The sequence below is a fragment of the Sulfitobacter aestuariivivens genome (assembly GCF_014763045.1).
GTDB classification, from domain to species: Bacteria; Pseudomonadota; Alphaproteobacteria; order Rhodobacterales; family Rhodobacteraceae; genus Sulfitobacter; species Sulfitobacter aestuariivivens.
Genome location: NZ_JACTAG010000001.1, coordinates 1,462,138 through 1,517,700 on the forward strand (window position 1 = coordinate 1,462,138; position 55,563 = coordinate 1,517,700).

58 protein-coding genes and 1 riboswitch (1 of these 59 only partly in view) are annotated in these 55,563 nt (G+C 59.0%); of the genes, 18 read left to right on the forward strand and 40 right to left on the reverse strand.

What is annotated here, in order from left to right:
* The 3 genes from H9Q16_RS07190 to H9Q16_RS07200 all read right to left on the reverse strand — a co-directional run.
* Positions 1-218 carry the 5' end (the start) of an SDR family NAD(P)-dependent oxidoreductase gene (locus H9Q16_RS07190; RefSeq protein WP_191074641.1) on the reverse strand. 427 nt of this gene lie to the left of the window's left edge, so only the first 218 of its 645 coding nucleotides appear in the window; it begins with the start codon at positions 216-218; its stop codon lies off the left edge, out of view.
* Positions 219-237: 19 nt separating this feature from the next.
* Entirely contained in the window at positions 238-666 is a 429-nt protein-coding gene (locus H9Q16_RS07195) for a DUF1178 family protein (RefSeq protein ID WP_191074642.1), read from the reverse strand.
* 65 nt (positions 667-731) lie between these two features.
* Positions 732-1,202 (reverse strand): NUDIX hydrolase, encoded by a 471-nt coding sequence (locus H9Q16_RS07200; protein WP_191074643.1) that lies wholly within the window; start codon positions 1,200-1,202, stop codon positions 732-734.
* A gap of 104 nt (positions 1,203-1,306) precedes the next feature.
* Here H9Q16_RS07200 and modA point away from each other — a divergent pair, with 104 nt between their 5' ends.
* From modA to modC, 3 genes are read left to right on the forward strand one after another with little or no spacing between them, the layout of a single operon-like run.
* Positions 1,307-2,056, forward strand: a complete 750-nt coding sequence (modA, locus tag H9Q16_RS07205; RefSeq protein WP_191074644.1) for a molybdate ABC transporter substrate-binding protein — start codon at positions 1,307-1,309, stop codon at positions 2,054-2,056.
* The gene (gene modB, locus H9Q16_RS07210; protein ID WP_191074645.1) at positions 2,053-2,742 is read left to right on the forward strand and encodes a molybdate ABC transporter permease subunit; all 690 of its coding nucleotides are present in this window, start codon (positions 2,053-2,055) and stop codon (positions 2,740-2,742) included. The genes modA and modB overlap by 4 nt, the downstream gene beginning before the upstream one ends.
* The gene (gene modC, locus H9Q16_RS07215; RefSeq protein ID WP_191074646.1) at positions 2,739-3,824 is read left to right on the forward strand and encodes a molybdenum ABC transporter ATP-binding protein; all 1,086 of its coding nucleotides are present in this window, start codon (positions 2,739-2,741) and stop codon (positions 3,822-3,824) included. The genes modB and modC overlap by 4 nt, the downstream gene beginning before the upstream one ends.
* Here the strand turns inward: modC and H9Q16_RS07220 are convergent.
* Together H9Q16_RS07220 and H9Q16_RS07225 are read right to left on the reverse strand one after the other, a co-directional pair.
* Positions 3,821-4,591 (reverse strand): EcsC family protein, encoded by a 771-nt coding sequence (locus H9Q16_RS07220; protein WP_191074647.1) that lies wholly within the window; start codon positions 4,589-4,591, stop codon positions 3,821-3,823. The genes modC and H9Q16_RS07220 overlap by 4 nt on opposite strands.
* Before the next feature lie 47 nt (positions 4,592-4,638).
* The gene (locus H9Q16_RS07225) at positions 4,639-5,127 is read right to left on the reverse strand and encodes a GNAT family N-acetyltransferase (RefSeq protein WP_386260552.1); all 489 of its coding nucleotides are present in this window, start codon (positions 5,125-5,127) and stop codon (positions 4,639-4,641) included.
* Positions 5,128-5,210: 83 nt separating this feature from the next.
* Between H9Q16_RS07225 and H9Q16_RS07230 the strand changes: the two genes are divergently transcribed.
* Positions 5,211-5,816 carry a flavin reductase family protein gene (locus H9Q16_RS07230; RefSeq protein WP_191074648.1) on the forward strand — a complete coding sequence of 202 codons (606 nt, stop codon included), beginning with the start codon at positions 5,211-5,213 and terminating at the stop codon, positions 5,814-5,816.
* A 115-nt stretch (positions 5,817-5,931) separates the two neighbouring features.
* Here H9Q16_RS07230 and H9Q16_RS07235 read toward each other — a convergent pair whose 3' ends face one another.
* Positions 5,932-6,507: an SRPBCC family protein gene (locus H9Q16_RS07235; protein WP_191074649.1), complete on the reverse strand. Its 576-nt coding sequence runs from the start codon at positions 6,505-6,507 to the stop codon at positions 5,932-5,934.
* Positions 6,508-6,558: 51 nt separating this feature from the next.
* Complete coding sequence (locus H9Q16_RS07240) at positions 6,559-7,467, reverse strand: aldo/keto reductase (protein ID WP_191074650.1); 909 nt, start codon at positions 7,465-7,467, stop codon at positions 6,559-6,561.
* A gap of 159 nt (positions 7,468-7,626) precedes the next feature.
* Here H9Q16_RS07240 and H9Q16_RS07245 point away from each other — a divergent pair, with 159 nt between their 5' ends.
* Both H9Q16_RS07245 and H9Q16_RS07250 read left to right on the forward strand, forming a co-directional pair.
* Positions 7,627-8,499, forward strand: coding sequence for an AraC family transcriptional regulator (locus tag H9Q16_RS07245; protein WP_191074651.1), 873 nt, complete (start codon positions 7,627-7,629; stop codon positions 8,497-8,499).
* 524 nt (positions 8,500-9,023) lie between these two features.
* The gene (locus tag H9Q16_RS07250) at positions 9,024-9,587 is read left to right on the forward strand and encodes a hypothetical protein (protein ID WP_191074652.1); all 564 of its coding nucleotides are present in this window, start codon (positions 9,024-9,026) and stop codon (positions 9,585-9,587) included.
* Between the two features lie 27 nt (positions 9,588-9,614).
* Here H9Q16_RS07250 and H9Q16_RS07255 read toward each other — a convergent pair whose 3' ends face one another.
* The 8 genes from H9Q16_RS07255 to H9Q16_RS07290 form a co-directional block, all read right to left on the reverse strand.
* On the reverse strand, positions 9,615-10,637 hold the full coding sequence (locus H9Q16_RS07255) for a helix-turn-helix domain-containing protein (protein ID WP_216859308.1): 1,023 nt from the start codon (positions 10,635-10,637) through the stop codon (positions 9,615-9,617).
* 321 nt (positions 10,638-10,958) lie between these two features.
* Positions 10,959-11,240 (reverse strand): hypothetical protein, encoded by a 282-nt coding sequence (locus H9Q16_RS07260; protein ID WP_191074653.1) that lies wholly within the window; start codon positions 11,238-11,240, stop codon positions 10,959-10,961.
* A gap of 109 nt (positions 11,241-11,349) precedes the next feature.
* Positions 11,350-11,637 carry a hypothetical protein gene (locus tag H9Q16_RS07265; protein WP_191074654.1) on the reverse strand — a complete coding sequence of 96 codons (288 nt, stop codon included), beginning with the start codon at positions 11,635-11,637 and terminating at the stop codon, positions 11,350-11,352.
* Positions 11,591-12,712 carry an alanine/ornithine racemase family PLP-dependent enzyme gene (locus H9Q16_RS07270; protein ID WP_191074655.1) on the reverse strand — a complete coding sequence of 374 codons (1,122 nt, stop codon included), beginning with the start codon at positions 12,710-12,712 and terminating at the stop codon, positions 11,591-11,593. The genes H9Q16_RS07265 and H9Q16_RS07270 overlap by 47 nt, the downstream gene beginning before the upstream one ends.
* On the reverse strand, positions 12,709-13,908 hold the full coding sequence (locus tag H9Q16_RS07275; RefSeq protein ID WP_191074656.1) for an N-acetyltransferase DgcN family protein: 1,200 nt from the start codon (positions 13,906-13,908) through the stop codon (positions 12,709-12,711). Before H9Q16_RS07275 ends, H9Q16_RS07270 begins: the two co-directional genes overlap by 4 nt.
* A gap of 70 nt (positions 13,909-13,978) precedes the next feature.
* A complete protein-coding gene (locus H9Q16_RS07280) occupies positions 13,979-14,746 on the reverse strand; it encodes a hypothetical protein (RefSeq protein WP_191074657.1) in 768 nt (255 codons plus the stop codon).
* Between the two features lie 49 nt (positions 14,747-14,795).
* On the reverse strand, positions 14,796-15,149 hold the full coding sequence (locus H9Q16_RS07285; protein WP_191074658.1) for a hypothetical protein: 354 nt from the start codon (positions 15,147-15,149) through the stop codon (positions 14,796-14,798).
* A gap of 595 nt (positions 15,150-15,744) precedes the next feature.
* Positions 15,745-16,710 carry an ornithine cyclodeaminase family protein gene (locus H9Q16_RS07290; protein ID WP_191074659.1) on the reverse strand — a complete coding sequence of 322 codons (966 nt, stop codon included), beginning with the start codon at positions 16,708-16,710 and terminating at the stop codon, positions 15,745-15,747.
* Between the two features lie 588 nt (positions 16,711-17,298).
* Here H9Q16_RS07290 and H9Q16_RS07295 point away from each other — a divergent pair.
* Together H9Q16_RS07295 and H9Q16_RS07300 are read left to right on the forward strand one after the other, a co-directional pair.
* A complete protein-coding gene (locus H9Q16_RS07295) occupies positions 17,299-17,673 on the forward strand; it encodes a VOC family protein (protein WP_191074660.1) in 375 nt (124 codons plus the stop codon).
* Positions 17,674-17,833: 160 nt separating this feature from the next.
* Positions 17,834-18,316 carry a DUF2244 domain-containing protein gene (locus H9Q16_RS07300; protein WP_191074661.1) on the forward strand — a complete coding sequence of 161 codons (483 nt, stop codon included), beginning with the start codon at positions 17,834-17,836 and terminating at the stop codon, positions 18,314-18,316.
* Between the two features lie 4 nt (positions 18,317-18,320).
* On the opposite strand, the gene H9Q16_RS07305 is transcribed toward H9Q16_RS07300, so the two are convergent.
* Positions 18,321-18,782: a GatB/YqeY domain-containing protein gene (locus tag H9Q16_RS07305; RefSeq protein ID WP_191074662.1), complete on the reverse strand. Its 462-nt coding sequence runs from the start codon at positions 18,780-18,782 to the stop codon at positions 18,321-18,323.
* Positions 18,783-18,980: 198 nt separating this feature from the next.
* Between H9Q16_RS07305 and carA the strand changes: the two genes are divergently transcribed.
* Together carA and H9Q16_RS07315 are read left to right on the forward strand one after the other, a co-directional pair.
* A complete protein-coding gene (gene carA, locus H9Q16_RS07310; RefSeq protein WP_191074663.1) occupies positions 18,981-20,150 on the forward strand; it encodes a glutamine-hydrolyzing carbamoyl-phosphate synthase small subunit in 1,170 nt (389 codons plus the stop codon).
* 115 nt (positions 20,151-20,265) lie between these two features.
* The gene (locus H9Q16_RS07315) at positions 20,266-22,143 is read left to right on the forward strand and encodes a glycosyltransferase family 2 protein (RefSeq protein WP_191074664.1); all 1,878 of its coding nucleotides are present in this window, start codon (positions 20,266-20,268) and stop codon (positions 22,141-22,143) included.
* On the opposite strand, the gene H9Q16_RS07320 is transcribed toward H9Q16_RS07315, so the two are convergent.
* Positions 22,140-22,793, reverse strand: a complete 654-nt coding sequence (locus tag H9Q16_RS07320) for a GntR family transcriptional regulator (RefSeq protein WP_191074665.1) — start codon at positions 22,791-22,793, stop codon at positions 22,140-22,142. The genes H9Q16_RS07315 and H9Q16_RS07320 overlap by 4 nt on opposite strands.
* A 91-nt stretch (positions 22,794-22,884) precedes the next feature.
* Between H9Q16_RS07320 and H9Q16_RS07325 the strand changes: the two genes are divergently transcribed.
* The gene (locus H9Q16_RS07325) at positions 22,885-23,532 is read left to right on the forward strand and encodes a pyrimidine 5'-nucleotidase (protein WP_191075197.1); all 648 of its coding nucleotides are present in this window, start codon (positions 22,885-22,887) and stop codon (positions 23,530-23,532) included.
* A 9-nt stretch (positions 23,533-23,541) separates the two neighbouring features.
* Positions 23,542-24,765 (forward strand): UbiH/UbiF family hydroxylase, encoded by a 1,224-nt coding sequence (locus H9Q16_RS07330; protein ID WP_191074666.1) that lies wholly within the window; start codon positions 23,542-23,544, stop codon positions 24,763-24,765.
* An 8-nt stretch (positions 24,766-24,773) separates the two neighbouring features.
* On the opposite strand, the gene H9Q16_RS07335 is transcribed toward H9Q16_RS07330, so the two are convergent.
* The 3 genes from H9Q16_RS07335 to H9Q16_RS07345 all read right to left on the reverse strand — a co-directional run bounded on the left by H9Q16_RS07335 (position 24,774) and on the right by H9Q16_RS07345 (position 26,886).
* On the reverse strand, positions 24,774-25,898 hold the full coding sequence (locus H9Q16_RS07335; protein WP_191074667.1) for an aminotransferase class V-fold PLP-dependent enzyme: 1,125 nt from the start codon (positions 25,896-25,898) through the stop codon (positions 24,774-24,776).
* A gap of 80 nt (positions 25,899-25,978) precedes the next feature.
* Positions 25,979-26,434, reverse strand: coding sequence for an Lrp/AsnC ligand binding domain-containing protein (locus H9Q16_RS07340; RefSeq protein WP_191074668.1), 456 nt, complete (start codon positions 26,432-26,434; stop codon positions 25,979-25,981).
* Positions 26,431-26,886 carry an Lrp/AsnC family transcriptional regulator gene (locus H9Q16_RS07345; protein ID WP_191074669.1) on the reverse strand — a complete coding sequence of 152 codons (456 nt, stop codon included), beginning with the start codon at positions 26,884-26,886 and terminating at the stop codon, positions 26,431-26,433. Before H9Q16_RS07345 ends, H9Q16_RS07340 begins: the two co-directional genes overlap by 4 nt.
* A gap of 132 nt (positions 26,887-27,018) precedes the next feature.
* Between H9Q16_RS07345 and ilvC the strand changes: the two genes are divergently transcribed.
* Positions 27,019-28,041, forward strand: coding sequence for a ketol-acid reductoisomerase (ilvC, locus tag H9Q16_RS07350; RefSeq protein ID WP_191074670.1), 1,023 nt, complete (start codon positions 27,019-27,021; stop codon positions 28,039-28,041).
* A gap of 66 nt (positions 28,042-28,107) precedes the next feature.
* Here the strand turns inward: ilvC and H9Q16_RS07355 are convergent, their stop codons facing one another.
* Positions 28,108-28,278, reverse strand: coding sequence for a hypothetical protein (locus H9Q16_RS07355; protein WP_191074671.1), 171 nt, complete (start codon positions 28,276-28,278; stop codon positions 28,108-28,110).
* Positions 28,279-28,490: 212 nt separating this feature from the next.
* Between H9Q16_RS07355 and H9Q16_RS07360 the strand changes: the two genes are divergently transcribed.
* Positions 28,491-29,411, forward strand: a complete 921-nt coding sequence (locus H9Q16_RS07360; protein WP_191074672.1) for a DMT family transporter — start codon at positions 28,491-28,493, stop codon at positions 29,409-29,411.
* On the opposite strand, the gene glmM is transcribed toward H9Q16_RS07360, so the two are convergent.
* The 9 genes from glmM to H9Q16_RS07405 all read right to left on the reverse strand — a co-directional run bounded on the left by glmM (position 29,408) and on the right by H9Q16_RS07405 (position 40,803).
* Positions 29,408-30,748, reverse strand: a complete 1,341-nt coding sequence (glmM, locus tag H9Q16_RS07365; RefSeq protein ID WP_191074673.1) for a phosphoglucosamine mutase — start codon at positions 30,746-30,748, stop codon at positions 29,408-29,410. The genes H9Q16_RS07360 and glmM overlap by 4 nt on opposite strands.
* The gene (gene folP, locus H9Q16_RS07370; RefSeq protein ID WP_343067801.1) at positions 30,745-31,767 is read right to left on the reverse strand and encodes a dihydropteroate synthase; all 1,023 of its coding nucleotides are present in this window, start codon (positions 31,765-31,767) and stop codon (positions 30,745-30,747) included. Before folP ends, glmM begins: the two co-directional genes overlap by 4 nt.
* Positions 31,764-32,687, reverse strand: a complete 924-nt coding sequence (locus H9Q16_RS07375) for a dihydroneopterin aldolase (protein WP_191074675.1) — start codon at positions 32,685-32,687, stop codon at positions 31,764-31,766. Before H9Q16_RS07375 ends, folP begins: the two co-directional genes overlap by 4 nt.
* An 81-nt stretch (positions 32,688-32,768) precedes the next feature.
* Positions 32,769-33,410, reverse strand: coding sequence for a cell wall hydrolase (locus tag H9Q16_RS07380; RefSeq protein WP_191074676.1), 642 nt, complete (start codon positions 33,408-33,410; stop codon positions 32,769-32,771).
* Between the two features lie 129 nt (positions 33,411-33,539).
* The gene (locus H9Q16_RS07385) at positions 33,540-36,107 is read right to left on the reverse strand and encodes a putative PEP-binding protein (RefSeq protein ID WP_191074677.1); all 2,568 of its coding nucleotides are present in this window, start codon (positions 36,105-36,107) and stop codon (positions 33,540-33,542) included.
* A 41-nt stretch (positions 36,108-36,148) separates the two neighbouring features.
* Entirely contained in the window at positions 36,149-38,371 is a 2,223-nt protein-coding gene (gene glyS, locus H9Q16_RS07390; protein WP_191074678.1) for a glycine--tRNA ligase subunit beta, read from the reverse strand.
* Positions 38,372-38,438: 67 nt separating this feature from the next.
* Entirely contained in the window at positions 38,439-39,269 is an 831-nt protein-coding gene (locus H9Q16_RS07395; protein ID WP_246455534.1) for a DUF1206 domain-containing protein, read from the reverse strand.
* 71 nt (positions 39,270-39,340) lie between these two features.
* Positions 39,341-39,868, reverse strand: a complete 528-nt coding sequence (locus H9Q16_RS07400) for a DUF6446 family protein (RefSeq protein ID WP_191074679.1) — start codon at positions 39,866-39,868, stop codon at positions 39,341-39,343.
* Positions 39,865-40,803, reverse strand: coding sequence for a glycine--tRNA ligase subunit alpha (locus H9Q16_RS07405; RefSeq protein WP_191074680.1), 939 nt, complete (start codon positions 40,801-40,803; stop codon positions 39,865-39,867). Before H9Q16_RS07405 ends, H9Q16_RS07400 begins: the two co-directional genes overlap by 4 nt.
* A gap of 155 nt (positions 40,804-40,958) precedes the next feature.
* Between H9Q16_RS07405 and H9Q16_RS07410 the strand changes: the two genes are divergently transcribed.
* Complete coding sequence (locus H9Q16_RS07410; protein ID WP_191074681.1) at positions 40,959-42,734, forward strand: serine protease; 1,776 nt, start codon at positions 40,959-40,961, stop codon at positions 42,732-42,734.
* A gap of 27 nt (positions 42,735-42,761) precedes the next feature.
* On the opposite strand, the gene H9Q16_RS07415 is transcribed toward H9Q16_RS07410, so the two are convergent.
* The 4 genes from H9Q16_RS07415 to H9Q16_RS07430 form a co-directional block, all read right to left on the reverse strand.
* On the reverse strand, positions 42,762-44,312 hold the full coding sequence (locus tag H9Q16_RS07415; protein ID WP_246455536.1) for a 5-guanidino-2-oxopentanoate decarboxylase: 1,551 nt from the start codon (positions 44,310-44,312) through the stop codon (positions 42,762-42,764).
* A 38-nt stretch (positions 44,313-44,350) separates the two neighbouring features.
* Entirely contained in the window at positions 44,351-45,799 is a 1,449-nt protein-coding gene (locus H9Q16_RS07420) for a TrkH family potassium uptake protein (protein ID WP_191074683.1), read from the reverse strand.
* 108 nt (positions 45,800-45,907) lie between these two features.
* On the reverse strand, positions 45,908-46,159 hold the full coding sequence (locus H9Q16_RS07425) for a hypothetical protein (protein ID WP_191074684.1): 252 nt from the start codon (positions 46,157-46,159) through the stop codon (positions 45,908-45,910).
* Positions 46,160-46,272: 113 nt separating this feature from the next.
* Complete coding sequence (locus H9Q16_RS07430; RefSeq protein WP_191074685.1) at positions 46,273-47,487, reverse strand: MFS transporter; 1,215 nt, start codon at positions 47,485-47,487, stop codon at positions 46,273-46,275.
* Positions 47,488-47,589: 102 nt separating this feature from the next.
* Between H9Q16_RS07430 and H9Q16_RS07435 the strand changes: the two genes are divergently transcribed.
* Complete coding sequence (locus tag H9Q16_RS07435; RefSeq protein ID WP_191074686.1) at positions 47,590-47,751, forward strand: hypothetical protein; 162 nt, start codon at positions 47,590-47,592, stop codon at positions 47,749-47,751.
* A gap of 102 nt (positions 47,752-47,853) precedes the next feature.
* On the opposite strand, the gene folE2 is transcribed toward H9Q16_RS07435, so the two are convergent.
* The 3 genes from folE2 to metZ all read right to left on the reverse strand — a co-directional run bounded on the left by folE2 (position 47,854) and on the right by metZ (position 50,448).
* Entirely contained in the window at positions 47,854-48,948 is a 1,095-nt protein-coding gene (gene folE2 / locus H9Q16_RS07440) for a GTP cyclohydrolase FolE2 (RefSeq protein ID WP_191074687.1), read from the reverse strand.
* A gap of 94 nt (positions 48,949-49,042) precedes the next feature.
* On the reverse strand, positions 49,043-49,204 hold the full coding sequence (locus tag H9Q16_RS07445) for a hypothetical protein (RefSeq protein WP_191074688.1): 162 nt from the start codon (positions 49,202-49,204) through the stop codon (positions 49,043-49,045).
* Positions 49,205-49,257: 53 nt separating this feature from the next.
* Complete coding sequence (gene metZ / locus H9Q16_RS07450) at positions 49,258-50,448, reverse strand: O-succinylhomoserine sulfhydrylase (protein ID WP_191074689.1); 1,191 nt, start codon at positions 50,446-50,448, stop codon at positions 49,258-49,260.
* 60 nt (positions 50,449-50,508) lie between these two features.
* Positions 50,509-50,585: riboswitch (SAM riboswitch) on the reverse strand.
* Between the two features lie 159 nt (positions 50,586-50,744).
* On the opposite strand from metZ, the gene H9Q16_RS07455 reads away from it, so the two are divergent.
* Both H9Q16_RS07455 and H9Q16_RS07460 read left to right on the forward strand, forming a co-directional pair.
* Entirely contained in the window at positions 50,745-51,440 is a 696-nt protein-coding gene (locus H9Q16_RS07455; RefSeq protein WP_191074690.1) for a glutathione S-transferase N-terminal domain-containing protein, read from the forward strand.
* An 89-nt stretch (positions 51,441-51,529) separates the two neighbouring features.
* Positions 51,530-52,234 (forward strand): cyclic nucleotide-binding domain-containing protein, encoded by a 705-nt coding sequence (locus tag H9Q16_RS07460; RefSeq protein ID WP_191074691.1) that lies wholly within the window; start codon positions 51,530-51,532, stop codon positions 52,232-52,234.
* A gap of 7 nt (positions 52,235-52,241) precedes the next feature.
* Here H9Q16_RS07460 and H9Q16_RS07465 read toward each other — a convergent pair whose 3' ends face one another.
* The 3 genes from H9Q16_RS07465 to ftsY all read right to left on the reverse strand — a co-directional run bounded on the left by H9Q16_RS07465 (position 52,242) and on the right by ftsY (position 55,106).
* Positions 52,242-52,847, reverse strand: coding sequence for an inner membrane-spanning protein YciB (locus tag H9Q16_RS07465; protein WP_343067802.1), 606 nt, complete (start codon positions 52,845-52,847; stop codon positions 52,242-52,244).
* Positions 52,848-52,858: 11 nt separating this feature from the next.
* The gene (locus tag H9Q16_RS07470) at positions 52,859-53,764 is read right to left on the reverse strand and encodes a DMT family transporter (protein ID WP_191074693.1); all 906 of its coding nucleotides are present in this window, start codon (positions 53,762-53,764) and stop codon (positions 52,859-52,861) included.
* Between the two features lie 187 nt (positions 53,765-53,951).
* Positions 53,952-55,106, reverse strand: coding sequence for a signal recognition particle-docking protein FtsY (gene ftsY, locus H9Q16_RS07475; protein WP_343067821.1), 1,155 nt, complete (start codon positions 55,104-55,106; stop codon positions 53,952-53,954).
* Between the last annotated feature and the right edge of the window lie 457 nt (positions 55,107-55,563).

Sequence of the window (55,563 nt, forward strand, 5' to 3'; positions counted from 1 at the left end):
TTATCAAGGTAAACCCCGGCATTGCAGATCAGCAGATCAATCGCCCGCCCGTCCAGCGCGGCGGCCATCTTGGCATGGCTGTCAGGGCGGGTCACGTCCAGCTGCACCGGTGCGGCAACCGACCGTCCGGTGCCGATCACCTCTTGCCCGCGCGCACTGTAGGCGGCGGCAAGTCCCGCCCCGATGCCCCGGCTGGCACCTGTAATCAGGATGGTCATGGGGGCTCCCTCGCGTGCCTCAGCTCAGTTTCTGTTTGGGTCGAAACGGCAGGGGCATCACCGGCACGCCGTCCTCTGCCAGCGCCTTGGCCTGATCCAGCCGCGCCTCGCCATAGATCGATCGTTCGGGCACCGTGCCTTCATGCATTGCACGCGCCTGCGAGGCGAAATCCTTGCCCACGTAGTCTGAATTCGCTTCGACTTTTTTGCGCAGGGCCTCGACCGCCTTTTCCACATCCGAATGGGGCTTTGACAAAACGGGGACAGGGGCATCGGCATCATCAGATGTTGCCACGCGGGGGGCCATCAGAGATTTGGCGACCTTGAGTGATCCGCAAACGGCACAATTCAGATGTCCCGCCTTTTCCAGCGCTTCAAAGGCAGACGAAGACTGAAACCAGCTGTCAAAGCTGTGCCCTTCGTCGCATTTCAAGGTGTAACTGATCATGGCGCGTGTCGCGTCCTGGCTTGCAAAAGTTCGTATGTGTTACATGGGGCGCAGCGCAAGGTGCGTCAAGCTTTCTGCGGGCCGCGGCGCGGCTCGAATCCCAGGATAAGACGTGCGAGTTCGGGTTCCGCGACCTTCTTTGCAGCAGCCCTGCGCGACATCCATCGGCGCTTGCGCTCAGACTTTTCGGGGTACTTGCTGGCAAGCGATTTCACCCGCACAGCATAAAGCATCGCAAGACACGGCAGATCATCCATGTCGGAAATCCCCTTGGCATAGGAATAGACGCCCAGGCAGCCTCCCTCCGGCTTGCCGATCACACCCCCCTCTTCCCAGGCCTCCAGCGCCGCACTTTGCGCAGGTGTTTTGCCGTCCATCGGCCAGCCTTTCGGCACGATCCAGCGTTTGGTCCCGCGACTGGTAACCAACAGCACCTGTACCTTGCCCTTCTTGACGCGATAGCACAGGGCCGCAAACTGCGTGCGCACGTCCCCCTTGCGGGCACCATGCAGCGAAATTGGCAGTTGTTTGATCATGCAGCGCCTGTCTTCTTGAGGGTCGTTCGCCCCGTTACTCCCAACTTATCGAATTAACTTTCCAAGCGCCAGTTTCCAAGCTTGGTCTTGTGACAACCGCACGCATGACAGATAGTCCCGCCATGCGAAGCTGGGCTGCAATATTGATGTGTCTTTTCAGCGTTGTGGCATGCGGTGCTGCAGCGGATCAGCGCGTGACAGTCTTTGCCGCAGCGAGCCTTCAGGGCGCGCTTGAAGAGATCGCCGCAAGCTACATCACACCCGTTACCCATTCCTTTGCCGGGTCGGGCACCATCGCGCGCCAGATTGCCGCAGGCGCACCGGCAGATGTGGTGGTCCTTGCCAGCCCGGACTGGATGGATTGGGTCTCTGATAATGCCCCTGAAACACCGTTGAAAACGGCCAATATCGCCGGAAACACGTTGGTCGTCGTCGCACAGGCCGGGGCAAGCCCGCTGTCAGATGTCACACAGATCGCATCAAGGCTGGCAGACGGCCGCCTCGCGATGGGTCACCGTGATGCAGTCCCGGCGGGACGCTATGCGCGCGAGTGGCTTCAAAGTACCGGACAATGGACCCTCTTGCAGGACCGTCTGGCCGAAACCGACAATGTCCGCGCCGCGCTGGCGCTGGTGGCAAAGGCCGAAGCGCCTCTCGGAATCGTCTATGCCACCGATGCGCAGGCCGAAGCGCGGGTCGAGGATGTCCTGACAATTCCGACAGCGGGCCATTCCCCCATTCGCTATCCCGCAGCGGCGCTGACGCCTGCTGGCCTTGACTATCTTTCCCATCTGCAAAGCGACGCCGCGCGGGATATCCTCGCCCGGCACGGCTTTTCGAAAGGCACCCCATGACCGTCGACGCCGCCGCATGGGACGCCCTGCGCCTGTCGCTTTGGGTCGCCTGCTGGGCGACGATACTTGCCGTGCCCCTTGCGCTGTGGGTCGCCTGGATCCTCGCACGGCGCGACTTCTGGGGTAAGACAGCCCTCAATGCCGCCGTGCATCTGCCGCTGGTGCTGCCGCCGGTCGTCACGGGCTATCTGTTGCTCAGCCTCTTTGGTCGCACTGCTCCGCTGGGTCAGGCGCTGGAGAGCATCGGCCTGCGGCTTGCCTTTCACTGGTCCGGCGCGGTGCTGGCCGCGATCATCATGGGTTTTCCACTGATGGTGCGTGCCATGCGGCTGGCCATCGAGGCGGTCGATCCGAAACTGGAAGAGGCCGCACTGACACTGGGCGCACCACGCCGGGATGTGTTCATGCGCGTCACCCTGCCGCTGATTGTCCCAGGCATTCTGGCCGGGGCGGTCATGGGCTTTGCCAAAGCGGTGGGCGAATTCGGGGCGACGATCACCTTTGTTGCCAATATCCCCGGCCAGACCCAGACCCTGCCAAGCGCGATCTGGTCCGCGTTGCAGATCCCGGGTGCCGAAGGCCGCGCCGCTGCCATGGTGCTGATGGCTTGCGTGCTCGCAGTCGGGGCGATTGTCCTGTCTGAGCTTCTTGCGAAACGGGTCGCCCAAAGGATCGCGGGGACATGAGCCTTATCGTGGATATCCAGCACAGGTTTGGCGATTTCGATCTCACCGTCGCGTTTGAGGCAGGTCCAGGCATCACCGCGCTCTTTGGCCGATCAGGCGCTGGGAAGACCACGGTCGTAAATGCGGTGGCAGGCTTGCTGACCCCAGATCAGGGCCGTGTTCGTTTTGATGACCAAACCCTTTTTGACAGCACTACGGGGCAAGACCTGCCAGCAGACAAGCGTCACTTCGGCTATGTCTTTCAGGACGCTCGCCTCTTTCCGCATCTCACTGTGCGTCAGAACCTCGAGTTTGGGGCAAAGTACACCCAGAACGCGCCGGTCGCCTCGCTTGACGAAACGGCTGACCTGCTGGGTTTGCAGGGCCTGCTCGCGCGCGCGCCCAACACACTGTCGGGGGGCGAAAAACAGCGGGTGGCGCTGGGGCGGGCCTTGCTGAGCCAGCCGCGCATGCTGTTGATGGATGAACCCCTTGCCAGTCTGGACGGTCCGCGCAAACAGGACATCCTGCCTTTTCTCGAACAATTGCGGGACGGCCTGTTCACGATCCCGATTCTCTACGTCAGCCACGCCGTGGACGAGGTCGCGCGCCTTGCCGACCGGCTGGTGTTGCTGCAGGACGGTCAGGTGCGTGCGCAGGGCCCGCTTTTCGACGTGATGGCAGACCCGGCGGCAGTGCCGCTTTTGGGTGTGCGCGAAGCAGGCGCTGTGCTTGAGGCTGAGGTCTGCGCCCACGCCGATGACGGGCTATCCACCTTACGTCTGTCAGCAGGCAATCTGGAATTGCCGGGGGTACAGGCCGCGGTGGGCAGCACGGTGCGCCTGCGGGTTTTGGCGCAGGATGTGATATTGTCCCTGGACAGACCGGACGGTCTGTCGTCAGTCAATATTCTGCCGGTTAAGATTGACCAGGTGCACCCCGGCGACGGACCGGGCGCGGCCATCGCGCTGTCATCAGGTACCGACCGCCTGCTTGCGCGGGTGACAGCACGTGCAGTCAAGGAAATGCGGCTCCATCAGGGGATGCATTGCTTTGCGATTATCAAGGCAACAACAGTCGCGCCCGGCAGTATCGGGCGTTAGGCCCGTTTGACAGGAACCCTGGAAATGCGCTGATTGAACTGCTTGAGCAGATCCGCATGTTCCACATCCGCATCAATCGCAAGCTTGCGCAGCCCAAAATGCACATGCGCCATATCTTCATAATAGCTGGTATAGGCGTAATTCGTCGCTGCCCCGGCAACGGCACCCAGCACCGGCACCGCCTGGGCCGCCAGCTTTTGCCCCAGCACAATCGACAACTTGGGCGCGACCCGCGCGATCGCCGATTGCATGGCCTTACCGGTCAGCGTCATCCGCGCGGACAGAAAGCCAAGGTCAGACCCGTCATCACCGGATAGAGGCCCGGCGGCGGAAAAGACATGAATGCAATCAAACTGCACATTGTCGGCACTGGGGTCAAAGCCGTGCTCAACTGCCACCCCCTGAATGACACGCAACAACAACGTGGTGGTCACGGGCAACTCCGCCATTGCAGTCGGCAGGCCGCCTGCCCCCCCGGCAGCCCCCATGGCCGAAGCCACCGTCTGGTTCAGCCAGCTTTTCTGGTCCGGCACCATTGACCGGCTTGAATGTGCGGCTTTCATCGCCTGCGTGAGCGCAGCAGAGGTCGCCGCCTCAAGATTGCGCTGAACAGGCTCTGGCAAGCTCTTGAGCAGGCTCTCGGCACTGCCACCGATAAAATTCAGCACTGAGATGCCCACACCGCCCGCCCCTTTGTAGCGTTTCACCAGTGCTTCAAGCCGCACCTCGACGTCCACGGTCGCAGGCAGGTCAGTTTCGATGTGCATATGTCATCCTCTCACTTCACCTAACATGGGGCAGAAATTGGCTGATTTCAATCAACCCAGCGGCGCACCGTGCCACTGACACCGTCCCAAGCGCCCGCAAGCAGGCTGCGCCCCAGGACGCGGTCCGGGTTTGTCGGGGGCGGCATGACCACGCCCTTCAACCGCGAAAAACCGAACCGGTTGTAATAGGGCGCATCGCCCACCAGCAACACCCGATGCCAGCCCAGCGGGGCGGCATGGCACAGGCTTTCCTCGATCAGCGCGCGACCCAGTCCCTCCCCTTGACGCGTAGGGTGAACTGCCACCGGCCCCAGCAACAGGGCCTTGTGGACACCAATGCGCACCGGCCAGTACCTTATGGCCCCAGCCAGTATGCCCTCACCGTCGCGGGCAACATGGCTCAGCCCCTGCACCGGCACCACATCATCACGCAATCGGTAGGATGACAACGCCGTCCGCCCCGGTGCAAAACACAGGTCATAAAGCGCTTCGACCTCCCAATGGTCTTCGCTGGTTTCCGGGGTGATCTGGTACAAGGATCGGGTCTGTCCGCTTTGAGGTGGCAATGCCCCTAACATGAGGGTAGCCATTGGGCAAACCTCTGACTTGGAGAGACCGGATGTATTACCGCCCTCAGGATGGCCACGGCCTGCCGCACAACCCGTTCAACGCGCTGATCACACCCCGCCCCATCGGCTGGATTTCAACCCGTGACGCGCAGGGCAATGACAACCTGTCGCCCTATTCCTTCTTTAACGGTGCCGCCTATGTCCCTCCACAGGTGATGTTTTCCTCGACCGGGTCGAAAGAGGACGTGGGCGATACCAAGGACAACGTCGCCAACATTCGCGAAACGGGCGTCTTTTGCGTCAATGTCTGTGAGTTGGCCAAGAAAGACGCGATGAACGCGTCATCTGCCACCTTGCCCCGGGGCACCGATGAATTTGTCAAAGCAGGGGTCGACAAGGCCGACTGCCACGAGATCGCCTGTGCACGCGTAGCGGATGCACCTGCGTCTCTGGAATGCCGGATGACGCAGATCATCAAGCTTGAGGGCAAAAGCAATTTCGTGGTCCTGGGCGAGGTCGTCGGCATCCACCTGCGCGATGATTGCATCGTCGATGGCAAGTTTGACGCCACAACCTACATCCCGCTAAGCCGAATGGGATATCGCGATTACACCGCCGTGCATGAGGTGTTTGAGCTGATCCGCCCTGATGATTGAAGGACGGAAGGGTGCGAGCGAGTGCCAGAATCCAGTAGTCGCACCAAGCCGAACCCTGCGCAGTTTCTAACGCACAGCTCTCATTGCGAATTGGCGCGTCGCCGGTAATCCAAGATCAGTTCTCCACCGCAGCCTTCAGCTCTGCGTTAAAGGTTTGATACATGGGGAAAAGCTGAGCGACGAAATTCGCAGCATATGGGTTGTCGACAATTTCGTCTGATTGCACAAACAACGTCTGTTCCCCGCACATCTCAACGCTGTAGATGTGGTTGTCGCGGCCGCCGCCGACGTCTTGTGGGAACGGGTCGGACCATCCGAACCTTTCGCCTTCATCGTAGATGAGCGTATGGGGGATGTTGTTGGAAATCGGCTGACCGTTTTCGTCTTCGCCAAAGATGAATGTGATCATCACGCTGCCGCCATCTTTGATGTCGCCGGTCATGCCTTGCAGAGAACCAGTGCTCCAACCTGCCATTTTGTCGAAGTCCGTCAGGGTCGCCCAGACATCTGCCGCTTTGGCGTCGATCAGAACCGAGGTGTACACGGTGGCATGGGTTTCGGTGATCTGCGCGATGCTGCCGTTCGTCATGTTTGCATCACATGACGTTTCTGCCGACACGGGGGCACTAAGCACGACGGCCACAAGGGGTGCGGCAAGACAAGTCCGGGTAGCAAGGTAAAATCGTTTCATGATCGCTCCTGTTAATGTCAGTTCGTTGAGATTTTTGCGGGACGTGTGCGTTTACTTGCTTGGGTCGCCAGACGCCCAAGCCACGCCATCGCCGCGGTCCATGGTCGCCATTTGCGCCATGTCGGCTTCATCGATGGCAAAGGAGAACAGATCGATGTTCTGTCGCATCCGCTCCGGGTTCAGGCTTTTGGGCAGCACGGCATACCCGCTCTGGACACCCCAACGCAGCAAAAGCTGCGCCTCTGACACATTGTATTTCTCGGCCATGGTCTGAAAGGCAGTGCCGTCCGCCTTCATGTCGTCGGTCTTGGCACTGTCCTGCCCCGGCTCTGTGCGCCATGTAGAAAGGGGGACAAGGCTGCTGTACGCAATTGGCGCGATGTCATGATCCGCCATATAGGCAAGCAACTCCGGTTTCTGAGACCAGGGATGCAATTCGATCTGATTGGCGTCCGGCATTGGCAAGCCAGCGGTTCTAATTTCTTCAAGATGGGTTTGGTTAAAGTTGCTCACCCCGACGGAACGGGCCTTGCCGTTTTCCTTCAGTTCCAGCAACGCCCGCCATTGTTCCAGACGCATGTCGCCGCCATAGGGCGCGTGGATCAGATAGAGGTCGACGTAATCAAGCCCCAAACGCGCAAGGCTTGCGTCGCATTCTTCCAGCGCTTGCGCTCCGGTTTTGGGCGCGTCGCCCCATGCCGGGTTCCCGGGCCAAAGCTTGGCCGTCACAAAGAGGTCTGCGCGCGCGACGCCTTCGTTTTGCAGGCCCGTCCTGATCCCTGCGCCGACCGTTTCTTCGTTATGGTAGCCGGACGCGGTGTCGATGTGCCTGTAGCTCGCCGCAATCGCAGAGCTGATTGCCGTCTCCGCATCATCGTTTGAGATCAGATATGTGCCAAAGCCGACGGCCGGAATGGCCGTGTCTGCGTTCAAGGGGAAGGTAACTGGTGTTGCAGGCATGACGCGCTCCGTTCGTTGGCTTGATTGGATCGACGCTAGGCGCAGGCGCCGGTCACGTCCTGCCAATTACTCCAACATTTTTGCCAATTCCTCCGAACGACGGGCATAATGCGTGATTTTTCTGAGCGAGTTTGTTAGGGATGAGGCAAGGAGAACGCGATGTCTTTTAGGAAACTTCAGCATCTGGCCAAAGAGCTTAGTCTGCGCGAATCCGAGAATTCCGGAAGAATTCTGCCCGCGGCACAGGTTTTCCAACGAGATGCCGCCAGCGCGTTCGAGGCCGTCGTCTATGATCCTGTCATCTGCCTAATACTACAAGGCAAGAAAGAAATGCATATCGGCGACAGGTGCATCTCTCTTTCCGAAGGGCACGCATTGGTGGTCAGTCATGACCTGCCGGTGACGTCAAGGATTACCGAAGCCAGCCCCGAGGCCCCCTATCGTGCGCTGATCTTTTCCATCGATGTGGGTGTCCTGCGCGGCCTTTACCAACAGGTAGGCGAGGCCGTGTCAGACGGCCATCCCGCCACGTCGCTTTCGGCAAGTGCGGCCGATCCTGCGTGGGTCGATCCGATGGTGCGGTATCTCGCATTGATGGATGCACCGCTGGAAGCTCAGGTCCTGGGGCCGATGATACTGACAGAAATTCACTTTCGCCTCCTTCTGTCGCCAATCGGGGGCATGTTGCGCAATCTGCTGTCGGTGGATAGCCATGCCAGCCGTATCGCCAAATCGATCCGGAAGATCAGAGCTGACTTTCGCGAACCATTGGTGGTGGGTGACCTTGCGCAGGTGGCAGGCATGAGCCCGTCATCCTTTCACGAACACTTCAAATCAGTGACCGGCACCACGCCGCTGCAATATCAAAAAGACCTGCGCATGATCGAAGCGCGCGCCCTTCTGGCAAAAGGCGTCCCTTCGGTATCGGTGGCGGGGTTTGAAGTTGGCTATGAGAGCCTCACCCATTTCAGCCGCGACTATTCCCGCAAATTCGGATGTTCGCCAAAACACCACCTTGCCCGGGCATCCTAGGGTCAGGACCCATTAATCTTGCACCGCTGGTTTGACAGATTTTGCTCGTGACAAGAAGCATCTGCGCAGGAACTCTCGTTGAATTTCAAGCAGATACGCCGCAGCTCACGGGGAAAATCTGTCAAATCCGAAGGACGACAAAACCGCTTCATTTCAACGGCTTGAGCCATTTGCAGTTAACCCGTTAGTCGCTGCATGTCTCAAACCGCTGAACTTTCGCGGTTTTGACGCCAGCGGCGCAAGATTAATGGGTCCTGACCCTAGGCTACAGCTTTCTCCCAATCGGACGTCCCAGCCCTGTTTTGGTACAGCACCTTCTCCGGCGCAGATGCCAATCTACGAACCGCGACGAAGGGTCGGTCAAGCGGGATGAACTTGCTGTTCGCATATTGTCCTAATCGTTTTGAATCGCGATCTAGAACGTTCTGAATCATGTCTTCGGGCGAGCCCACAGTCAAAGCTGGGGTTGATGAGGACCATGGTCGCAACCGCGGCACGTGAGAAACTCATCAAAGGATACGACGATGTCGAACTCATCATCTTTTCAGTCGCACTTGGCTGTTATCTTTGTCGGCGCATTGATTGTCAGTGCAGCGCAAGCTGAAACCCAGCGCAATACCGATGCCATTGCCACGCGGGTAGAGGTGCCCACCAGTGCCGGACAGAATATACCAGTGGGCGCCTTCGGATTTCTGCTCGTCGAACGACCTCGAGAAGTGAACCTTCTCGCTCTGCGCGGTTTGGCTGGAAGCGGGAAAGTAGTCCTGCGCACCGATCAACCGGGATTGTGCCTGAGCATACCTATTCGGTTCATCGCAGGAGACTTCGGCGGAGAGGCAATATCCGGACACCTGGCGGAGCCCATCCACTTTACGATCACAAGCAGAAAGGCCGCAAGAGCGTTGGCAACAGGTCGGGATGTGGTCAGCGACCAGTACAGAGTCGGCGATCAGTTCAAGTCAGATGCTGACATTGTGCTCCAATCAGGACTGGACGAGGGCGTTGGTTTTGTCATCAACCCGGGCCGCAACATCCTTGGTGACATCTTTGGTGTCAGTACGAAACCAGTCTCCTGCCAACGCGTCTAGCCTCCAAAAAAGGGGCGCAGGCGAATATTATCCGTCTGCGCCCCTGATTCTGAATTGCGAGGGCGTTAGACCGGTCATGCGTCTGAATTCGGTGTTGAAACTCGACTTTGACAAAAAACCGGCCTCGAACATGACCTCCGTTATCGGCAGATCAGTTTCCAGCAAAGCGCCTTTCGCATAGGCAATGCGGTACCCGTTGATGAAGCGCGAAAAATTCTGTGTAGTGGTGCGGTTGATCGCGCCAGACAAGTCCCGGGCCGGAACCGAAAGGCGTTTCGCAAGCCGTGCCAGTGTGAGGTTGCTGTCGCGAAAAAGCTCTTTGTCTTTCATGATCTCGTTGAGAGCCTGCATCAATGCGTGGTCCGCGTCAGATGCCTCAGCGCGCGCGGGGACGTTTCGTTGCGATGCACGTAGGATCAGCGGCACGCCAATCAAAGCGACGACAAAGACGAACCCGGCGAACAAACCCGATACCCCCGTCAAAAGCGTCAAAAGCTGAGGATCATTTGCGACAAGGCTGATAGCAAATACCAGCCCGTCAGCGACGACCATCAGACCGATCAACGCAAGTGTTGCATAAATCGCCGCCCGCCACAGTCCGGTTGAATGCGGCGGCACGGAAAGGAAGTCATCAGGGCTATAGCTCAACAGGCTGGCTATGCGCACAATATAGATGCAGTTGACAGCCAAGATGAACAAATCTGCAGAAACCGGTATGGGTGATAGCAGGCCAACCAACGCGACAGCGACAAACCCACCGTTGCGATACAGCATGCTGTTCCAGCGTTTGCCCCTATCAAGGGTCAGTGAGGCAAATCCAATATACGCTAGAGGCGCCGCCAGTATAGCGACAAAAGGCTGAACGCGTGCGGGCCAGGACCAGTCCAACGAGACGCGCATCCCCAGTAAAACCGTTACAAACACCAGACACAACAAAAAGCCACAGAGAAAAAACCTGGAGCGTCCGGGCACGCGCGTGTCCCATGCAAGCACATAGGCCGCGATGGTCATCAGAACGCTCACCAGCCAGGTTATTGGGAATGCACTCATCGCTCAACATTATTGACAACCATCATCCTTTGACCAGACCTTTCACCGGACGGCGGAGTTCCAACTTTCTAATACCGTGGTCGTTGTGGATTCAAACCAGGCATTTGACCGAAACAGACAGTCGATTTTGCTTGAAAATGGACTTGGACGGCGGCCGATTGGGACGAAGCGCGCTATCGCCACGACTGCGCGGGTGACTGCGTATGGCGTGAACTCGGGCCATATTCGCGGAGCGAGCTGTTCTAGGGGAACCGATAACAACCATTGTGTTGCGCGCTGAAACATCTCGGTGGACACGTCCCGAACCATTTTCAGATTTTTCTAGAAATCATCAAATTCCGGGACATTGCCAAGCCGGACGAGGAAGCTGGGTGACCCGACTTCGCCACTATCTGGGTCCTCACTGATCGCATAGGCGTCAGCACCGGCGCAGTCCTCTGACTGGGCTTCACGTTCGGCTCTGCTCTGTGCTTCTGCTGCTGTAGAATATTGAAATTGCTTGCCAATTTTCATACCAGCCTGCCCGCCACGCCCGGGCTTTTGTTCCACATATGTCTGACAGATGTAATGAACCTTTGTCGTGCTCTCGCCTGCTTGGGTCACGGAAGCATCCTTTGCGGTTTTTGTGGCGCCACTGAAGCTTCACGGGGACGAGTAACGGCTATGCTGTCGCTGTGCCGGCGCTTTGGGCGCACCCGTCTCGTCTCATGCACTACCGTGACCGTTTGCGCGGGGTGTTGGCTTCTCGTTCGAGGCGCGCGTTGCGGAGACGATCGTTTTTGGCCTGTCGCTGCTCGGCTTCTTCCTCAGCCATTTTGCGAACGATACGGGTTGTCTTGTCCAACGGCGTTTCCGCTTTGGGGTACTGCGTTTTGAACACGCTTGTTTTTGTCAGCTTTGCCAATTGGTATTCTCCTTGTTGATGGTGTCGGGGCAGGTTGGAGCGACGTCGGTCAAACCAATGCCAGATGTCTGCTTGGGTCTTGGACAGCGCGCGCATTTGGCCCTGGCTGGTCATTGTGCAGATTTGTCTGCGTATCGGGGGCGGCCATGGCCCGCATCAAAGCGCTATAGTTCATCTCAAACCGCATTTCGGTTCCGACGCTGGGCGACGCATTCTTGGTGCCGATGACAAGATGATCGCTTGTTGCACCAACAAGACGATCTCCAGGTGCCATGGAAAGCCCCACCGGGTCGATATCCTGATGCCCGATGCCAAGAATGATCCGAGTATTGTCAAAAGTGTCAGGGACAAGCTGCATGCGTGCCAAGGTATGATCAGGGGAGTACAAGATCGGACGCACCGGTTTGGTGTCCGTCTCAATCACTTCGGCAACAAGCGTAAAGGCATCCTGAAACATGCCACTGATCTGATCTCCTGTAATCGGATCAACGCCAAGCAGTATGGCTTCTCCAAGGCGCAGGTCGTTGATCCGACCGGTCGCAAATTCTCCAAGAGCCCAAGGCAGGTTTGCAGAGTTGCCGCCAGACACTGTCTGACTGAACGGACCACAACGCCCCTCGACCTCATTGGCAAGATCAGACAGCGCCCGCATCTTTGCATCCGTTGGTGCGACGCCACCCAGACACGCGAAATTGGCCCCAATGCCTTTGAGCGCCACACCGGGCAGATCCAGCACTTGCTGTGCCATGTTGCCAAGGTCTTGTGGCATGATCCCTTCGCGCAGATCACCCATTTCGACCATCAGGATAATGCCGTGCACCCTATTTTGCCGCAATGCAGCAGCGGCCAGGGCGGTAATCACAGCCATCTCTGTGTTGTAGCTCGCCTCACAGACGTGCACGACGGCGTCCACCTGGCTCAGCATCGGTGTTCGGATCAAGGTGACCGGGCAAGTCAATCCGGCCTGCCGTAACCGCTGCACATTGCTCAGACGCGCCTCAGCAAGGCCTGACGCGCCGCCGTCAAGCATGGCCCGGGCGATGGCTGGATGTCCGCAAACGGCTTTGGTCACTGCGGTCACACAGATGCCACGCGCCTTCAGCGGCCCGACAACAGTCTGTGTGTTGTGGCGGATCTTGCTTATGTCTACCTCAATGCGCGGGGTGCTCATATTGCCGCCACAGGTATCCCATGCTGCAGGCCGGGATAGGCAGCAACGACCATAGCCAACAAATGTGCCGCCGGTCTGCTGAGCGCGTCCGTGACGGGCAGTCCAAGAATTTCGCTTTGGGCCGAAATCGTGTTTGTGATCTCGGTTTCGGACATGCCCTCGTGGTTGATTGTGACGCCGATGACCTTGGTATCGGAAAACGCTTCGATCAATGCGATTTCACTGGCCGGGGTGGGCATCGGCATGTTGGGAAAATCGCAGCGATGGGCGCGCTTTGGGGCGTGTTGAAGGATGACGGCGTCCGGTTGACTGCCGCGCAGGATAAAGGCCGAGGTACAGAACGCCGGATGGCTCAACGCGCCCTGGCCCTCGATCAGAATGACATCGGGTTGCTCTGCTTCTGAGGCCGCGACGATTGCGCCCTCAAGTTCGCCGCAACAGAATTGGGGTGGAACGGCATCCATGGCCACGCCATATTTTGCACCCTGCATCAGACCCGTCTGGCCTGTCCCAACCAGCACAGTCTTGATGCCCTTTGCGTTCAAGGCGCGGGCCAGAACTGTCGCAGTGGTTCTCTTCCCAATGGCGCAATCGGTTCCGAGAACGGCTATACGCAGCGCAGCGACAGTTGCGATGCTGCCATCGAACAGACGCATGTCTTTGCTTAGCTTGGGTTTGCGGATGTCGCGGATGGTGATCTGTCTTTCCAAGGCCGCTTGTGCAATTTCGATGTCGTCGCTGAGGTACTCATGCAGGCCGCTGACGACGTGCATACCGCGCGCGATCGCATCCAGCACAACAACACGATCCGCCGCCGAAAGCCGCCCTGTGGAGGGGGCCATGCCATAGATGAATGTATCAGGTTTGACGGCTTCGTTGGCGACAGCGGCGTTCAGGTCTTTGAAAACCGGTATGCCGTTGATCGCGCCATCAAGAACCGTCCCACTGTCTGCGCCGCTGTGGGTGCTGTCGATGACCGAGGCGATCTTGTAGGCCTCAGAATGACGCACAAGGCCATTGGCGGTCTTACCGTCAATTCTGGCAAAGTTGCCCTCGCAATAGACAATCGCCGTCGGCTGAGCAGCGATCTGCGAAAGCTTGGACGACTGTGTCGCAGTGTCACGAACCATGGGCGGCGCTTGAGCGCCCCTGATGGGACGGCGAACGGTATCAACCGTATGAATGTCGGTTTTCATCGTATTTTCCTTTTGGTGGCGCGACTGGCGCCCGAATATGTGTTGAAGCAGGCGATTTGGTACAACGCTCTCAGTTCTTCAGAACGCACTGCCCCTTGGACTTCTGGAAGTTCCGGTTGCAGTCCCAGCGGTTTCCCGACCTGTCGAGATGGGCGTTTGCGGGAATGACGATCGCGTCGCAGCCTGCACCGGACGCTTCATATCCTCTCAGGCATTTCCATCCCTCGCCGTAGGATGCATCGTCAAGATATGCGAACTCCGGAACGACGACGGCCGCGCAAAGACCGTCCTGTTCGAAAAACCCACGCTCGCAGGTCCACGGCTGGCCATAGTGAGAACCGTTCAGATATCCGTTGGCCGGGACCGCGATTGCGGCGCACGTGTCAGCCACCTTTTCAAACCCGCGGTCACATTCCCACGCGGACCCGTAAGACGCGTCCACCAGATAGCCGTTTTCAGGCACCACAAACTCTTGGCAGGTATCATCGACTTTGAAAAACCCGCGCGCGCAGTGCCAGCGTTCGCCGGAAGGGTCCAGAAATCCGCCGTCTGGGACAACAACCGCAACACAGTCAGATCCATCGACCATGCGAAATCCATGAAAGCATTCCCATCCGGACCCATAGGACCGGTTTGTCTCATATGCATTTTCCGGGATCACAACGATTGCACAGGTCTCGCCAGTCAGCCGATACCCGATGTCGCATTCCCAACCTTCACCATAGCTCTTTGCACTGGCGTTTTCCGGCATGGTTTGGGCAAGCACGGGGGATGCCAACAGAAGCATGGCAAGGATAGGCCCCATGAAAATGGCCCAAAGCAATCGTGGGTCCGCCACCTTGCCTGCCAGGCAAGATGTCTGGAGCGATTTCAGCGCGGTCCTTGAGTTACGATCCATCCAACTCAAGCCCCGCGAGGCAGGCGTCCGCAAGATCGCGGTCTGGCGTGTCTGAACCGGGGCGGATCGCCCAACCTGTCTCTAACATCGCTTTGCGGCGGCCAAAGCCGGAAAGTTCCTGCAGGTTTGCAAGTTTTTCTGTTCGGGTCGGATCAGCCGCTGACAGATCAAGGCATACCGGGACCATCGCCAACGTCACTTCGTCCGCCGCCATGTTCTCTGCCATGGTCTGGGCGCTGCCGCCTGTCGTCCAGCCACCCCAGGTGAAGCCAATGATAGAAATCGCAACCGCACCACCCAAAGCACCGTAGATGCCGGGTTTCGTCCATTCAGGGAAAGTCATTTTTTGATCCTTTGACGGAGAAAGCGCCGCCTCACTGTTTTGCCGCTGACACAATTTAGTGCCTGGACGGTTCCTAAGTCGTTCTGATCGACAGCGCGCTGATCATCTTCAGCCGCCATACGTGGGCTTTACCGTCCACCTAAGTGGATGAATCTGGCACATGGGCGATGGGGTCGTGCGCGATACGATCGCCAACCTTCCCACGCATCAGATCCCTGCCAGGGCATGTGATAGTTGAATTTTGATGATAGAAGATCGTGATCCGCTCCTGCCGGCGATGCGCCTCTGCCGAAGAAGTCCACGACTTTGTACCCTTCACATAGTCCGATAGCGTCCGAATTACAACGCTGGTTGACCTCACCTCGTTTCCAACGCTTCCCATAGTCCTGATCCGAAGGGCGCGCACGAAACGTTGATACTGTGTTGGTCTGAGGTCAAACAGTGCCGACGATCGCGGCAACTGCCCAGTTACTCTCTGCTTGGATGGCTCGAACGTGGGCGGAGCTGTTTTTTGTCTACGGAAACATCAATGGCGGCTCAGCAAGACAGAACTGCCGTGCGGTGCGTGGTGGCGGATGTCCGCTTCTACTAATTTTCAGAGCGAAGTACCCAACTTGGCGGCCTTTACACGGTCAAAAGCTTCTACTGCGATTGCAGTGTCCTGTGCGCCAGTTCCAGTCAAATCGCAGATCGTCACAGCATCGGTCGGGCGCGAAAACTGTTCTGCTCCTGATATGATCGCACCGATTTCCAATATCGTTCCGCCGCCTTCCCCCAAATTCTGGAGCTCTCCGCCGATGACACACTGATCAAATACATCACAAACCACAACGTCTGCACTCTCGAGTATGTTCGAATGCAGTTCTTGTTTGCCCGGCAAGTCCGACCCCATTGCAGTGATGTGCAAATCGGAGTGGAGCCACTCGGCCATGATGATTGGTTCCGTCGCAGGGGTCGTTGTAACGACAATCTGCGCAAAGGTCACCAACTCCGCGAGAGACTGGCAAGGTTCCACCGGAATTCCCAACAAACCCGTCATTTCGGCGCAGTAGCTGGAAACGGACGCCGTGTTACGGCCAAAAACCAAAAGTCGTTCAAACCTACGCACAAGAGCGAGACTTTCGATTTGATATCGGGCCTGCACGCCCGTGCCGACTACTCCGACGGTTGTGACTCTCTTTGGTGCCAGATGCTTCGCCGCCACTGCACCGGCAAGTCCGGTGCGTAGGTTCATCAGGTATCCGTTGTCTAGGAATATACAATCAAAGGCACCTGTCTTTGCGTTCATCAAAGCAATGATACTGCTGCAACTGGGGAGTCCGATCTGCGGGTTCCGAAAGAAGCCGGTGGCGACTTTGACCGCAAGATGCTCAAGGCCATCAACAAATGCACCCTTCGTGTCAACGGCACTACCATCGTCAATGTCTATATGCATCACTGGCGGCATCGAAACACGCCCCTCCGAAATCCATGAAAAGGATCGTTCGATTGCTGTAAGCGACCCTTTGTCGATCGGAAGACAACTTCTTAACTCGGCTTCGGTAACGATCAAAGTGCCCATCGCATTAGCTCCTCAATGTGTAGGCGAAGGGTAATGTATAGCAGGCTACAATGTCATCCGCGAAGTCGGAAAACCCGACATTTGCGGCGGCGCAGAAGTCCGGCAGCAAAGGGCTCTCAGCCGCCATCAGATCGCTCCGAGCCATAGCGGGTCGGAGGGCGCCCGATCACCAATAGGGACGGCACATTTCCGACAATGGGCACCCCGCAAGGATGCGACAGTCGCGTCCCGCTGTTCGGACTTTCGCTGCAAAAGGGAAATGCCTCAACTCCGGGATGTCAGGAGCGCGGACGAAAGCGGCCTTCAAAGCGCTAAGTGGCCGGGACCAAGCCACAGACGCAGGGCATGGACCACGGGGTTAACGATGAACCTTTAAAGATCCTACACCCCACCGACCGTCCTCTTGATCACCCCCTTTTGCCGACCAAACACCGACGCATTACCGACAGAATACCGACGTGATACCGACCCCTCATTTGCCATGAAAACAAAGGTCAATGGGCTGATTCCCTCCCATGCCCCGAATGCCCCCGCCGTCCGTTGCATCCTCCGCTCGCGCAACGGTGCTGATCGTGGCATTCTGACCCCATGCATCTCTCTGCCCTGACCCTCATCATCCCCGACTACGACACGGCCATCGCGTACTATTGCGGCCCCATGGGCTTCATATTGCAGGAAGATATCGACCAGAGCCATAAGCGCTGGGTCCGCGTGGCGCCCCCGGGCGGTGGGGCGGGGTTCATTCTTGCCGAGCCTGCAAATGACGCCCAGAAAGCGGCCGTTGGTGCCCAGGGTGCCGGACGTGTCTGGCTCTTTCTGCACACGGACGATTTTGCCCGCGACCATGCGCGGCTTAGCGCAGCTGGCGTCACGTTCGAAGAAGCGCCCCGGCACGAACCCTACGGCACCGTCGCGGTCTTTCAAGACATGTTCGGCAATCGTTGGGATCTGATCGGCAGCTGATCCTCGATCTGCCCGGAAAGGTGCTCAGGAACGGCAGGCAAGCCCCGCTTAACCCCCTGACTGAAAACACAAAACAGAATTCGACTTGGCCGCGCATGTTTCCGGCACCCGCGACGCGCCACCGCATTGCCTTTGGCGCCATCACGCTTATTCTTGACCCATGCCCTACGAATGGACAACACCCCCCGATGCACCGCAGCAGCAGATGCGCCTCTGGCCCCATCAGTCCCTGCCTGCGAGGGGCTTTGCGGCCTTCGTGCTGACCACATTCACGCTCATCCTGATCCCCACAATTCCGCTCTTGGGCACCGTGTTGCTTTGGGGGCTGTTGCCGTTTGTCCTGATGGCCGTTGCCGGCGTGTATTTCGCCCTGCAAATGAACCACAAGGCCCGGTTGATCGAGGAAGTCCTGACAATCAGCGACGACACGGCGCATCTTGTACACACCACGCAAAAGGGCGACGTCAAGGAATGGGACTGCAACCGCTACTGGACCCGCGTCACCAAATACGAGGACGACGGACCCGTCCCCCATTACGTCACCCTGCGCGGAAAGGGCCGCGAAGTCGAAATCGGTGCATTTCTGAGTGAGGAAGAGCGTATCGCGCTCTACGACGATCTGCAGCGCAGCCTGCAGCGATAACCCGCTACATCAGGCGTTCTTTGACCTTGGGCCCAACCGAGCCGAAATCCATCTGGCCGGTGTACTTGCCTTTGAGAATGCCCATGACTTTGCCCATGTCCCGGATCGAGCTTGCCCCGATTTCGTCAATTGCGGCATCCACTGCGTCGGCGGTTTCCTGATCGGTCAGTTGCCGGGGCAGAAATTCTTCGATGACCGTGATTTCTTCGCGCTCGCGTTCCGCCAGATCCAGCCGCCCGCCCTCTTCGTAGGCGCGCGCTGATTCCTGACGCTGCTTGGCCATCTTGCCCAAGATCGCCAGCACATCGGCGTCTGACACCACCGCCTCGTCATTTCCGCCTGACCGCGCGGCGATATCGCGGTCTTTGATCGCGGCGTTGATCAGGCGCAGCGTCGACAGACGGTCTGCCGCCTTGTCCTTCATTGCCTGTTTGAGAGCGTCGGTGATGCGCGTGCGCAAGGCCATGGCGGGGTCCTCGGATTTCGGGTCCTGACTTAGCCTGCGACCTTACTGCGCACACGGACATCACGCAATGGGGAGCGACCCAAGGTAACCCCATGAATTACAACGAAATCTGTTTTTGACTCGTATCTTGACCCGGGATGGGCGGATGGATAGGTTGCGTCCGTTTACCCAACCCATATTTGCCCGGAGACCTGCCCCATGTCCGCGCCTGCCCCTGCTCATCCCACCGCCTGTCTTGCCCTGGCGGATGGGTCGCTTTTCTACGGCATCGGCTTTGGCGCAACGGGGCGAAAAGTGGCCGAGTTGTGCTTTAACACGGCGATGACCGGGTACCAGGAAATCATGACCGATCCTTCCTATGCGGGTCAGATCGTCACCTTCACCTTCCCGCATATAGGCAATGTTGGCACCAACCCCGAAGACGATGAAACCGCTGATCCCGTCGCCGCTGGCATGGTGGTCAAATGGATGCCCACGGATCCTTCGAACTGGCGGAGCGTGCAACCTTTGTCAGACTGGCTGGCCGCCCGGGGTCGCGTCGCTATGGGGGGCGTCGATACCCGTCGCCTGACCCGCGCGATCCGCCAACAGGGCGCACCGCACGTCGCGTTGGAGCACAATGCCGATGGTCAGTTTGACATCGAGGCCCTGGTCGCTGCAGCGCGCGGCTTTGCTGGCCTTGAGGGCATGGACCTGGCCAAGGAAGTGTCATGCAAGCAATCCTACCGCTGGAACGAAATGCGCTGGGCCTGGCCCGACGGATACTCCACTCAGCAGGCACCAAAGCACAAGGTCGTCGCGGTGGATTACGGGGCCAAACGGAACATTCTGCGATGCCTTGCCTCAGCGGGATGTGATGTGACGGTCCTGCCCGCCACGGCCACCTATGATGACGTGATGGCGCATGATCCCGATGGCGTGTTTCTCTCCAATGGTCCCGGCGACCCGGCAGCCACCGGGACCTATGCGGTGCCCATGATCCGCGACGTGTTGGACAAGACCGAGCTGCCGGTTTTTGGCATTTGTCTTGGGCATCAGATGCTGGCGCTGGCCCTTGGGGCCAACACGATCAAGATGAGCCACGGCCATCACGGCGCAAACCATCCCGTCAAGGACCAGGATACCGGTAAGGTGGAGATTACCTCGATGAACCATGGTTTCGCGGTGGATGCGCAAACTCTGCCGGAGGGCGTCGTCGAAACGCATGTATCACTTTTTGATGGCTCGAACTGTGGTATCCGCATGGATGGCCGACCGGTCTGGTCCGTACAGCATCACCCCGAAGCATCCCCCGGCCCGCAAGACAGTTATTATCTGTTTGAGCGGTTTGCGAAAGCCATGGCGGACCGGGCTCCAGCACCCGTCTAGGCGTCGAATTCTTCAGAAGTTCCAGCAGTTAACCTGTTGTTAAGAAAATTTTAACAATGGGTTAACCAATCATCTTCATGCATGTCGGATGATGACTGCGCAAAGTGTTGCCGAAATGAGCAATCTGCGCCTGCATTTGCCAACACCGCAGATCGCCGCACCGGCTGCTGCACGCTTGCCGCTCGGGCGGCATCTGGTGAATGAAGGCCATATTGACCAGAACGATCTGGTTCACGCATTGGAATTGCAATGCCATGTCGATGCACCTCTTGGCGAAATTCTGATTTCCGAAGGGTTGCTGACACGCGATGGGTTGCTGGATGCGCTGGCACGCCAGCACGTAGCGGAACGGGTTGATCTGGATGCGGATCTGCCTGACGCGAGCTTGCGCGCCTGCCTGCCCGCCTCCCTTTGCCTGAAGTACAAAGTGGTCCCATGGATGCCGATGGGCGAAACCATCTTGGTCGCCACAAGTGAACCGCACCGGTTTGACCAGCTCAGGGCCTGCATGGGACCGGACGGTCGGCGGCTGTTGCCTGTGGTAGCCAGTGATTTGCAGGTACAGGATCACCTCAGCCGTCTTTATGGCAGTGAGCTTGCCCAGAAGGCGGCCACGCGCGTGCCGTCCGTTGAAAGCTGCCGCAGTTGGGAGATCAATTCCAAGCGGCGTCAGCTGTGGGCTGTCGGTATCGCGGCGCTGATCGTACTTGCTTTGATCCTTGCCCCGCTTTGGACACTTACGATTGCGACGCTCTGGGCCTTTGTCACCCTTGTGATGGCAACCGTGCTCAAGGCTGCGGCCTTTGTATCGCATGTGTCCCGGACAGTACCGGATCAGGGGGAAGAAACTGCCCGGATGGCGACAGCATTTCGCATGCCGCGCGTTTCGATCCTTGTGCCGTTGCTCAAGGAAAAGGAGATTGCAGGCGTGTTGATCAAGCGGCTGTCCCGCCTGACCTACCCCAAATCGCTTTTGAACGTGGTTCTGGTGCTGGAAGAAGGTGACAGCGTCACCCGCGACACCATCGCGCGCACCGACATGCCCGACTGGATGGCGGTTATCGAGGTGCCAGCAGCCAATCGGCTGACCACCAAGCCGCGGGCGCTGAACTACGCAATGGATTTCTGCAAGGGCAGTATCATCGGCGTCTGGGATGCTGAGGATGCGCCGGAACCTGACCAGATCGAACGTGTGGTGAACCGGTTTCAGCAGGCCCCGGCAAATGTCGCGTGTCTGCAAGGTGTTCTGGACTATTACAACACGCGGACGAACTGGCTGTCGCGGTGTTTCACGATCGAATATGCGACCTGGTGGCGCGTTTTGCTGCCAGGTGTCGCGCGGTTGGGGCTGGTCATTCCGCTGGGTGGCACCACATTATTCTTCCGCCGTGATATTCTGGAAAAGCTTTGCGGCTGGGACGCGCACAACGTGACCGAAGACGCCGATCTGGGCGTGCGGCTGGCACGACATGGCTATGTCACAGAACTGTTGCCAACCGTAACCTACGAAGAGGCAAATTGCAGGGCGTGGCCCTGGGTGCGGCAAAGGTCGCGTTGGCTCAAGGGGTTTCTGATTACCTGGTGTGTGCACATGCGCGATCCGGCGGCGCTGCTGAAGGATCTGGGTTGGACGCGGTTTCTTGGTGTGCAGACGATGCTGCTGGCGACCTTCTCGCAATTTGCCTGCGCGCCGCTGTTGTGGTCCTTCTGGCTGACGCTTCTGGGGGTGCCACACCCGGTTGAGCTGACCCTTGGTGTATCAGTCTTGCAAGTCATGATCGCATTCTTCATCGTCTCGGAGCTTTTGAACCTCGCCATCTCGGCCACGGCGGTCTCTGGCCCAAAACATCGCCACCTGATGGGATGGGTGCTGACATTGCCGTTTTACTTTCCGATGGGCGCACTGGCAGCATATAAGGCACTGCATGAGTTTATCGTCTCGCCGTTTTATTGGGACAAGACGCAGCACGGCATCGCCGGTGAGACGGGCTAGCCCTCTTCCTCGCGCCGGGCAGCATCGCGCTTCAGTCGGGTCACGAAGGCCACCGAGATATGGGAACGAAGCGTGTCGTCCGCCGTTTCGGGGTCGCGCGCCTCAATGGCCTTGACGATCTGGTCGTGTTCAGCCTGCGCGATCTCGCCGCGCCCCTCGACGGCCAGCGATGACGTCGTCATCAGCGCCATGGTCCGGTAGACCAGATCAAGCTGCTGGACCAGATACCGGTTGTGCGAGGCGAGATGGATTTGCTTGTGAAAGCGCCGATTGGCCCGTGCCAGGGCAGCGGGCTGATCCACGAGCGCATTGTCCGTTTCGACCATTTCGCGCAACACGCGCACCTCTTCTTCGGTTGCATGGCGCGCGGCCAACCGGGCGGCAAGGCCTTCGAGCTCACTGCGCACTACATAGAGTTCCGACAACTGATTATGATCCAGCGAAGCGACGATCAGACTGCGCCCGTCCCGCGCCAAGAGGGATTGCGTCTCGAGCCGTTGCAGAGCCTCGCGCACGGGCGTGCGGGACATGCCCAGTCGCTCAGCCAGTTCGCTTTCAACCAGCCGATCCCCAGGGCGATAGGTCCCCACGTCAATGGCATCAAGGATCATCGAATAGGCGTCGGTCGGGTTGCTCTTGGGTGAATTCATGGGCCGTGGTCCTTTCACATCGCGCCACCTTAGCGTCACCGCGCGCTCGCGCAAGCTTGCGCTTGGCAGCAGCCTTGCCTACCAAGCAGCCATGCCGCGCGAACAGTTCTCACATGTCGATACTTGGGTCTTTGATCTGGACAACACCCTGTACCCCCCCTCTGCGCGGCTTTTTGATCTGATCGAAGTTCGCATGACCAATTGGGTGATGTCGGCACTTGGCGTGGATCAGGCCGAAGCGGACCGTTTGCGCAAGCACTACTGGGAAACCCATGGCACCACGCTGGCTGGTCTGATGCGCGAGCATGACCTGGATCCGGGCCCCTACCTGACGGACGTGCATGACATTTCCATGGACAGTCTGACGCCCGACCCCGCCCTTGCCGCGCGCATTCGCGCCCTGCCGGGTCGGCGGATCGTCTATACAAATGGTTGCGCACCCTATGCCGAACGGGTGCTGGCCGCGCGCGGGCTGTCTGGCCTGTTCGATGCGGTCTATGGGGTGGAGCATGCGGATTATCACCCCAAGCCTGACCGCGCCGCGTTTGACCGCGTCTTCGAAATCGATGGACTGACACCGGCCAGCGCCGCCATGTTCGAAGACGACGCGCGCAATCTCGCCGCACCCTTCGAGATGGGGATGCGGACCGTGCATGTGGCGGATGCGCGACTGGATGCCGCACATATTCACCACCATACCGATGACCTTTGCGGTTTCCTTGCCCGCCTGACGGCTTAGGTTGGATCTATGGCATTTGATTGCGACATTTTGATTTCGGGCGGCGGTATCGCCGGGCTGACTGCGGCGGCGGCGTTTGGCACCGCCGGGTTCGACGTGATCTGTGTCGATCCCGCTCCGCCTGTGACCGATGGCACAGCGGCAGACGCCGACATGCGATCAACCGCCATGCTGCAACCGGCCCGTGCCGTGCTGGAAGGGGCGGGCCTCTGGGCCGGGCTCGCACCGCATGCCGCCCCCCTGCAGATCATGCGCATTATCGACGCGGGCGGCAATCAGCCAGAGCCGCGCATCACCCGCGAATTCAATGCCGCAGAAATCTCGGAACGTCCGTTTGGGTGGAATTTTCCCAACTGGCTGCTGCGGCGGGAAATTCTTGAGCGGTTGCGCAAGCTCTCCAATGTCGAGTTTCGCCCGGGCACCGGTACGACCACGCTCTTTACTCGCACTTCTGAGGCGCGTGTTGGCCTGACAGATGGCAGCCGCATTCGATGCAAGATGGTGATCGCCGCCGACGGGCGCACAAGCCCAATGCGAGAGGCTGCGGGCATAGGCGTCACCACGCGCCGTTATGGACAAAAAGCACTGGCCTTTGCCGTCACACACCCCATCGCGCACGACAACGTATCGACCGAAATACACCGCACGGGCGGGCCTTTCACGCTGGTTCCCCTGCCCGACCGAAACGGTCTGCCCTGTTCGGCCGTGGTCTGGATGGACGATGGTCCGGCCACGGCTGCACGGGCACAGGCCGATATCACCGCGTTTGAAACTGAGATGTCTGAACGGTCGTGCTATCTTTTTGGTCCGCTTCGACTGGTATCGCCGCGCGCGGTTTGGCCCATCATCAGCCAGCATGCGGATCGGTTGTCGGGCGAGCGGATCGCCCTTATTGCCGAAGCCGCGCATGTATTGCCGCCTATCGGCGCGCAGGGGTTGAACATGTCCCTCACCGATCTCGCGACCTTGCTGGAGTTGGCGGAAACCCGGCGAGAGAACCTTGGCGATGCCCAGATGCTGCACGCCTATCACAAGGCGCGCTATTCGGATGTGCTGCTGCGCGTGCGCGGCATCGATCTGTTGAACCGCGCCTCACAGGCCAGCAGCCAACCCGCGCGTGACCTGCGTGCGGCAGGGCTGAATGCGCTGTACGCTATGGGTCCGGTGCGCAAGATGCTGATGCAGATGGGATTGGGTACCGCCCCGCGCAAGGACACCCAAACCCAAGACTGACGATGACCCTAAAGCACCTCGTCCAGAACAGCGGTCAAACGGGTCAGGGTCGCATCAACATCGTAGAGCTTATCAAGCCCAAATAGCCCCAGACGAAAGGTGCTAAAGCCCTCGGGCTCCCCAACCTGCAAGGGCACGCCCGCTGCGATCTGCATGCCGCGTGCGGCGAATGCACGGCCGCTCTGAACCTCCGGGTCGCTGGTATAGCTGACCACCACACCGGGTGCGCCATACCCTTGGCCTGCCACAGACACGATCCCCTTCTCAGCCAGAAGGGCGCGCACGGCGTCGCCCAGGCGCCATTGTGCCTCTTTCAGGCGACCAAAGCCGTATCGGGACGTCTCAAGCATGGTATCGCGAAACCCGCGCAGCGAATCGGTGGGCATGGTGGCGTGATAAGCATGACCGCCATCTTCGTAAGCCTTCATGATGCCGCGCCATTTGCCCAGATCGATGGCAAAGCTATCCGACTGGGTCTCTGCCAGCCGTGCCTCAGCCCGCGCTGACATCATCACCAGTCCTGCGGAGGGCGAAGCCGACCATCCCTTTTGCGGCGCGGAGATCAGCACGTCGACGCCAAGCGCCTTCATGTCGATCCAGGCACACCCAGAAGCGATGCAATCCAGTACCATCAGCGCGCCCACCTGATGGGCGGCCTCAGCCATCGATTTTATGTAATCATCGGGCAGGATCATGCCTGCACTGGTTTCCACGTGCGGTGCAAATACGACAGCGGGTTTGTTGGCGGCGATCGCCTCCACCACATCTTCTATGGGTGCGGGCGCAAAGGGCGCGGGTGCGTCGTTGCCTTGCATGCGGGCCTTCATCACAGTGGCGTTTGCTGTCAGACCACCCGTCTCGATGATCTGGCTCCACCGATAGGAAAACCATCCGTTGCGCACGACCAACGCATCACGGTCCCGGGCAAATTGGCGGGCCACCGCCTCCATCGCATAGGTCCCACCGCCAGGGATCAGAGCAACCGCCTCCGCGTTATAGACGTCACGCAGCATCTGGGAAATGTCGCGCATCACCTGCTGATAGGTCGCCGACATGTGGTTCAGCGAACGGTCCGTGAAAACGACAGAGAATTCGTCCAGTCCGGTTGGATCAACGGTATCGAGCAGGGCCATGGCCGGTTCCTTCTTTAGGGTGTGTCTTCTGATAGGAAACCTTTGGGAAGATGGCAAAGTCTATCTCGGTATACGGTCGCTCAGATCGGCCCCGGTCGCCGTTCTTCGCTCAGCAGCACATTGGCCTCAACTTCCCCGGCGCCAGGAAGCGTCATGATCCGACGCCGCAACACCCGCTCGAAATCCGGCAAGTCACGCGCCACGACGCGCAAGCGATAATCGTAGAGACCCAACACATGTTCCACGGTCTGAACCTCGGGGATGGCAACGACCGCGCGTTCAAAATCCTCAAGGCTGACGCGGCCCTTGGTGGCAAGCTTGACACCCAGGAACACTGTGACCCCAAAGCCCAGCTTTTCCGCATCCAGCCGCAAGCGTCGGCCTTTGATGATGCCCGCTTCCTCGAGCCGTCTGATGCGCCGCCACGTGGCAGGTTGTGACAAGCCCATCCGCCGCCCCAGCGCTGAGGCGCTTTGCGTGGCATCGCGCACCAGCGCCCGGATCAGGTCCCGGTCAAGATCGTCGAGGTCTGTCACAGCGGCAACGCCTCTTCGGCCTTGATCCGCGCCACCTGCATGAGTGCTTCGATGTCTGCGATGTGGGGCAGCGTCAGGATACGGTCACGGTAGATTTGCTGGTAGTGCCCCATATCCCGTGCAATGACGTTAAGCCGCACGTCCACTCGGCCCAAAAAGGTTTGTATCTCAATGACCTCGGGCACCTCGCGCGCCGCAGCCTGAAAGGCATCAAACGCATTGCCTTGCGTCTTATCAAGTGTGATCCGCAAACTGACTTCGACCGCATAGCCCAACGCAGCCCAGTCGATCACGGCCCCCACCCCTTGCAGAATGCCCGCATCCTGCATCCGGGCAATTCGCCGGGCAGCCCGGCCGGCAGTCATGCCGCAATGTGCTGCCAATTCACCGGGCGAAAGCGTCGGCTCCGCCTGCCAATAGCGCAGAAGCCGCCGATCCTGATCATCAAGCATGATTTACTCACTTTTTGCGTATTGTGCGAATGACTTTATTCACCCTTTCTAAAATACCTATAAAACATCGATGGCCTCTCGCACAATCCTCCCTATTGTGCTCCGCAAACAGCAACCCGAAAGGAAGATAACATGCGCGTTTATTATGACCGCGATTGCGACGTGAACCTGATCAAAGACAAAAAGGTCGCGATCCTCGGCTATGGTTCTCAGGGCCATGCCCACGCCCTTAACCTGCGCGATAGCGGCGCCAAGAACCTTGTGGTCGCCTTGCGCGCGGGATCAGCCTCCATCGCGAAAGCCGAAGGCGAAGGCCTGAAAACGATGGAAATCGCCGAAGCGGCCGCCTGGGCTGATGTGATCATGTTCACAATGCCCGACGAGTTGCAGGCAGAGACGTACAAGAAATACGTCCACGACAACATCCGCGAAGGTGCAGCCATTGCCTTTGCCCACGGTCTGAACGTGCACTTTGGCCTGATTGAGCCCAAGGAAGGCGTCGATGTGATCATGATGGCCCCAAAGGGCCCCGGCCACACGGTGCGCGGCGAGTATACCAAAGGCGGCGGTGTGCCCTGCCTTGTGGCGGTAGACAACGACGCCTCTGGCAAAGCGCTGGAAATCGGCCTGTCGTACTGCTCCGCCATCGGCGGCGGCCGTTCCGGCATCATTGAGACCAACTTCCGCGAAGAGTGCGAAACCGACCTCTTTGGCGAACAGGCCGTGCTTTGCGGTGGCTTGGTTGAACTTATCCGGATGGGATTCGAAACATTGGTCGAAGCAGGCTATGCACCCGAAATGGCCTATTTCGAATGCCTGCACGAGGTGAAGCTGATCGTGGATCTGATCTACGAAGGCGGCATCGCCAACATGAACTACTCAATCTCGAACACCGCGGAATACGGTGAATACGTCTCAGGCCCGCGCGTTCTGCCTTATGACGAGACGAAGGCAACGATGAAGGCGATCCTGCGTGACATCCAGACCGGCAAGTTCGTGCGTGACTTCATGCAGGAAAATCAGGTCGGCCAGCCCTTCTTCAAAGGAACACGCCGGATGAACGATGCACATCAGATCGAAGAGGTTGGTGAAAAGCTGCGGGCGATGATGCCGTGGATTTCAGATGGCAAAATGGTCGACAAGGCCAAGAACTAAGCCCCAGAATTAGGAAGGGCCCGGTCGTTCCCACCGGGCCCTTCTGACTTTGCGATCATCCTGGTCTCAGACGTCCGCCGGTTTCCCGGTGGATGATTTGTCTGAGGCCAAGGTCGATTTTGGCGCGTTCGGGTCTGCCATGCGTTCCTCGGTCTTGCGCTTGCTTGTCATGGCAAGCACGATCCCGATGATCAAAGTAAAGAGCGCGAGCAGGCCGACAAGTAACGTCCAGTCCATGTGTCTGCCTCCGTTCTCTGGTTTCGTTGAAGAAACAACACGAATTCCACGGGATCGGTTCCCCTGAAAGATTGTCGCAGGCCAAAACATACTTCGATCTTTAACGAAGTGGTTGCCATTGACCTTGCGCCTCACTGCAATAGGTCTGCGCGACCTGATCAAAGAAAGCCCCATCATGCACCTCTGCGTCCTTACGCCAGCGCTGTCCTGACATGACAGCCGCACCGAACATCACCTGGAAAAGCTGGCTGATGGTGATGTCTTTGGCATTTGTTTGGGGCGGCACCTTTATGGTGACCGAACTGGCGTTGCGGGGGATCACGCCATTCTGGCTGGCCGCCTCGCGGATCGGGTTTGCCGCATTGGTGATGACAAGCATCTGGGCAACGCGCGGATTTGCGCTTTTTGAGCGGCGTCTGACCCGGGGCGAGATCATATCGGTCCTGATTATCGGCGCGGCCAGCAGTGCGGTGCCGTTTTCGCTGCTGGCGTGGGGGCAGCAGCATGTAACATCTGGTTTTGCCGGTGTTTCAATGGCCTCATCGGCGCTGATCGTCTTGCCACTGGCGCATTTTCTGGTTCCGGGGGAACGGCTGACCCTGCGGCGGGTCGCGGGATTTGCAATCGGCTTTTGCGGCGTGGCGATACTGATCGGTGGTCAGGCCCTGGAAAGTGCGGGCAGCGCGCTGGAAATGCAGGGCCGCATTGCCTGTGTCGCAGCATCAGCCTGCTATGCCACCAGCGCCGTGCTGATGCGCCGCCTTCCACCGGTCGATCCGATCGGGCTGGCAACGGTTGTCTTGATTGTTGCGACCACGTTGATCGTGCCTGCAGCTCTGGCTGCCGAAGGCGTGCCGCCCCTGCCGGATGGCCAGACGCTGGCAATATTGGGATTTCTTGGTCTGATACCGACGGCGGCTGCAAATCTGTTGCGCGTACTGGTCATCCGAAGCGCAGGACCGGTATTCATGAGCCTCGTGAACTATCAGGTACCGGTCTGGTCGGTGGTTCTGGGCGCCCTAATCCTGAGCGAGCCGCTGCCCTCTTCAATGTTGTTTGCGATGTCGTTCATTCTGGCCGGCGTGGCGCTAAGCCAGCTTGACGCGCTCAAAAGCTTGTTCGCGCGGTCTTAGACAACCGCGCTGACTGCGTCGACAACACTGTCGACCGCCTGCTCCATCAACGCGGCATCCTCGTGCTCAGCCATGACGCGTACCAGTGGTTCCGTGCCAGACTTGCGGATCAGCAATCGGCCTGATCCGGACAAATCAGCCTCGGCCTGGGCGATGGCCTGTTGAACCGATGCGGTTTCAAGCGGTGTCGCCCCTTCGCCGTACCGCACATTTTTCAAAAGTTGCGGCACCGGTTCAAACTGATGCATCAGCGCCGAAGATGGGTTATCGCTCCGCACCATTTCAGCAAGAAACTGCAGCCCGGCCATCAGGCCATCCCCGGTGGTGGCGTGATCCATCATGACGATATGGCCCGATTGTTCGCCCCCTAGATTGAACCCGCCTTCGCGCATCCGTTCAACCACATAGCGGTCACCGACCCCTGTACGTTCCAGCCGCAAACCCTTGCCCTGCAGAAAGCGTTCCAGGCCAAGATTGCTCATGACCGTGGCAACCAGCGCGTCCCCGCGAAGACGCCCGTCGGCGGCCCAGCGCGCCGCCATCAGCGCCATGAACTGATCACCATCCCCAACATTGCCCTTCTCATCGATGAGGATGACCCGGTCTGCATCGCCGTCAAGACAGATGCCCACATCAGCCCCATGGGCTACCACGGCCTCTGCTGCAAGTTGGGGGTGCGTGGATCCGCATCCGTCATTTATATTATGCCCATTGGGCGCCACCCCTACCGGCACAACGGTCGCGCCCAATTCCCAAAGGGCCATTGGTGCGACGGAATAGGCCGCCCCGTTGGCGCAATCGATCACCACCTTCAAGCCGTCGAGGCGCATTTGGCGCGGGAACGAGGATTTGACCCGCTCAATATAGCGAAAGCGGCTGTCGTCGATCCGCTTGGCGCGTCCAATCTCGGCGGCACCGGCCGGTTCGACTCCGGCAGCCACCAGCGCTTCGATCTCGGCCTCGACTTCGTCGGACAACTTAAAGCCGTCAGGGCCAAAGAATTTGATCCCATTGTCATGTGCCGGATTGTGACTGGCTGAGATCATCACCCCAAGATCGGCCCGCATCGAACGGGTCAAAAGCCCGACCGCCGGTGTGGGCACCGGGCCCAGCAAGAGCACATTCATCCCCATCGATGTCAGCCCGGCGGTCAGTGCATTTTCGAACATATAGCCCGAAAGACGGGTGTCTTTTCCGATAACAACGCGGTGTACCCCTTTGGATTCACTGCGAAAGTATTCGCCGACCGCCATGCCGATACGCAAAGCCATGTCTGCGGTCATCGGATAGGTATTGGCTGTCCCGCGAACTCCGTCTGTGCCGAATAGCTTGCTCATGACTGCTCTCCTCTGATCGCGGCCTGCCACAGCGCGATCGCCTGATGTGTTTGCGCAACATCATGCACACGAAACACCTGAACGCCATGGTTCAGTGCTGCCAGTGCGACCCCGATGGAACCGGGCGCGCGGTCTTGCGGGTCAGGCGCGCCGCCGACCGCCCCAATAAAGCGCTTGCGCGATGCACCAAGCAAAAGCGGGACGCCAAGGCCATGGAACAGCGACAGCCGTGCCAACAGTGCCAGATTGTGGTCGATTGTCTTGCCAAAGCCGATGCCCGGGTCAGCTATGATCCGCCCGCGCGGAATGCCAGCCGTTTCTAGTTCATCAATGCGTTTTTCAAGAAAATCAAAGACATCCAGCAGGACATTGTCATAGCGCGGATCCTCTTGCATGACCGAGGGGTCTTGAGGCCCGTGCGTCACGCAGACAGGTACCTGTCGTGCGGCACACATCGCCATAAGGGCCGGATCATGGGTGAAACCGGACACATCATTCACCAGCGCGGCCCCTGCTGAAATGGCCGAAGCGGCGACGGCGGATTTGCGCGTGTCTATGGATATTGGCAGCGATACACCGGCCGCGTTCAAGGCATCGATTACAGGTGTGACGCGGCTGATCTCTTCTGCATTTGGTATTGTTTCGGCCCCGGGGCGGGTCGATTCACCCCCAATATCTAGAATGTTTGCCCCGGCGGCCTGCATTGCGAGGCCAGCCGCGCAGGCGTCTGCCACAGCGGCATGTTTGCCACCGTCCGAAAAGCTGTCCGGAGTGGCGTTCAGGATGCCCATCATCTGTGGCGCGGCAAAGTCGAGGCCGCAAATGTCGGGACGTCTGTCACACAGCCGGGCCAGCACCGCTTCGGGCACATGGTCGGCTGACACGATCCGTGCCACATCGCTGCGTGATAACAGCTCAACATGGGTGAACCAGCCCCATCCACCGGCAAGTGAAAACGCATCAGAAGGACGCGCTGTATCTACTTGAACTATGGGGCGAAAATATCTGGTATCACTCACAAATTTGCCTGATCCGAAGGTATCGTCCGAAGCGGTACTGAGGCACTCTTTGGCACATCTGCCCCAATCACCAACATCTCTTGCGCATCGAAGGTTGCCGCGAACCATGCGGCCAGCGCAACTGCATCGCTCGGCTGCACGGAAGGAGTGTCGACGGAATCCAGCACAATTTTGGACGGGGCCCAGACACTGGTCTGGCCATTTCTGATCGCCCAATCCAGCTCTGTGCGCGTCTCGACAACCACGCAGCGATCATCCTTTGAGGCCAGGACCCAGGCATTCTGTTCAATAGCCAGCAAATCAATGCGCCGCTGCGCCATCTTGTGGGCCACTTGCGGCGCGGGCTTATCATCGGCCCCGACACAGATAATCAAAGGGCGGCCCAACAACGCGAGCTGATCAAGCCAGCCAGTCAGATGAGAAGACGCGATGGCATCATTGCTGAGAAAGACAAGCTCGGGTTGCGGTGCGTCTTCGGGGGTCACCTCAGATATCGGGGCAGCGTCGCGCGCGCGCACGATCTCGACCCCCAAGGCACCCGGTCCCCGATCCAGCTTTTCGATGCGCACAAAGGCCCGCTTCGCCTGCGGCTCCAGCAATATCCTCTCAGCGACCCGCTCAGCCAGCGTTTCCAGAAGGGCAAGGCGTTCGACTGCCAGTTCGGCGGCAATCGCCTCGGTCACGCGGTCATAGCTCAGGATGCGGTCCACATCATCGTCAATGGGGCCGGTAAGGGGTTGCACTTCGACCACGACGTTGAAGCAGATCCGCTGGGTGACCCCGCGCTCGGCCTGAAAGGCCCCTATCTCCACCTCGACGATATGGTCGCGTAGGGAAATGCGATCAAGCGGATCAGGCCCTGCCATGGCATCCGCCCGTTCGGACGGATGGGCAAAGGCAAGTCGGACATCATTGGACATGGCGCAGGCTCGTTCATGGTGCGGTAGGGCAAGGTGCCCATGCCGCGCAGCTTTATCAGCCTCGGCCCTACTGGACCAGCATCAGTTGGAGGCTGTGCGCCATGTGTGCCGATAAAACAGGTGCACGCCAATCTTCGTGGTGCGGGTGTAGACCCGGCTCCAGCGCGGCCGAACGGCGGTTGTGTGATAATGCGTGGCCCCGTCAGTCAGCTGCGGTGCCTTCCCGTCCATGATCGCACGGGCAACCTTGCTGACGCGTGCGAATGCGCGAGGTTCTGCAATGACTTCGGCGTAGCCGTCACAGGTATAGGTGAACTGGCATTGGTACTTTTTGCCGGTGCCCTGATTGATGACCCCACAAAGCGAGCTTGGGAAGCGTTTGCTCTTGACCCGGTTCATAATCACCTCGGCCACTGCAAACTGTCCTTTGACAGTCTCGCCGCGCGCCTCGAAATAGAGCGCCTCGGCCAGACAACGCCATTGTTCAGAACCTTTGGCCTTGGGTTGGGCATCGATCCAGGCACGGGTGAAGTTCACCCCGCCCGCCGTCGCAGCAGCAGGAACCAACATGGACTTCAGGCGTTTGTCCCCAGTCGCAGCAAGGCCGGATGCCTCAATCATTGCCAGTTCTCTGGCCTCTTCGGAACTTGCAAAAAGCGAGGCTGGCAGCAACGCTGTGACCACAATTGCGGCCGCAATAAATTTTTTTTGGAACCAACGCATGTCGGGCCTCATTTTTGACATAATCATCGGATGCGCCTAACCAATTGGAAACCTTAGGTAAAGCCCAGCGGCCAGATCACGCAGAATCTCGCTGATCAGTACAAATTGTTGGGGTTGGCGCCCGGGGTGCTACCCGATCTGGTCTGAAATGGCCAATTGGGCCGCCGCCAGTCTTGCTACCGGAACGCGAAACGGTGAGCAAGAAACATAGTCAAAGCCCGCCGCGCGGCAAAATGCAATCGATTCGGGGTTGCCGCCGTGCTCGCCACAAATGGACAATGTGACGTCTGGTTGGGCGGCGCGGCCCCGCTCAGCACCCAGCTGCAGCAGCTCACCGACACCGTCGATGTCGAGCATATGAAACGGGTCTTCGGGATAGACGCCCTGTTGCACGTAATCCGACATGAAACGTCCCGCGTCATCGCGTGAGAGCCCGTATGTCATCTGTGTCAGATCATTCGTTCCAAAGCTGAGAAAGGCACAGTTCGGTGCAATTTCTCCGGCCCGCAGGGCGGCGCGCGGTGTCTCGACCATGACCCCCAGACGATAGGTAAAGTCGGCCTCGCGTTCAGTGCGCACTGCGGCGGCAATGGCATCGACCGCGGTCTTGACCAATTCAACCTCGCGCCGTGCCGTTACCAGCGGGATCATTATCTCCGGCACTACAGGGTCGCCGTCGCGGCTGGCCTCGATCGTCGCCTCGAAAATCGCGCGCGCCTGCATCTCGTAAATCTCAGGCACGGTGACGCCAAGTCGCACCCCCCGCAGGCCCAGCATGGGGTTATATTCGGACATTGCCTCGATCCGGCGGGTGACGTCGGAAAGTTTTAAGCCCAGCGCATCTGCCAGTTCGCGCTGGCCTGTTTTGCTGGTCGGCAGAAATTCATGCAGGGGCGGGTCAAACAGACGGATGCAAACCGGTTGCCCCTGCATGATCGCAAAGAGCTGAATAAAGTCTTCTCGTTGCATGGGCAGCAGCCGCTCAAGCACCGCACGCCGGTCGCTCCCAGTTTCGGCAAAAATCATTTCGCGCATCACCGTCAACCGGCCCGGCTCAAAGAACATATGCTCTGTCCGGCACAGACCGATCCCATGCGCGTTGAAATTACGCGCAGTTTGGGCATCGGCGGGGGTGTCGGCGTTGGCACGAATGCCGATATCAGCGGCGTCCTCGGCCCAGGCCATAAGCCTGTTGAAGGTATCATCCAGCGCCGCTTCGTGGAGCTTGGCCGCGCCGGCCAGAACCTGGCCTGTCGTGCCGTCGAGGGTGATCTCGTCGCCCGCATTGAAGACACGGCCATCCGCAGCAATGATCTGCTGTTTGCTCAGGTTGAACCGCATGTTAGAGGCGCCCACCACACAAGGCACCCCAATGCCCCGCCCGATCACCGCTGCGTGGCTGGTGATCCCGCCACGCTCTGTCAGGACAGCGTGGGCAGCGTGCATGCCGCGAATGTCCTCGGGCGAGGTTTCACGCCGGACCAGAATGCAAGGCTCCGCCCGGGCATTGCTGGCCTGTGCCTCGGTGGCTGAAAAAACGATGCGCCCGGTCGCGGCACCGGGGCTTGCGGCAATGCCACGACCGATCACATCACGCTTAGTGCCGGTGTCGATCTGGCGGTGCAGCAATTCCGTCAGTGTGCGCGGCTGCACGCGCATCAAGGCTTCCTGTTGAGAGATGATACCATCATCCGCAAGGGCCACGGCAATGCGCACGGCGGCGCGCGATGATCGCGCAACGCGCACGCCGTCAAGAATGTGCAGGTCCCCGTCGTCGATGACAAACTCTACCTGCATTTCTTCGCGCAGACGTTCGCGCATCAAACGCGCGTGGGTTTGCAATTCAGCAAACGCGTTGGGTGCCAGTTCCTCCAGAGACGGGCCCCGCGGATCACGGGTCAGATAAACCGCGTCCGCATCGCCTTCCAAGGCGTCCCTTCCCTGACTTTGGCTCAGATACCGTCCGGTGATCTGGGGCGACCCGGTTTCACTGTCCACCAGTTGCAGCACGCCTGACCCAGACAGGCCTGCCCCCACCCCGAAAGCCATCTGCTGCACGACCAGGCCCAGGCCGGCATCTGCTGGCGCGCCTTTGGCCTGGCGCAAAAGGCGCGCGGTGGTGCCTTCCCATTCACGCGCCATTGAGCGCAGGACACCGGCCAGTTGCGTGGCGGGGTCCTGTGGAAATTCCTCTTCTGTTTCAGCCTCATAGGCGCGAAGGGTTTCTTGCAACGCTTCACGCCCGTCACCTTCCACATCGTCAAACATATCCGGGTCAAGGCGCGCAACATGAATCGCGTAGCTTTGCACAAACCGGGTATAGAGGGCTGCGGCGGGGGCCTCTCCCATAGAGGTAGAGAACTGATCGAACAGCCGGTCGTTGATGCCGATGTTCAGCACCGCCCCCGGCCCGCCCCAGTCGGGGTCTTCGCTGGACGGGCGCACGCAAAGCAACGCATCCTGCGAGAATTGCGCGACGACTCCGGCGATATCTGGCAGCTCTCCGGCAGCAATATTGTGGACCGCGTCAAAAGACAGCGCCACAGTACGCGGAACCGGCAGATCAAGACGCACAAGGCGCTGCAAGCACTTCGCCCGCCCGCCGTGAGTGGCGTTCGTGATGGGCGCTGTCTGCGTGACCAGTGTGGTATGCGGATTATTCTGCACTGCGGCACCAAATCGTTTCAGGCGCAGCATAGGCGGATTGGGCGCGCAGGCAAGCCCGCAGGTTCAGGGGCTTAGCCCTCGACTTTTGTAAGGTCCGCCACCGATGTGCAGATGCTGCGGATGCGGCTGAGCAGGTTCAGCCGGTTGCGCCGCACGGTGCCATTATCGGCATTCACCTGAACGGCATCAAAGAAGGCATCAATCGGTGCGCGCAGGGCCGCCATGGCGGACATCGCTGTCGTGAAATCCTGGCGCGCCATTGCCGGTGTGATCTTGGCCTCTGCCGCGTCAAGGGCGTGAAAAAGGGCGCGCTCTTCGTCCGTTTCTGCAAATCTTACGTCCGCGCCGTAGGAGTATTCGACGCCATCCGCCTCTTCGGCCTGGCTGAGGATGTTGTTTGCACGCTTGAAGCCCTGGATCAGGTTCTCGCCGTCGTCTGTATTGAGGGTTTCGGAAAGGGCCCTGGCGCGTTTGACCAAAAGCGTCAGGTCGTCATTGCCCTCCATCGCGATACAGGCGTCAATGATGTCATGGCGGACGCCCTGATCGCGCAGGTAGACCTTAAGCCGGTCGTGAAGGAAGGAGAGGAGGTTCTTGGACTTATCCGGCACCTGTTCCCCAATGTTTCTTATCGCTGTTGCCGTAGTCCCCGCCTCATGCCGGTCCATGACAGTTCGGAACGCCGCACCAAAGACGCCGTGCTCCGCGATTTCCCTGACAAACTCTTCGATCGGACCGTTGTCCAGTTCTGGAACGGCCATGCCCTTGTTGCGCACCAACTGCGAGTCAATGAACCGATCGAGGGCAAGACCCAGATCATTCTCGACCAGAATTCTTATGACCCCCAGCGCCGCCCGCCGTAGCGCATAGGGGTCCTTGCTGCCGGTCGGTTTCTCATCAATTGCCCAAAACCCGGTCAGCTTGTCGATCTTCTCGGCCAGCGCCACAGCCACCGATACGGGTGCCGTGGGTACATCATCAGAGGGCCCCAAGGGCGCGTAGTGTTCTTTGGCAGCATTCGCTACGGCATCGCTCTTGCCAGCCGCCTTGGCGTAATAACTTCCCATAAGCCCCTGTAATTCGGGGAATTCATAAACCATTTCCGAACTGAGGTCGGCCTTCGCCAGGCGCGCAGCCTCTTCTGCCTCATCGGGATCCGCGCCCACCAGCGGGGCCAGTTCGCGGGCCAGAACAGCCATGCGTTCAATCAGTTCGGCTTGCGTGCCCAGCTTGCTGTGGAAGGTCACGTTTTCAAGGTCTTGCACCCATTGGTTCATGTCGGCCTTTGCAACGCGCAGATCGTTTTCCCAAAAGAACTTGGCATCTGCCAAACGTGCCGACAGCACCTTTTCATTGCCCGCCAAAATGGTCGCGCCCTCATCCGCAGTCTCGCGATTGGCAACGGTGATAAATTTCTCAATGCGATTGGTCTTGGGGTTTTTGACGGAAAAGAACTTCTGATGCTCGCGCATGGACGTTTGTAGAACCTCTGGTGGCAGCCCAAGAAAATCGTCAGCGATTGGCCCCATCAACGTGACGGGCCACTCCACCAGACCTGAGACTTCGGCCAGAAGCCCTTGATCTTCCACCACTTCGAGGCCCTGCGCGAACGCGAGATTGGTTCCATCATGCCAGATGGTTTCGGCGCGATCGGCTGGGTTCAGCACCACATAGGCACGCTTGAGCTTGGCCTCGTAATCCTCAAAACCCGACACTGTGATCTGTCCCGGCGCCATAAATCGGTGACCCTGTGTGGCGCGTCCAGCGGTGATGCCATCTACCGTCATCGGGACTACTTCTGCCCCTTCTTCAGTAGTGATCAATGCAATGATGGAATGCAGGGGACGGACCCATTTCAACGCGCCATCCCCCCAGCGCATGGATTTGGGCCATGGGAAATTTCGAATGGTCTGTTCGAGTACCTCGGCGATGATTTCTGCGGCAGGTCGCCCTGGCTTTTCGATCCGCGCGAAAAGCACGTCGCCCTTGGGGGTCTCGCGTGTCTCAAGCTGGTCGCGGGTGACACCGGCACCGCGCAAAAAGCCTTCAATGGCCTTCTCAGGCGCGTCAGCTTTTGGGCCCTTGCGGTCTTCGACTACGGCTGGGCTTGCGGCCAGCATGCCCTCAAGGGCCAAGGTCAGCCGGCGAGGGGTAGAGAAGGAAACCGCATGCGCGTAGGTCAGGCCTGCAGTCACCAAGCCGTCGGTGACCAGCTTTTGCAGGTCTTCCGCTGCACGGCGTTGCATCTGGGCAGGGATTTCTTCAGAGAAAAGCTCAATCAGCAGGTCTGGCATGGGCGCACCTTGGTCCTATTGGTGCGCCGGACCTAACAAGGCGCGCGCGCAGGGTCCAGAGGATGCGTCAGCTGACGGCTTCTTTTGCCAGGGTTTTGACGTCGCTGCCGCTGATCCGGGGGATGACGCGGTATTTCGCCTCGACAAAGTTGTAGAGCGCAAAGGCCAGTAACCCCAGCCCGGCAATGCCCAGCAGGAAACGACCAAAGGCCATGTCGCGCAGGCTTTGCAGCGCTTGCCCCAGACCGCCCGCCTGTGAGGCATCGGAGTTCAGCGCGGCGAACCCCAGCGATACGGCGACCAGCGCCAGCAAGCCGCCGTAGATAATCAGCCCACCCATGAGCACCGGTTCCGCGTCGCGGGTAAAGGTGGAGGATTCGAGGTGGTCCTTGTAGGACCCGCTCCACCCTTTATAGGCGTAGTAAATGCCAGCCCCCAGCATGATCAGCGCCGCAGCAGCGACAAGATAGCGACCTGCAGGCATCGACATCAGCTTTTGCGTCCAATCCTCTGCGGCACCACCGGAGCCTGCATTGCCGCCCCCCATGGCCAATGACAAAACTGATACACCGATGATGCCGTGCAGGACGCCCGTCACGACCTGACCCGCGCGTGCGATCAGGCCCTTACCATCTGTGCCGTGATCTTCCACGTCCGCCGCGCCAGCGACGATGCGCCAGATCATATAGGCGAAAAGACCAAAGCCAATGATCCACAGCGCGGTTACACCCCAAGGCTGGGCGCGTAGGGTGGCCAGCGCATCCTTGGTGCCCGAGGCCTCATTGGAGTTCAGTGCTGCGGCGAAGGCCAGCGCACCCACGGTTGTGTAAATCAGCCCGCGCGCACCATAGCCGGCGCGCATGATCCATTTCAGTCCTTCGTGGGATTTCTCAGCCATCTGCGCCTCCTGTCGGTCAATAGGACAGCGCTTGAGCGGGGGAGTTTGTTCCCGAATGGATGTGGGCGCAGTCAGTTCTGCGGTTCTGGCAGGGCCGGGCATACCTCGCCCACAACAGTGCCGTCATACGCCTTTTTGCCGCAATCGTTCAGGTCGTGCCAAGAATAGCCGCGTCCGTCGTCGGTGATTGCGACAAAACGGTCAACGCCGAAGTGCACATTTTTCTGCCCCAGGAATGTCAGCGCCGTGCCTGCGGCCAGTTCCGCCCCGAGCGCTGCTGCATCAAAGCAGCCGAACCACCCTGGCGCGTTGCGGGGGGTGACGCCTTCAACCATCACATAGGTTTCCGTCAGCAGTGCAAGGCTGAGATCGATGGTGAAACACGCGCGGTAGCGGATCGGAGAGCTGTCAGCATCGATGCCCTGAAAGCTATCGGCAGGTATCAGCTCCGGCATGCCCGTAGACAGCGACACAAGCTGCACATCAGCGCCATCCGCCGCGATTTCTTCATAAAAGCCATAGACCTGCAGGTAGTAGAGGCCGGCCCCAGCGATGAGAGAAGCGATCAAGATGACGATCCCTATGATCTTGCCGCTCACGCCGCATCCTCGGTTCGGCCGCCGGCGCGGGTGTCGACAAAGGCATCCGCGCACATCTTGGCAAGGGCGCGCACCCGGCCGATATAGGCCTGGCGCTCCGTCACACTGATCACACCGCGCGCATCCAGAAGATTGAACATATGGCTTGCCTTGATGCACTGATCATAGGCCGGATGCGCCATGATGATGCGTTTTCCGGTTTTGGGATCTGTCGCGGGCTGATCAAGGATTGCCTTGCAATGGGCCTCGGCTTCTTCGAACTGGCGCAGCAAAACGTCGGTGTTCGCCGTGTCAAAGTTCCAGCGGGCGTATTCCTCTTCCGTTTGCTTGAAGACGTCTGCGTAGGTCAGCGGAATGGGGGCGTCTGGGTCATTGAACGGCATGTCCATCACGTGATCGACGCCCAGTACATACATCGCCAGACGCTCCAGGCCATAAGTCAGCTCGCCCGAGACAGGGTGGCAGTCGTGCCCACCAACCTGTTGGAAATAGGTGAACTGGCTGACCTCCATACCGTCACACCAGACTTCCCAGCCCAGCCCCCATGCGCCCAGCGTAGGGCTCTCCCAGTCGTCCTCGACAAAGCGAATGTCGTGCAGATCCATGTCGATCCCGATCGCTTCGAGCGAGCCAAGATAAAGGTCCTGCAGGTCAGGCGGGCTGGGTTTGATCAGAACCTGATACTGGTAGTAATGCTGCAACCGGTTGGGGTTCTCGCCATAGCGCCCGTCCGTCGGCCGCCGCGACGGCTGCACATACGCGGCTGTCCAGGGTCGACTGCCAAGCGAACGAAGGGTGGTTGCAGGGTGGAAGGTCCCGGCACCAACTTCCATGTCATAGGGCTGCAGGATCGCACATCCCTTGGACGCCCAATAGGATTGCAGGGCCAGAATAATCGCCTGAAAAGACCGGGGGGCCGCGGTGGTTTGTGACATGGGATTTCCCTTTGACGCTGCGCGCCTTTCCTAGTGGTGTGGCAGGGCGGGGTCAATTGCCAGCTTTCCGGGTCAATGGCCCTTTATCGCATGGCATTTCCGCCGAATTCCTGATTACCTACGGGGAATTCAGAATCTTGCGAGCAGATGTGACGATGACCCGATTTTTCCTGGCCGTGCTGGCCGTTGTGTTAAGCTATTCCGTTTCCACCAATGCGCATGCCCAATCGGCAGACGAGGTTGTCTGGGTGCAGATCGAGGCGCAGCCTTCGCTGGCCGCTGCGACAGATCGCGCGCGGGCCTATTCGACCCTTCTGCAGGATGTGAACGGGTTTGCGCTGGGTGGTGGGTGGTACGGCATCGCTGTGGGTCCCTATCGCCGGGCCGATGCGGAACTGGTGCTGCGCCAGTACGTAAGCGAAGGCTTGGTCCCGCGCGACAGCTTTATCCAGCTTTCCAGCAGGTTTCGCGGGCAATTCTGGCCGGTGGGTGCCAATGTGCTGAACCGCGGGGTGCTTGAGGCACCGGAAAATGTACCCACAACTACCCCGGCGCAACCGGCACAGGAACCTGCGGCAGAGACGGTTGAAGTGACCCCGCCGGAACCCTCTGACGAGACGCCCGCACAGGCGCGCCGCTCCGAACGATTGCTGAATGCACAGGAACGCCGCGACTTGCAGATCGCCTTGAAGTGGGCCGGATTTTACACAGCCGCTATCGACGGGGCCTTTGGGCCGGGCACGCGCAACTCAATGCGTGCCTGGCAGGGGGCCAATGGCTACGAACTGACTGGCGTGCTGACCACACAGCAGCGCGCGGCACTGATCCGACAGTACAACGCCGTTCTTGATGGGCTGGGCTTGCAGATCGTGACCGACGCCAAGGCCGGGATTGAGATGATCATGCCCACCGCCGAAGTCGGACTTGAAAAATACGAGCCGCCATTTGCGCACTACAATAGCACCGGTGATATCGGTGCAAGGGTTCTGCTGATCAGCCAGGAAGGCGATCAGGACACGCTTTTTGGGCTTTACGAGATCATGCAGACGCTTGAAATCGTGCCGTTGAACGGACCGCGCGAGAGGCGCAATGCGTCTTTCACGCTTAAAGGGCAAAACAGTCGGATCGTCAGCGAAACTCAGGTGTGGCTTGAAGGCGGGCAGATCAAAGGTTTCACCCTGATTTGGCCTGCTGGGGACGAGGGACGCCGGGCGCGCGTCTTGCAAGAGATGTCCAAGAGCTTTCTGCGGCTTCCAGGTGTGATGGATCCGGCGGAAGGCAACAGCCAGGACCAATCAATCGATCTGGTCGCAGGGCTTCAGATCCGGCAACCCAAGGTTGCCCGTTCAGGATTTTTCATCGACCAGAAAGGAACGGTCGCGACCACCGCAGAGGCGGTGCAATCGTGTGGCAGGCTGACAATTGACGGTGATACCGAAGCAGAGGTACTGACGGCGGATGCCGCGCTTGGCATTGCTTTGCTGGCGCCCAAATCAACGCTGGCGCCTTTGTCTGTGGCGCAGTTCACCGTGGTGGCACCCCGCCTGCAATCGGAAATATCTGTGGCCGGGTTTTCGTATGAGGGCGTTTTGAGTGCGGCAACGCTCACGTTCGGAAAGCTTTCCGATCTCAAGGGGTTGCAAGGCGAAGCGGATGTCAGCCGGTTGACCCTGGACGCACAACCCGGGGATGCGGGGGGGCCCGTGTTCGATGCCAGCGGTAACGTTATGGGCATGTTGATGAGCCCAAAGGAAAACGCGCGGCAACTGCCCGGCGACGTCAGTTATGCCCTGGAAAGCGCGGCGATTGCAGAAGTCGCCAGCCGATCGGGGTTGAGCCTGATTGCGGCAGAGCGCACCGGGGCGATTGCCCCTCGTGATCTGGCGATTGCAGCACAAGGCATGACTGTATTGGTCAGTTGCTGGGAATAAGGGGTCATCCGGCTTGCACGGATCCCTCTACCCCAGAATTTCCGGTGTGATGTAGATCAGAGTTGGTCCATCGGCCTTGAAAGCGTCGTGCACGGCGCTTTGCATCTCTTCCAGGGTTTGCGGTGCGGTGGCCCCTGCCCCAAAGGCCTGCGCGAGTTTCACAAAATCTGGATTACGCGCCACGACTGCGTTGGGTGCTATCTGGGCGCTGACCATGCTTGCTTCGATTGCCCCAAGCTTGCCGTTGTCCCAAAGGATGATGGGCAGGCTTAGCCCCAGTTCCACAGCTACGCCAAGTTCCTGCATCGTATAATGAAAGCCGTAGTCCCCGGCGATGGCCATGGTGGGCAAACCGGGCCGTCCCACGGCACCGCCAATAGCGGCGGGCAATGCATATCCCAGCGTGCCAAAGCCGTAGGGGTGGTGCCAGTGGCCCGGGCGGTCCATGTCCCAGACCTCCTTGGCGGCATAGGCGAATTGGGTCATGTCGGAATAGATCATCGTGCCGTCTGGCAGGCATGCCTTGAGAGCGTCGCAGATGGTGGGAATGCCGGGGTATTCGGCATCAACTTCTGCCGCCCAGCGGGCCCGCGACCGGGCAATTTCTTCGGCGTTCCAATCTGTGGCAGGTGACGTTCCCGGAAGCGTTTCCGCCAATGCGGCCAGGAATGCGCCCGCTTCGGCCTGAATGGGATGGTCGCAGCGTTGGCCATCTGCCAACACCGCCGTTTCCAGATCGATACGCACAAGTGGCCCGCTGTTTCCAAGTGCGTCGCGCCAGATGTCCACCTGTGCCAATTCGGTGCCCACCGCAATAATCAGGTCGGCATTTTGGATCGCGGTCATGCTATCAGGTTTTGCGAGATAACTTCCGAATGCCAGCGGGTTGTCCGGCCCTACGATACCCCGCCCCGCATAGGTGGTAAAACTGGCCGCGCCGGTGGTTTTCAGGACCAAACGCGCAGGGTCGGCGGCATTCGCTGCACCGCCACCAAAGATAAAAAGCGGTCGTTTTGCCTCAGCCAGCAACGCAGCCACCTGTGCCACATCACCAGCAGAGAACGTCAACGGGGGCGCAGGAGCAAGTGGCTTGGGTGGCGTATCAGCCTGCGCTTCAAGCACAGAAATTGGCACCTGAAGATGTTTGGAACGCGGCCGCTCTGTGCTGAATTCGGCGAAAGCCCGATCGACAAGCTGATAGGCTGCATCTGCCGTGCGCGCCTCTTCCGACCAATCGCACACTGTCCCAGCCGCAGTCTGCTGATCTTTCATCTGGTGTAGCTGCCCCCGGGTTGCAGCCGTTTCATCCAGACAGCTTGAAATCACCAGCATTGGTACACTGTCGGAATAGGCCTGCCCCATGGGCGTCATGATGTTGCACACTCCCGGCCCCGTAATCACGTAAGCGACACCCGGCCGCCCCGTCGCACGTGCATAACCATCGGCCATGAACCCTGCGCCCTGTTCATGCCGGGCGAGAACATGGGCGATCCCGGCCTCTTCAATGCCGCGATACATTTCCTGATTGTGCACGCCGGGAATGCCAAAGATGACATCGACGCCACGGTCTTTGAGCATGTGAGAAATTTGTGCACCAAGCGGACGGGTTTCAGGCATCAGGCCCTCCAGAAAGAAACAGTGAGAATGACGTAGACGGCCATCAGTTCCAGCCGACCAATCAGCATCGCGATGCTGAGGATCCATTTGGCCGTATCGTTGAGACTGCCGTAGTTGCCTGCAGGACCGATGATGTCCCCCAGCCCGGGGCCAATGTTTGCCAGTGCGGCGGCGGCGCCCGAAACCGAGGTGATGAAATCAAGCCCGGTCAGGTTCAGCGCCACAGCGACAAGGCCCATGGTGACCACAAAGAACATGAAGAACGACATGACCGAACTCAACACATCCTGGCCAACCGGGCGGCCGTCATAGCGCGGCGTAAAAATGCCGTGAGGCGAGCGAATGCGCAGCAGTTGCGCCCGAATGGAGGCGATCAGAAGCTGATAACGGAACACCTTGATCGAACACGACGTAGAACCCGCGCAGCCCCCGATAAGGCCGATGAAGAAGAAGAGGCCGATCAGGAACGGACCCCATTGCATATAATTGGCTGAGGCATAGCCGGTGCCAGATATGATCGACGTGATGTTAAAGAGTGACTCGCGCAATGACACTTCCCAATGGCGCGGCGCGGTTTGGTGCAGCGCAAAGGTGCAGACCACAACCAGAAGCAGCACCATCGCAAGGAACGTCCGCACCTGAGAGTCGCGATGCAGCGCCATCGGATTGCCGTTGATCAACTGGACGTAACGCACAAAGGGCAAGGCCGCGAGTATGATAAAGATCGTTGCCACATATTCTGCCGGACCGGAAAACGCGCCAAATGATGCATCATAGTTTGAAAAGCCGCCCGTCGACACAGTCGTGAGTGCGTGCACGGTGGCGTCAAAGGTGTCCATGCCCACGGCCAGATAGCTCAGCACACAGGCCATGGTCAGCCAGACATATATGACAGAGATCTGGGTGGCGATCTGACCGGCACGCGGCAGGATCTTACCCATCGTATCAAACCCTTCGGATTTGAAGATCTGCATGCCTCCGACCCGCAATTCGGGCAGAAATACCATCGCCACGACGATAATACCGATCCCGCCCAGCCATTGCATGATGCCCCGCCATAAAAGCAGCCCCTTAGGCATATCATCCAGACCGCTGAGCACGGTGGCACCGGTGGTTGTCAGGCCGGACATGGCTTCGAAAAAAGCGTCTGTAAAATTTGACCCGGTCGCCCCCAGCATGAAAGGCAATGCTCCGAAAAGTGGCAGCATCAGCCACACGCCGGTTGTCAGTAGGAAAGTCTGCTGGATATTGAGGCCTTCGCGTACGCCATTGGAACAGGCCAGCGCGATCAGTCCGCCCCCTAGCGTGGTGATGATGCCCGCTTCGACGAAGACGTGAGTGTGCCCGCGCCCTTCGGCAAGATCAACCAGCATAGGCAGGACCATAAACGCCCCAAGGACCGCCACCAGCAGGCCAATTACATATCCAACGGGTCGCAGGTCCAACATGGGGGCAGCGTTGGCTTTTGCGTCAAGCAGTGTCAAGCGGTTGGAGCAAGGGTTCTTGCCATATGAGTGGCGCAGTTTGCCTTGCCCCAACCGGATTGAGCGCGTGGCTCAGTGCCAGAAAAGATCGCGAAAGACGTGGTGCACGATCTCTTCGCGACGCAGGCCCAGCTTTGAAAGCTCGGCGTCAGATCTTGCCTGCAGACGTTCCACCTGTTCAAGCCGGTGATAGGCTGTTGAGTTGACGACCATGGCGGTGCCGATGCTGGCAAAAAAGCCGGTCACGGTTTTAGCGGCGTTGCCGAGAAAACCAGAAATGTTTGATGCCACATGAGATGGCGCGGATGTATTCAGATAGGCCATTTTATTACCTTGGGTTTGAGGGGATTTGTCCCTGCCCATCAGATAGGGCGTGCTGCAGCGCAGCAGAACCGACACTATTGCATAGCCGCGTCCCTTGGCGTGCAAGTCTGGTATCAGTGTTGGACCGCGTCTTCCCTGCCCCCGAGCACCATGTAGAGCACCAAACACACCGCGATGACCCCAGCCAGACCCGCGAAGGCAAGCCGGTATTGATCCGCCACCTGCCAGTCCCACGAGGCCCCGATGTCAAGCAACGCACCAAAAGTGATCTGCAGCACAGGAATGGCTGCCACCGACACCAGTGCCAGCAGTGTCGATGCCCGCCCGAGCATGTGATCGGGGACCGCATGGCGCAACTCCGCTCCAAGCGGGATATAGAATTGCTGGAAGAAGATCATACCCAACAGCAACGCGATTGGCACTGCACGCCCGACCGGCCCCACCCCGGCCAGGATGGTCAGGCTGACAACTGAACACGCGGCACCCCAAAAGATGACTGTGCGACGGGAGCGCGCCTTGCGGTCCAGGACGCCAAATATGTACCCCCCAAGGATCGTCGCCAGAAAAAAGACCAGCAGCACGGCACCTGCGGTATCAGGCTGCAGCCCCAGCGCATCCTGCAGAAACGGCCCACCCCAAAGGCCCGTTATGGTCGTGATCGGGCCAAAAGTGACCACTCCCAAGACCAGAACGCGCCAGATCGCCCGTTGACGCAGCAGGCTGATGTAGCCTTCCTTGGGCGTCTCTGGTGCGGGCGGTGTGTCATGCGGAGCACCGGGGCGCACCGCGCGCCAGATCGCCAGTGACAGGATCACCGTCAGCGCCGCTACCGCGCCAAAGACCAGCCCCCAGGGCAGCCGCGACAGAGCAAGGGCAAGCGGATATGTTCCCAGCAATCCGCCGATCCCGCCCAGCGTCACCACCAAACCGCTCATGTATCCGAAATCTTTCGCGCTGAAATTGCGCGCAATAATCACGTGGGTCGCAGCACCCATCGACGCCAGGCCGATCCCAATCAGAACACGCGATATCAGCGCTGTTTCGTAAGTAGACGCGCCAGCAAAAAGGGCCGTGCCCCCCGCAACCAATCCCATGCAGACCGCCAGAACCTTGCGCGGGCCAATGCGATCCAGCGCGCTGCCGAAGGGGACCTGAACGGCAATCGTGGCAAAGAACATCGCCGAGACCAATCCCGCGACAGTAGCGGCTGATATTCCGAAGCTGTCCATCAGGATCGGCGTGAAGACAGAGCCGGATGCGCGGTGGAACTGGCCCAGCGCAAAGATGGCCACGCAGACCAGAAGAACAATGAATTGCCGGGAAGTCATGGCGCGAGATTACGGGGGCCAGCTGCGGATTTGCAAGACGCGGGGAACCGGCGCAGGTGATGTGGGGTTTGTCTGGGAGTCCAATTCCTGAGGAGACACGGTATGTCAGACGACAAGAAAGATGCGCGCCCGGACGTGGCCAAGGATAACCAACCACAAAACCCCAAGGGACCAAAGGAAAAGTGGCACAATCCCGAAGCGACGTTGGGGGATGCCCCAGCCAGTGACCCAAATGCGGAAAAGCGCAGCCGGGTAAGCGACTGATATCGGTCGCCGGGCACTAACGTCTATTGGAAGAATGCGAGCCGGGATCTCTTATGTTTCCCGGCCCGCGTTGGTTGAAAGAAAAAGGGGATACAGCAGCGCTTAACCGACGTGAAAGAGCGTATTGAAAAGCTTGGGATCAATGCTCTGCATTTCAAAGGTCGGTCCTTCGGTCAGAACGCTGATCGCATCGTGGCTGTGCAGGCTTTCCTGATGGCTCGCAATCACGCGGAAATCGCCGACACGAGGCTCATTCTCCAACTGCTCAGCGAACAGGCGCGCGGCGTCTTCGACAAAGATCGGATTGGCCGCGTTGAGTTCCGCGAACGCCTGCTCGTCCTCGCGCTTGACCATGACTTGGGTTTCGGTCGGAACGGCGCGACGGCACGCTTCGATCAGGTCTTCGAACCAGATGAGCGGCGCACCCTCTTCCATTGCCACGGACACCCGCGCGACAGAGCGCTGCGAATGCGGCGTGGCCAATTGCCCACGGGTGGCGCGGGCGTGCTCTGAGAGTTCAAGCGAACAAGGACAGGTCGACGAATAGACATAGTCGAGATGCATTATCCTCTGGCGCACGCCATTCATCTCGACCAGTTCGAGCGAGATGTCATAATACTGATATCCCGACAGACCAGAACGCAGGCTTTCGATCTTCATCGGGAAGGAGAACCGCATCTGTATACGCGCATCAAAGCTTTCTAGATCGGTTTTGTAGTCGTCCAGTGCCCGTTCGATCACTTCAAAGCTGAAGGTCTGCTCAGCGTGCTTGTAAAAGCTGCGCATGATGCGGGACATGTTGATCCCCTTCTTGTCCGCCTCAAGGCTGACGGAGCCGGTGATCGACGTCTCTAGAGTCAAATCACCGTTGTCGCGGGTATGGAATCCTATTGGCAGGCGAAAGTTGGAAATGCCCACGTGCTGAATCTGCCGCTTTGACCCACGGATCAGACTGGACGGGCCATTCTGAAGGTCTGGCAACGTCGCCTTGTAATGCGCGCAGGCTTTGAAATCCTCCGGATATGTCCGGTCGAATTCGGGATAGTCGCCCCGATTGGTCAGCACCCTGCGGATTGCAGGGTCCAGCGCGTCAAGCTCAGCGGTAGAGGCGCCTTTGGCCCAAGTTCTGAGCGTTTCCAGCGCCGCTTCGGCAGCGTCACGGTCCGGGCCTTGATTGACAGGCGTTATGATCGTCATGGTGTGGCCCCCTCGTGGTGCACACTTCTACATAGTCAGGTCAGCCGGATTATCCAACTTACCTACACATATACGTGTCCCGCGCGGATCTGGATCACGGAAAGGACGTCAGATTTCCGGTGTTTGCGACATCCGGCCCGGACAAACCGGCTTTTTGGGCGGCAGTAGTGATCAGCCCCGTCCCCAGCACAACGTACGGGCCTGGCGTGACACACCGCGACGTCAGCGTCTGATCCGCCGGGTCCATATGCCTCATGCCGCTGCAATCACTAGGCCATGCCCCAAGGGCAGACACCGCGCAAACCAGGCCTAAACTTCACTCGCCACCCGCAGGGCCTGAAGAATATCTGCCTTGAGATCGGTTGCATCCTCCAATCCCACCGATATGCGGACCAGACCCTCGGTTATCCCCAGATCCGCGCGCTGCTGGTCGCTCAGCCGCTGATGGGTTGTTGTTGCCGGGTGGGTCAGGATTGTTTTGGCATCCCCCAGATTGTTGGAAATGACGCCAACCCTGATGGCATTGAGAAAGGCAAATGCAGCAGGTTTTCCGCCCTTCAGATCCAGCGAAAGCACGGTACCGCCCTTGCCCATCTGGCGTTGCACAAGTGCGTTTTGCGCATGACCTGCAAGGCCAGGGTAGATCGTGCGGACCAGTGCGTCATGGCCGTCGATTGCCTCCGCGAGCGTCAGCGCGGTGTCGGCCTGGGCATTGACCCGCAGGCTCATGGTCTCAAGCCCTTTGAGCATCACCCAGGCCGTGAATGGCGACATGGAACCACCGGTATGCTTCATGTAGGGTTCGACCGTCTTGCGAATGAATTCCCGTGTCCCGAGAATTACACCGCCCAAAGCCCGCCCCTGCCCATCCATGTGTTTCGTTGCGGAATAGATGACCACATCAGCGCCCTGTTGCAGCGCGCGTGAAAAGACCGGAGTGGCAAAGACATTGTCCACCAAAACCAGCGCCCCATGGGCATGGGCCAGCTTCGAAATCGATTCGATATCAACCACTTCGAGCGTTGGGTTCGCAACGGATTCAAAAAATACCGCCTGCGTGTCCGGGCGTATGGCGGCCTCCCATTGGGCCAGATCGGTGCCGTCCACAAAGGTCACCTCGACCCCAAACCGGGTCAGCACCTCTTCGAGCACGTAAAGACATGACCCAAAAAGCGCACGTGCCGATACCACGTGGTCACCGGCTTTCAGCATCGAGGTCAGCGCGCCTGAAACCGCCGCCATTCCCGAGGCTGTGGCAAACGCATCTTCGGCCCCCTCAAGGGCGGCGATGCGTTCTTCAAACATCGCCACAGTGGGATTGCCGTAGCGTGCATAGATGAATTCATCCGGCCCACTATCAAGGAATCGCGCCTCGGCGTGTTCAGCGGTTTCGTAGACAAACCCTTGGGTGAGAAAAATGGCCTCGCTCACTTCGCCATATTGGCTGCGGCGGGTGCCGGCATGCACGGCCTTGGTGCGGTCCTGCCAGTCATTGGTCATTGTATGTCCTTCCGGCCCGCCTGGCGGGCAATAAAAAAACCCCGAACGCGGTCAAGCGAAAGGGGCTTTCTCCTGACCTTTTAGCAGATTGTTTTACGTGGCCCGCAATCCGGTAACAAATCACCACGACAGGCGGTGTACGCCTGTGCGAGAATGTCGTCAATGGGGTCGTAAGGCGGGCACCCTGCCCAATGATTTGTTCTGAATGCCGGGTTCAGAGCACCCCCGACATTTTCCTTTCGACATTCTACGCGTTCTCGGCGACGTTCTTTGAGAGAGTTTCAACAGGACGCATCATGACCATTGATCTTTACTATTGGCCCACGCCAAACGGCTGGAAAGTTTCGATAGCTCTTGAAGAGATGAGCCTGCCGTACGCCACCCACCTCATCAATATAGGCAAGGGAGATCAATTTAATCCGGCGTTCCTGAAAATTGCACCTAACAACCGGATGCCCGCGATCACAGATCCGGACGGACCGGACGGCGCACCAGTTTCGATCTTCGAATCCGGGGCGATCCTGCAATATCTCGCACGCAAGACAGGCACGTTTTGCGGCAATACCGAACGAGAGCGTATTGCCGTGGATCAATGGTTGATGTGGCAAATGGGCGGGCTGGGGCCAATGGCAGGTCAGGCCCATCATTTCTTGAAATATGCGCCGCACATGGATCCACCAAACGACCTGCCTTACGCCAAGGACCGCTATCGCTCTGAAACCGGTCGGCTTTATGGTGTGCTCAACCGTCAGCTCAAACACAACGAATACGTTGCGGGCAATTTCATATCGATCGCTGATTTCGCTTGTTGGGGTTGGGCGTCGCTATGGGAGGGTCAGCAGCAGACGCTGGAGGACAAGCCGCACATGGCGCGCTGGTTGGAGGTGATGTGGAACCGACCCGGCGTGCGTGCGGGGCGTGCGCTCCACGCAGAAAAGCGTGCCGATTTTGCCAAGGACAAAGACGCGCAGGCACGGTTGTTCAAGAAGTAGGGCGGCGGGGTCAGGAATTCCTGCCTTTACCTAACGTCGCTCAACGCGTTAACTGTTTGATATTTATCCACGTTGGTTTTCCGCGCAGCATGATTGATTTCATCTTCTCTCCTGGATTTCTGGTTTATCTCGCCGGGGCTTGCTATGTACTTGGCCTGCTGATCATCAATCAGATCGTTCTGCGTCTCCTCGTTCTGCTCGGCACGTTCCTATACATCATCTACTACGCGGTTGTGGCGGCTGAACCCTTGTGGGAAGCCATCTATATCAGCCTCTTTATCGGCGCAGCAAATGTGATTGGCCTGTTTAGCTTGCTAGCACGCAATTCCCGGTTGGCGATCCCGCGGGCGCACCGCGATATCTACAGTCACTTTCCGACCCTGCCCCCCGGTGACTTCCGCACTCTGATGAACCATGCCAATCGGCGTATCGCTGACGACATAGTGCCGCTGACGTCGGAAGAGGCTCCGCTGACGCGGCTCTTTTACGTTATCTCCGGCACCACCATTGTGGACAAGAACGGCGACCGGTTCGAGCGTCCCGCAGGAGCGTTCGTGGGCGAAGTCGCGTACCTCACCGGGCAGCGCGCATCTGCCACCACGATGCTCGCACCGGGTAGTGAATTCCTGGAATGGTCCGCATCGGATCTGGCGTTGATGTCTGCTCGGTCAAGCCGGTTCAAACTGGCGCTTGAGGCGGTACTTTCGTTGGATCTGGCCCGTAAAATGTCCACCTCTGTTGCCCCGATGGAGGCAACGTGGCGGCCCGAGCTGACCGTGGTTACAGAAACCTGAGCCGTGCTCAGGCGTCATCTTTCTCTGGCGAATGGTCTTGAAAAAGGCGGGCCTGAAACATGAAAAACCCAAAGAGTGCAGCGGTCAAACCGAATGTCTTAAAGTAAACCCAGGTCTCTGTAGTAAAAGTGCGCCAGACGATTTCGTTCGCCAGCGCCAGCCCGAAGAAAAAGAGCATCAGTCGTTTCGTCAACTTAATCCATCCTGCATCATCAAGTGGCATCATCTCTTCCATCACGTACTTCAGATAAGATTGCCCGCGCAGCACCCCCACGGCCAGCAACCCCCCGAAGAGTAGGTAGATCATCGTCGGTTTCATCTTGAAAAACCGATCATCGTTAAGCCAAACCGACAGCCCGCCAAACAGCACGACCAAAATCACGGTCGCCACCTGCATACGTGCCAGCTTGCCCGTCAGCATCCACATGATTCCCGTGGTCAGCACCAAAAGCGGAATGAACGCGGCCGTGACAACGATAAAACCGTCATAGTCGGTGCCACCGATGGTGAAGGTGTTATCCTTCAGCCGCAGGTAAGCCACGAAGAACAGCAGGATCGGGCCAAACTCCAGGGCCGATTTCAGAAAAGGGTTAATCTCTTTGCGTGCGCTCACCGGGCTCTCCTTCATCCACCCATCTCAACTATCACAGCGCCCAGTGCAATCAATGCCATCAGCGCAATGCGGCGCGGTCCGACGGTCTCTTTCAAGAAAACCACCCCGATCAACGCGGCAAAGACGGTTGAGGTTTCGCGCAGAACCGCTGCCTCCCCCACCTTGTCAAGGCGTGTTGCCAGCATGATCGCACCAAAGCTGAGAAAGGCCACGATGGCGCCCAGAACCCCCCGGGACATCAACGGCCCGATCGCCGGCGCTGCGACACCCAATCGCTGCCACCGCACGGCAGCAATGAAGGGCATCACCGCACCGTCAATCATGAAAAACCAAGCCAGAAAGGTGAACGGATTTTCCGTAGCCCGGATGCCATAGGCATCATACGTAGTGTAAAGCGCCACAAAAAGGCCCGTCAGCACCGCAATGCCCAAGGCCGCATTCAGCGTATCGCGCTGCGCTTCAAGCTTGACCATGTTGTAGACGGCCAGCCCGAATATCCCCGCCAAAAGCACGGCAACCCCGGCCCATTGGGTCAGCGTAAAGCGTTCGTCAAAGATGAGGTAGGCGCCGATAACAGCAAAGAGCGGCCCGGTTCCGCGCACCACAGGGTAGACAACTGTGTAGGCCCCTTTGGTATAGGCCCAAGCTTGCAGGCATTTGTAAACAATGTGAATCGCCCAGGCGACAGCGAAGATCAGCCACATATGTGGCTCAGGCCAGGGAACAACAAAAAGCGCAAAGGGAGCCGCCATCAGACAATAGCAAACGTCAATCGCCCCGCGCGTAAGCCACGGATCGTGCCGCCCCTTTTGCAACGCTCCAAAAACTGCATGCAAAAACGCCGCCATGATTGCCAGCCAAAAGGCTACGGTATGACCCGATGTCGTTCCTTCGATACTGAGAAGCCAGTCGGTCATCGGTGTGGTAAATGCAGCTTTGCCACACCAAACCAATATGCCCTGCCGCACGCGGCTGATATGAGTTTAGTTGGAAAGATGAAGAGGGCCCATGGGTCTTTGTCTTTCAAATCAGATTCGCATCCCGCAAGAACCATATCCGGTTCGCCTGACAGCGTTTTTGACGCGTGCCAGGTTATGCCGGTTGTCATCTGTCAAATCCGACAAGGGCATCCGCAAACTCTTCTGGGTCGAATGGTGCCAGATCATCGATCTGTTCACCAACGCCGATGGCGTGAATGGGCAGGCCGAATTTGTCGGCCAACGCCACCAGCACGCCACCCTTTGCAGTACCGTCCAGCTTGGTCATGACAAGGCCGGAAACATCTGAGATGTCCTGGAACACCTTGACCTGGCTCAGCGCATTCTGCCCCGTGGTCGCGTCGAGGACCAGCAAGGTGTTGTGCGGTGCGGTTTCGTCTTTCTTGCGGATAACGCGGACGATCTTTGCCAATTCCTCCATCAGGTCACTGCGGTTCTGCAGTCGGCCTGCGGTGTCGATCATCAGCAGATCAGCCCCATCTCGCTGTGCCTGCTCCAACGCATCAAAGGCGAGGCTGGCAGGGTCCGTGCCCTGCGGCGCGGTCAGCACCGGCACCCCTGCCCGTTCGCCCCAGACCTGCAGTTGTTCCACCGCAGCAGCCCGGAACGTATCGCCTGCGGCAATCACCACTTTCTTACCGGCGGCACGAAACTGACTGGCGAGTTTGCCGATGGTCGTTGTTTTGCCTGAGCCATTCACACCCACAACCAGCACCACTTGCGGCGTCTTTGGATAAAGCGGCAGGGGCCGGGCAACGGGTTCCATGATACGCGCGACTTCGTCCGCCATCAATTTTTTGATTTCAGCCACCGATAGTTTCTTGCCAAAACGGCCCTCGGCCATGTTGGCTGTCACCCTAAGGGCGGTATCCACCCCCATGTCAGCTGTGATCAAAAGCTCTTCGAGCTGTTCGAGCATGTCGTCATCCAACGTCCGCCGGACAACGGTCTTGGGCGCGGAGCGACCAATAAGGCGGCCCAGAAGTCCAGGCTTGCTTTCGGTCTCGGACGTATCTTGGTCAATGAGATCCGGGGCGACGGGTGTCAGCGTGGTACGCAAGGGGGCGGTTTCGCGCGGGGGGTTTGCGCGCTGCACCTCTTCCTGCGCCTTTCGGGCCGCTTCTTCGACCTGCGCCTCTTGGCGGCGCGCCTCTTCGGCAGCTTTGCGTGCGGCATCTTCTTCGACGGCGCGAGAGGCTGCTGCCTCTGCCTCCGCCTGCCGGGCCGCTTCGGCCGCTGCAGCACGGGCTGCTTCGGCCACGCGCGCGGCGCTCTCTGCCTCTTGTCTTTGTATTTCTTCTTCGGCTTCGCGTTCAGCGCGGGCGGCAGCTTGCAGGGCTGCCTCTGCCGCGGCGTCATCAGCGGCCTGCTGCGCGGCTTCTTCATTGGCTTGCCGGGTGGCTTCATCAGCGGCCTCTTGGGCGGCGCGAAGGGCCGCTTCTTCAGCAGCTTTCTGGGCCTCGGCACGCTGGACCTCGGCGGCTTCAGCTTCGACTTGACGTGCCGCTTCGGCCCCTAGGCGTTCAGTTTCAGCCTGACGCGCGGCCTCAGCGGCGTCTGCGGCGGCCTGCGCTGCAGCTTTCTCTGCGGCCCGGGCTTCTGCCAGCCGCTGTTCTTCCGCCAATCGCTGCTCTTCTGCCAATCGCTGTTCTTCGGCCAAACGCTGCTCTTCAGCCAATCTATCCGCTTCGGCCGCGCGCGCCTCCTGGAGGACCTGC

Excerpts from the sequence above, each read along its gene's own strand:
- H9Q16_RS07315 (WP_191074664.1), top strand. The coding sequence starts at position 20,266 with ATGAGCAATCTGCGCCTGCATTTGCCAACACCGCAGATCGCCGCACCG.
- H9Q16_RS07345 (WP_191074669.1), bottom strand. The coding sequence starts at position 26,886 with ATGCTTGATGATCAGGATCGGCGGCTTCTGCGCTATTGGCAGGCGGAG.
- H9Q16_RS07300 (WP_191074661.1), top strand. The coding sequence starts at position 17,834 with ATGCCCTACGAATGGACAACACCCCCCGATGCACCGCAGCAGCAGATG.
- H9Q16_RS07425 (WP_191074684.1), bottom strand. The coding sequence starts at position 46,159 with ATGGCCTATCTGAATACATCCGCGCCATCTCATGTGGCATCAAACATT.
- glmM (WP_191074673.1), bottom strand. The coding sequence starts at position 30,748 with ATGAGCAAGCTATTCGGCACAGACGGAGTTCGCGGGACAGCCAATACC.
- H9Q16_RS07320 (WP_191074665.1), bottom strand. The coding sequence starts at position 22,793 with ATGAATTCACCCAAGAGCAACCCGACCGACGCCTATTCGATGATCCTT.
- glyS (WP_191074678.1), bottom strand. The coding sequence starts at position 38,371 with ATGCCAGACCTGCTGATTGAGCTTTTCTCTGAAGAAATCCCTGCCCAG.
- H9Q16_RS07290 (WP_191074659.1), bottom strand. The coding sequence starts at position 16,710 with ATGGGCACTTTGATCGTTACCGAAGCCGAGTTAAGAAGTTGTCTTCCG.
- H9Q16_RS07380 (WP_191074676.1), bottom strand. The coding sequence starts at position 33,410 with ATGCGTTGGTTCCAAAAAAAATTTATTGCGGCCGCAATTGTGGTCACA.
- H9Q16_RS07230 (WP_191074648.1), top strand. The coding sequence starts at position 5,211 with ATGTATTACCGCCCTCAGGATGGCCACGGCCTGCCGCACAACCCGTTC.
- H9Q16_RS07415 (WP_246455536.1), bottom strand. The coding sequence starts at position 44,312 with ATGCTCAAAGACCGTGGCGTCGATGTCATCTTTGGCATTCCCGGCGTG.
- H9Q16_RS07435 (WP_191074686.1), top strand. The coding sequence starts at position 47,590 with ATGTCAGACGACAAGAAAGATGCGCGCCCGGACGTGGCCAAGGATAAC.
- H9Q16_RS07325 (WP_191075197.1), top strand. The coding sequence starts at position 22,885 with ATGCCGCGCGAACAGTTCTCACATGTCGATACTTGGGTCTTTGATCTG.
- H9Q16_RS07405 (WP_191074680.1), bottom strand. The coding sequence starts at position 40,803 with ATGTCACAAACCACCGCGGCCCCCCGGTCTTTTCAGGCGATTATTCTG.
- folE2 (WP_191074687.1), bottom strand. The coding sequence starts at position 48,948 with ATGACGATCATAACGCCTGTCAATCAAGGCCCGGACCGTGACGCTGCC.
- modB (WP_191074645.1), top strand. The coding sequence starts at position 2,053 with ATGACCGTCGACGCCGCCGCATGGGACGCCCTGCGCCTGTCGCTTTGG.
- H9Q16_RS07460 (WP_191074691.1), top strand. The coding sequence starts at position 51,530 with ATGATTGATTTCATCTTCTCTCCTGGATTTCTGGTTTATCTCGCCGGG.
- H9Q16_RS07355 (WP_191074671.1), bottom strand. The coding sequence starts at position 28,278 with ATGGACTGGACGTTACTTGTCGGCCTGCTCGCGCTCTTTACTTTGATC.
- H9Q16_RS07375 (WP_191074675.1), bottom strand. The coding sequence starts at position 32,687 with ATGTCCAATGATGTCCGACTTGCCTTTGCCCATCCGTCCGAACGGGCG.
- H9Q16_RS07430 (WP_191074685.1), bottom strand. The coding sequence starts at position 47,487 with ATGACTTCCCGGCAATTCATTGTTCTTCTGGTCTGCGTGGCCATCTTT.
- H9Q16_RS07395 (WP_246455534.1), bottom strand. The coding sequence starts at position 39,269 with ATGGCTGAGAAATCCCACGAAGGACTGAAATGGATCATGCGCGCCGGC.
- H9Q16_RS07455 (WP_191074690.1), top strand. The coding sequence starts at position 50,745 with ATGACCATTGATCTTTACTATTGGCCCACGCCAAACGGCTGGAAAGTT.
- H9Q16_RS07470 (WP_191074693.1), bottom strand. The coding sequence starts at position 53,764 with ATGACCGACTGGCTTCTCAGTATCGAAGGAACGACATCGGGTCATACC.
- H9Q16_RS07200 (WP_191074643.1), bottom strand. The coding sequence starts at position 1,202 with ATGATCAAACAACTGCCAATTTCGCTGCATGGTGCCCGCAAGGGGGAC.
- H9Q16_RS07330 (WP_191074666.1), top strand. The coding sequence starts at position 23,542 with ATGGCATTTGATTGCGACATTTTGATTTCGGGCGGCGGTATCGCCGGG.
- H9Q16_RS07420 (WP_191074683.1), bottom strand. The coding sequence starts at position 45,799 with ATGTTGGACCTGCGACCCGTTGGATATGTAATTGGCCTGCTGGTGGCG.
- metZ (WP_191074689.1), bottom strand. The coding sequence starts at position 50,448 with ATGACCAATGACTGGCAGGACCGCACCAAGGCCGTGCATGCCGGCACC.
- H9Q16_RS07195 (WP_191074642.1), bottom strand. The coding sequence starts at position 666 with ATGATCAGTTACACCTTGAAATGCGACGAAGGGCACAGCTTTGACAGC.
- modA (WP_191074644.1), top strand. The coding sequence starts at position 1,307 with ATGACAGATAGTCCCGCCATGCGAAGCTGGGCTGCAATATTGATGTGT.
- H9Q16_RS07360 (WP_191074672.1), top strand. The coding sequence starts at position 28,491 with ATGACAGCCGCACCGAACATCACCTGGAAAAGCTGGCTGATGGTGATG.
- ilvC (WP_191074670.1), top strand. The coding sequence starts at position 27,019 with ATGCGCGTTTATTATGACCGCGATTGCGACGTGAACCTGATCAAAGAC.
- H9Q16_RS07235 (WP_191074649.1), bottom strand. The coding sequence starts at position 6,507 with ATGAAACGATTTTACCTTGCTACCCGGACTTGTCTTGCCGCACCCCTT.
- H9Q16_RS07445 (WP_191074688.1), bottom strand. The coding sequence starts at position 49,204 with ATGAGGCATATGGACCCGGCGGATCAGACGCTGACGTCGCGGTGTGTC.
- H9Q16_RS07270 (WP_191074655.1), bottom strand. The coding sequence starts at position 12,712 with ATGAGCACCCCGCGCATTGAGGTAGACATAAGCAAGATCCGCCACAAC.
- H9Q16_RS07285 (WP_191074658.1), bottom strand. The coding sequence starts at position 15,149 with ATGACTTTCCCTGAATGGACGAAACCCGGCATCTACGGTGCTTTGGGT.
- H9Q16_RS07295 (WP_191074660.1), top strand. The coding sequence starts at position 17,299 with ATGCATCTCTCTGCCCTGACCCTCATCATCCCCGACTACGACACGGCC.
- H9Q16_RS07335 (WP_191074667.1), bottom strand. The coding sequence starts at position 25,898 with ATGGCCCTGCTCGATACCGTTGATCCAACCGGACTGGACGAATTCTCT.
- carA (WP_191074663.1), top strand. The coding sequence starts at position 18,981 with ATGTCCGCGCCTGCCCCTGCTCATCCCACCGCCTGTCTTGCCCTGGCG.
- H9Q16_RS07385 (WP_191074677.1), bottom strand. The coding sequence starts at position 36,107 with ATGCTGCGCCTGAAACGATTTGGTGCCGCAGTGCAGAATAATCCGCAT.
- H9Q16_RS07410 (WP_191074681.1), top strand. The coding sequence starts at position 40,959 with ATGACCCGATTTTTCCTGGCCGTGCTGGCCGTTGTGTTAAGCTATTCC.
- H9Q16_RS07265 (WP_191074654.1), bottom strand. The coding sequence starts at position 11,637 with ATGCGCGCGCTGTCCAAGACCCAAGCAGACATCTGGCATTGGTTTGAC.
- H9Q16_RS07255 (WP_216859308.1), bottom strand. The coding sequence starts at position 10,637 with ATGAGTGCATTCCCAATAACCTGGCTGGTGAGCGTTCTGATGACCATC.
- H9Q16_RS07305 (WP_191074662.1), bottom strand. The coding sequence starts at position 18,782 with ATGGCCTTGCGCACGCGCATCACCGACGCTCTCAAACAGGCAATGAAG.
- H9Q16_RS07250 (WP_191074652.1), top strand. The coding sequence starts at position 9,024 with ATGTCGAACTCATCATCTTTTCAGTCGCACTTGGCTGTTATCTTTGTC.
- modC (WP_191074646.1), top strand. The coding sequence starts at position 2,739 with ATGAGCCTTATCGTGGATATCCAGCACAGGTTTGGCGATTTCGATCTC.
- H9Q16_RS07245 (WP_191074651.1), top strand. The coding sequence starts at position 7,627 with ATGTCTTTTAGGAAACTTCAGCATCTGGCCAAAGAGCTTAGTCTGCGC.
- H9Q16_RS07240 (WP_191074650.1), bottom strand. The coding sequence starts at position 7,467 with ATGCCTGCAACACCAGTTACCTTCCCCTTGAACGCAGACACGGCCATT.
- H9Q16_RS07275 (WP_191074656.1), bottom strand. The coding sequence starts at position 13,908 with ATGAAAACCGACATTCATACGGTTGATACCGTTCGCCGTCCCATCAGG.
- H9Q16_RS07220 (WP_191074647.1), bottom strand. The coding sequence starts at position 4,591 with ATGCACATCGAAACTGACCTGCCTGCGACCGTGGACGTCGAGGTGCGG.